Here is a 56,643-nt window from a genome sequence, read left to right on the forward strand (position 1 = left end):
GCGGAAACGCTGGTCAGGGCCTTTTCTGTGCATGCCAAAACTGCAACGGCCTACCTGACCGTGAGCAATTGTGCGCAGCTGGCTGTCTTCAAGCACGTTGACCAGGGATTTTGTGACGACCAGGGCGGGGGGAACATGTATCAGCCGTCCCACGAGCGGAGTGACGGAACATGTATGGGACATGCGCGGGACGAAAATCCGCGACAGATCGCTCGGTCGTTGGGTGTACCCCCTGTGACCTGCGCCTTACTGGAAAGTCGGACCATGTGAGCAAACATGGGGGACGGCCGTGTGTCTTTTGCCGAGCGGCACGAGGACTCAGGACAGGTCGTCCTCAGGCTACGGCGGCGCGCGTTTCCGGCTCCCAGGTCGCCAGAAGAGCGGGAGCCGGCGCGGCCCAGTCCTCGGCGTCTTGGAGCAGGTCGACGGCCTTCATCGTGCCCTCCGCTGCCAGGAGTTGTTCGCCGATGCCTTGGGGAACCCACAGGGCGGCGGTTCCCCGGTACCAGTCCACGGCCACCTGGTACACCGCGACGACCGCCACCTCCCACGAGGTCAGCGGATCGTGCACGCCCCCGCCATGCGGGGACCTGTGCTGGGGCGGGATCCGCACTGCGATCAGCCGCCACGGGCGCCCCGCTGACCGCTCGGCCGTCGCGAGGCGGGCCTGTTCGGCCCAGGCCGTGGTCAGCCGGGCCAACGATTCCTCCGCCTCGTCGCGCCCCTTGCGACGGCGCCCCAGGGCTTCGTGCAGCTCTTGATCGGCCGCCATCGCGGCCTCGGCAAGTGGCTTGGCGTCTCCCCGGGCTCCGGCCCGCCACGCCCGCCAGATCCGCCGCAAGACCTGAGGGGCGTCGGAGCCGAAGACCCCGAAGTCGGTGTCAGCAGTCAGCACGGGTGCGGCGAGGGAGGCGACCGCCGCGCCGTCGGCGAGTGTCCGAGGACCGAAGAACCTGCTGAGCAGCCGCCGCTGCTCCTCGGCGCGCTCGGCCCAGTCCGTCATCCGGGCCTCGGCCCGGGGGCGCAGCCAGGGGCACGCTGCTAGGCCGTCGCCGGCCGTGATCAATCGATGCCGCGTGTTCTGCCACAAGGCCAGCAGGTCGTCTCTGCACGCCCTGGCCTCCGCGTGGCGCTCCCAGGCATCAGCATTGGCCTCGTCCTCCGGGAACTCCCCCAGCGACAGCAGACCTGCCGCGGCGGCGACGTCCACCTCGCTCGGAAGGGTGTCTTCCTCCTCTTCCTTGGGCCACAGCCGCGACAGAGCATCAAGGGCGTCGAGGAAGACCGGCCAGCGTCCGTCGTCGGGCACCGCCCAGCGACAGCTCCAGTTCGTGCAGAGCCGCTCCAACGCGGAAGCATCAAGGCTGAAGCCGATGGCTCGCACCGAGGACGCCTTGCGCAGGTAGGGGCAGTCCTCCACCGCGTGAATGAGCCCCGTGTCCGAAGCCGTCGTCAAGCCCGAGAATCTGGCGCCCTGGAATGGGCCGAGTGGCGTGCCCGCGCTGATGCAGCGGCCGAGCGCGACGGACAGCATGTCGGTCTCCGGAACGGTCATGGCCTCGACATTAATCCAACGACCGCTGCCCACGGGCCCGCAGCGGAGGCCACCCCGACTGCGGAACGGCACGGTACCCCGCTGCGACGAATGACCGTTGCCGGGGGTGCGTCCTGCCACAGCGGACAAGGGTCTGCTCAGTCGTATTCACGCAGAAGCCTTTCGATGCGCTGGTTGGCGATGGCGGCCCGCCCGTAGAGGCACTTGGCGTAGCGGGTCAGGAGGACCTCGACACTGTTGCCGGCACGCTCGGCAACCTCGGTGGGATCGACGCCCGCGTTCAGCCAGGTGGACAAGGCCGAGTGGCGCAGGTCGTAGGGGCGGGCCACGAGTGGCGAGCTGCCCAGATCCGGCGGGAGGGCGAGTTCACGGGCCTCGTGCCAGGCACCGTCGTAGGTGGATGATCCGACGACGCCGCCGTGCTCGTTGAAGAACAGGCGGCCGTCGTCAGCGGTGCCGAAAGTGTCGAGGGAATCTCGCCACAGCGCCACCAGTTCGGGCGGCAGCGGCACTGGCCGGGTGTCTCCGGGCGGGCGGCTTTTCAGCCCGCGCTCATCATGGAGGTTGCCCGTGTCGGTCCACTTCTTGCCCGCTTGCGGCCGAGTGATGTGCAGAATCACCTTGCCCCAGCCCTCTGCTGGCAGTACGCAGTCCGGCAGGGTCACCGCGACCGCCTCCTCGGGCCGCAGCCCGGCGTAGTACATGCCGGCGAACAGCCCCACCAGCCGCCGTCCACGGGCCCGTCGGTAGCTTCCGACATAGGAAACAGCCGAGAGCAGGGAGCGGGCCTGGACAGGATTGGCGACCACCCGCGGGTCGACCTGCTGGACGGTCTTGGCGATCCGCCAGTTGACGTTGGTCATCGGATCGCCTCGGAGCCTGCCCTGCTCGATCGCGTACCCGACGGCGTTCACGAGGGTCATGCGCTTGTGCCGCTGCGTCTCGGCAGCCGCGACCCTACCGTCCTGCTTCAGGCGCAGGGCCTGCAGCACTGCCCGCATCACGGCCGGATCCATCAGGTCGGTCAGCGGGCGTGACGCCCTTTGCGCCCAGCGCAGGGCAAGCCGCACGTCGGTAGGCGCCGTGTGCTGCTCCGGGCGGGGAACAACGAACGCCCAGTTTCGAAACGCCTGCCGCAGCAGCTCGTCACTCGGGCGGCCTCGCACATCCCGGAGCATCGCCAGCGTGATCGCGCACAGCGCGTCATTGGTCTCGTTGCGCGTCTTCGCCGCGACCTGCAGCCAACGCATATCCAGATATTCCAAGGCGAAGGCGTACCAGGTGATGGAGGCGGGACCGTGGCCTGTCCCCGCAGAAGTCAAGCCATCGCCAGCGCCTTGCCGAACGCCACGGATCAGGGCGGCACCGAGTTCGTCGACCAGTGCTCTGACGTCTGTCGCGCTCCCGGAAGACCGGTCTCTGCCAGGCCGCACGGCAATCACGGTTTTTCCTCCGCGTCGCCTTCCGGGAACGCCGTGCGTCTGAAATACCGAACTCCTCATGACGCCCACCACCTCTCTGACTCAGGTGAACGCATCAGCCCCAGACGGTGATGGCGCCCGCCGGGAGTCGGCCTGTCCGCGTCAGGTGGAGAGGGGATCCAGGCCCTGGGCGACCGCCGCCAGGCCCCCGCGAACAGACCGGGCAGGGCACAGGGCAGGCGGACGCCACGTGACCCGCTCTCCGCCATCCCCCTGCGGCACGCTGGTCCCGAACAGCAAGGGACTGGCCAAGAGTGCTGCGCGACCGTACTGTCACAGCCTGGCTCGCCTTGCCCGCACGACGTCCTTTGGGCGATCACCGTCCACCCCTGGATCAACCCCGGCAACGGCGGACTGCACGGCCACGAGTACGTCGTCGACGCCACAGCGCTGACCGCTCCCGGACCCTTCACGTTCCCACCTCCGATCCTGCGGGCATCAGCGCGCGTGTGGTGGACACGCCACCGTCATCAAGATCTAACTCGCAGCACACGACTCAGCGTCGACCATTACCGAGTCGCGCCCAATCCACCGGGATGGCGTGAAGTACCTTGCCGAAGGCTGAGGGAACTGCTGGTTCAATCCCCGGGAAGGGTGAACTCGGGCTGGTCAAGAAGGCGCAGCCAGCTCCCGTCAGGCTGGCGCCGGGCCACCTGGGCCCGAGCTCCGGCTCCGTCCCTCGGCGGCGTGGAGGTAAGGGCGATGTCGCCGCTGATCAGCGTCGGTAACGGTTGTTCCGGCTCAAAGCGCGGGTTGCTGGCCAGCACCTTTTCCCACAGCGCCCGAATGGCCTCCCGACCCACTGTCTGTTCACCAGGAGGGTAGGCCAGCACTGCGTTCTCCTCGTAGAGCGCGGCGACCCCTGCCGCATCTCCGGCATTGGATCGCTCCACAAACAAGCGGGTGATGTCTTCAGGCCGCAGGGCCCTCTCGTACTCCGACACAGGTTCCTCCAGACCTCCGGTCTCTAACGCCTTCTACCGTGATCAGACAGGGACGATAAGTCCAATAAGAAGATGTTCTGGGAAGTAGAAGCGACGGTGCTGGAGCGGTGGCGCAACGCTCAGCACCTGTGGATCGGCTCGGGAGGACATACGCGAAGGGGCGTGCCCTCCCGCGTGATCGACTGACTTGTCCCGTCGGATGTCCGGGCAGAGCACCCAGCGAGTGGGCCCCTCTTATGGCAAGACCCCTTGCTAGCATCAACTGTTATGGAATTACGCCAACTTGAATACTTCGTCGCCGTGACTGAAGAGGCGAGTTTCACCAAGGCCGCCGCGCGGTTGTACGTGGCCCAGCCCGGGGTGAGCGCGCAGATCCGGCGCCTGGAACAGGAGCTCGGACAGCAGTTGCTCGACCGTTCCGGCCGTACGGTGCGTCTCACCGAGGTGGGCGAGGCGGTCCTGTCTTACGCTCGCAGGGCACTTGACGGTGTCGCCGGAATGCGGCTGGTGGTCGACGACTTCACCGGGCTGATGCGGGGCCGTGTCTCCGTGGGGATGGTGCGCTCCTGCTCATCGCTCGACCTGCCCGAGTTGCTCGCGGACTTCCACAAGGACCATCCAGCCGTGGAGATCACCCTGACCGAAGAGAACACCGACCGACTGCTGGACGACCTCCGCAACGGCGCACTCGACACGGCGGTCGTCGCCTTGACGACCACCACGCCTCCAGGGGTCGATCTCCACGTCATCGCCGATGAATCACTCGTCGTCGCCGTGAACCCCAGCAACCCGCTCGCCGACCACACCACCATCGCCGTCGACAAGTTGCGGGAACAGTCGCTGATCAGTCTTCCCAGAGGCACCGGCATGCGCGCCTGCCTCGACCATGCCTGCGCCGACGCCGGCTTCGAGCCACGCGTCGCCTTCGAAGCCAGCGACCCCAACGTGCTCGCGGAGCTCGCGATTCGCGGACTTGGCCCGGCCATCATCCCTGAATCGCTCGCCACTCTTCGCTCCGAAGAACTCCATGCCATCACCGTCACGTCTCCTTGGTTCCGCGGCCGCATGGCGCTCGCGTGGCGGTCGGACGGCCCGGTCAGCCCCGCGGCTCGTGTGTTCGTCGAACATGCCAGGGCCGTCCTGCCCACGCCCGACGCCTCGAGCCCGGCCGAGCAACTGGCATAAGCCGCGCTTCTGGAGCCAAGAACGCCCTGCTCTTGGACTTTTGACCCGGCCGGCTCCAGGGTGAGTCTCAGAGTCCGGGCCCGGTATACGACGAGGTCCGGCGCTGACGAAAGGGCTGGGGCAAGTGCTGATGGACAGGGAGATGACGTCCTCCAGCAAACAGGTGAACCCATGGGCCGCGCTGTCGGCGCTGTGTGTCGGGTTCTTCTTGATCATGATGGACACCACCATCGTGAGCATCGCGATTCCCGGCATGCTGACCGACCTGAATGCAGATCTGAACCAGATCACCTGGGTGAACAGCGTCTATCTGCTCACCTACGCCGTGCCGCTCCTGGTCGCCGGCAGGCTCGGCGACCGGCTGGGCCGTAAACCCGTGTTCCTGGCCGGTATGGCGCTCTTCACCGCAGCGTCTCTGTGGTGCGGAATGTCGGGCAGTGTGGAGATGCTCATCGTGGCCCGCGCCGTGCAGGGTGTCGGCGCCGCGGTGATGGCGCCGCAGTCCATGGCGTTTATCAGCACGCTGTTCCCCGAGAACCGGCGCGGTGCGGCACTGGGCGTGTGGGGGGCTGTCGCCGGTGTGGCTACCGTCGTTGGCCCGCTGTTGGGCGGAGTTCTCGTCGACACGGCCGGCTGGGAATGGATCTTCCTGGTCAACGTGCCGATCGGGGTGCTCGGCCTGTGTATGACGGTCTGGCTGGTGCCGGGCGGTCAGCCGCGGAACAATCGACGCTTCGATGTCCTGGGAACTGTGCTTTCCGGCCTGGGGCTGTTCGCGCTTGTGTTCGGCTTGCAGAACGGGCAGTACTACGACTGGGGCACGGTGGCCGGGCCCGTCACCGTTGTCGGTGTCATCGCGCTCGGCACGGTGCTGCTGGTCGCATTCGTCGGTTGGCAGCGGTACAACACGCACGAGCCGCTGATGCCCCTCGCATTGTTCCGGCAGCGCAACTTCAGCGCCGCCGCCGTAGCGGCCGCCTCGATCGGTTTCGCCTTGACCGGCCTGTACCTGCCGCTCACCCTGATTCTGCAGTCGGTGCTGGGCCTGTCATCGCAGGAGGCCGGCTTTCTGCTGGTGCCGATGGCGGTGGCTGGTGGAGTCGCCGGTCCGCTCACAGGAACGCTCTCCGACCGGATCAGCGGCAAGTGGGTGGTGCTGAGCGGGTTCATGGTATTCGCTGTCGGCATCGGGATGGTTGCGGCCGTGTCGGACCCGGAAACGAGTCCGTGGCTGCTCGCCGCAGCCCTGTTCGTGTGCGGCACGGGAAGCGGGTCGGCCTTCGCGCCGATGGCCAATGTCGCCATGAGAGGCATGCCGTTCGAGTTGCTGGGCGCCGCGTCCGGCACCTACAACTCCGTTCGCCAGGTCGGCTGTGTCATCGGCAGTGCGGCGACGAGTGTATTGCTCCAGGCACAGCTGTCGGCGTCGCTGCAGTCCTCGGCCGCGGATGCGGCGGCCGGTCTGCCTCCCGAGCCACGACAGGAGTTCGTCGACGAGATGAACCGGGCGGGCTCCTTGACCGAAGGCACGGGCGCTGCCCCGCCGACGATGGAAGGCGAACTCGCCGACCTGGCTACACGCACCTTCCACCAGGCCATGGCGGAGGCCGCCGGCACGACGTTGCTGCTCCTGGTCGCGGTCCTTGTGATGGGGTCGGCCGCCTGCCTGATGATGGCCCCTCGCAAACGGGAGGAGCAGAAGCCTCACCCGGTATCCGGTCCCGACAGCGCTGCGGAGGAGGCGGCTGACAGTCAGCCGCGCCGTACCCGCTGACCGGCCGCAACCGGCCCATAACTGCCGCTTCTGCCGGCGATAAAAACCAGATCTTGGACCTTTACCCCTGTGGTACCGAGGATGAAGTACGTAGGCGAAAGCCAGTTGCGCGTAATGGTGGACTGGCTTGGCAATAACCGTGAGGACTCTACTGATGGCGACTGACGACATGCGGGACCAGGTCTCCGAGCTGGCGGAACGGGTGAGGGGCCCCGTCCTTCTCCCGGACCAGGAAGGCTTTGAGGAGGAGCTCAGCGGCTTCCAGGCCGGATATCGTCATCAGCCCGCGGTGGTTGTCGGTGCAGAAACGGCCGAAGACGTGCGGGCAGCCGTCCGCTTCGCCGTGACCCACGGCATGGCGGTCGCCGTCCAGTCCACCGGCCACGGGGTCACGGTACTTGACGAGGGCGGCGTATTGATCTCCACCAAGCGGATGCACGACGTGACGGTGGACCCCGAGAGTCGGTCAGCGAGGATCCAGGCCGGAGCCCGCTGGGAGCAGGTGGTCGCGGCGGCCGAGCCGCACGGGCTGGTCCCGCCCAGTGGTTCTGCGGGCCACGTGGGCGTGGCCGGCTACACGTTGGCTGGCGGTCTCGGGCTGCTGGCGCGTGAGATCGGATACGCCGCCGACCATGTGCGGGCCATCGACGTGGTCACTGCCGACGGTGAACTGCGCCGTGTAACGGCTGACAGCGAGTCCGACCTGTTCTGGGCCCTGCGCGGCGGACGAGACAACTTCGGCGTGGTGACCAGCCTGGAGATCGCCCTCCATCCTGTCGAGCGCATCTACGGTGGGGGCATCTTCTTCGGCTCCGAACACGCCGAAAAAATCCTCGACTTCTTCCAGGAGTGGACGTCACAGGTACCGGAGGCGATGACCTCCTCCGTGGGCATGATCGGCTACCCGCCGATCCCGGTGTTCCCGGAGCCACTCCGCGGCAGGCACGTGGTGCACGTCCGCTTCGCCACCACCGACCTGAAGCGGGGCCCGGAGCTCGTACGACCGTGGCTGGATGTCGCCCCGACCCTCCTGGAGCACCTCGGCGAGCTGCCCTACAGCGAAGCGGGCTCGATCTACCGTGAGCCGAACTTCGCCCACTACTACGACGGCAACAGCGTGCTGCTGAGCGAGCTCAACGCGCAGATTCTGGAAGCAGTCCGGGAACTGGCCGGAGCGGAGGCGCAGGTGCCGTGCGTCGTCGACCTTCGCCATCTCGGCGGTGCACTGTCGCGTCCGCCCGCGGTGGCGAACGCTGTCTCCTTCCGCAACGCGCAGTACATCTTGCGGGTGCTGTCCGGGCCGGACGACGCCGTCGGGCTGGGGGAGGTGCGGGCCGCGCACGACCGGATCGACAAGGCTGTCGAGCCGTGGACGATCGGCCGGGCACTGAACTTCGTGTACGGCATGCGGGCCGCCGACGACTTCCGGTCCGAGCTGTACGAGGAAGCCGTTCTGGCCAGGCTGTCCGCTCTGAAGGCGCACTACGACCCGAGCAACGTCTTCCGCCGCAACCAGAACATCGAACCGGCAGTCTGAACAGCCCCGCAGCTCCCCGCCAGTAGCGCGGGCAGCACCGCTGCGATCACCGGGGCAGACCGGCGACGGTCAGCCCCGGTGATGACAGTGCTCAGCTCACGCGCTTGAGGACGGGTGGCTCTCCAGCCGTGCGGCGATCTCACTCCACCGGGCGGCGACCGCCCGCGCCACGGCGGCGACCTTCTCCGCTTGATGCGCGGGGATCCGCATCACCCGGTCCGTGTCTTCCTGGTGGATGAGCCGGGACTCCAACCAGCGCACGAGCGCCCGCCCGTCGTCGCTGTATCGGACGGCAGGGTCCTTCTTGAGGGATTCCAGGGTAGTGATGATTTCCGTCTGCCGAGCGGATATGCCTCGTGTGGCGACCGAGGTTCTTGACTTACCGCCACCATTCTCGCAGGCAGTTTCTATATTTCCCAGCTCCATGCGCCTGCGCACATCCCGTGCAGTCTCCACAGAGATACCGGCGGATCCCGCAATATCACGCAGTGAAGCCTCCGGATTCTGCGCGATGGCTTCCTGTGCCCGCAGCCGCCCCTCGGTTGCATTGAGCGGACGGACCTTTCCGTCAAGACCAACCCTGATGTTCGGCTGAACGGCCGGATCTCCCTGGCGCCGGCGAAGCGATCCAACAGTTTTGTGATCCAGCCCGACTCTGGCTGCGATGGCACGGTTGGACCATTCAGGGAAAAGGAAGAGAATTCGCAGAGCGGCCTTCTTGCGATCCTGCAGGGACAGCGGAAGACCGTGTCGTATGTTGGATTCCACGGAGAGGAGGAACGCTTCCTCTTCTGATCCGTCGAAGTACACGACGTCAACGGTCGTGCAGCTGCCCAGCCTGCGCGCGTTGAGGCGATGGACGCCGTCGATGATCCTCATGGTGGGGCGATGCACGAGTATTGGAGGTAATTCTCCAAGATTCTCAGCTAAGACTTTGACGTGCTCGTGATCAACACCGCCCGAACGAGGCGAATCGCCTGCATCGAGCGATTCGATCGGAACACGGTGAACCAGATTGGCGATTCCATTCTGGCGGAGCGGCGCGGCTTCGGATCCAGACGCATCGGCTGCAGCTGAGAGTGAAGTCACAGTGTGGGCGGCTTGACTTCCGTGGGGGGGCACTTACTGCTCCTTACCGCTGTTTGCCTGTACCTACTGACGCTAGCGTTAGGGTGCTTCCCGTTTCACATGAACAGCATTTCAACAAAGGAGCGTGTAAGTAGCAAGGGTGCATCTAGGCCACTGCCGTCTTGACGTCCTCCGGCATTTATGTACCCATCTCCCGTTCGCCCCCCGCTGCACTTTGTGGGGTAAGCGGAAAAGCCGACAGCCAGCACTGGAGCGGGACCTTCCGCGTGGCGGGGGGCAGTCGCGGCGCACAAAGCCCTCCGGCGCGCGGTCCGCGGGAGGCGGTAGCTGCGCAGCACCGGAGGGCTCGTAGTGAGAACGTTCAGTTCCTGGGCATGGATACAACGGCGACATGGTTGCCGTCCGGATCGGCAACCACGGCCAGCCGTTCGCCCCACGGCATGTCGGCAGGTTCCTGGAGCACTTGCACTCCGGCAGCCGAGAGACGATCCACCATCGCGTCGACCGCGTCGACGAAGACACACATGCGCCACTGTCCGGGACCGCTCGCAGCGCCGCCCTCGGACAGCGCCGGCTCCGAGGAGATCGCGATCTCCGCCATGCCCCGTTGCAGCGCAACGAAGCTCGGTCCGTCCTCGGGGTGCTGGAGGCGCCGGACGAAGCCGAGCCGCTCGTAGAACTCCGTGAGCGCCGCCACTTGTGCGGTGTGGACGAGAGGGAACGCACGCAGGCTCATGACGCGGCGGCCTCCGCGTCCAGACGGTCGGCGTGGACAAGCCAGACGGGCAGGCGGGTGCGGCCCTTCTCGTCTAGCTCGGGATGCGTGCCTGACTTCTCGAAGAACTTCTCCATCGAGGTGGCGACCCCACGGAACGTGCCGAGAGAGAAGTGTGTGACGTTCCAGTGCGCTGCGGCTAACGCGGAGCGCAGGTCGGACTCGGACACGGAGAGCGGTGCCGGCATCCCCCGGGGAACGTCGGCGAAACACAGCATGCTCAGTCTCGCCCGCGGCCGGGTGGCGCGGTGCAGCGCGGCGAGGTAGCTGTGGCGCCCCACCGGGTCCAGTGTGTGGTACAAGGCGCTGTCCAGCACGCTGTCGAAGCACCCTTCGAAGCCGTCCAGAGCCGTCGCGTCCACCACGGCGAACTCGATATCGAAGCCCTTCGTGCGTTCCTTCGCCATCTCGATGGCCGCCGATGCGGCGTCGACCGCCGTTACTCGGTGACCGCGACCGGCCAGGAAGGCGGCGTTGTCACCAGGGCCGCAACCGACGTCGAGGACCGCTCCCCGGAAGCGTCCCGCGCGCTCCATCTCGACCACAGCCGGCTGGACTTCACCTATATCCCAGGGAACGCTTCGGATTGCTGCTCCGGGCAGTAATTCTCCGCCCTCGTACACGGCATTGAAATCGGCCTGTGTGAAGTCATAGCTACTCACGCGCGTGGCCCTCTCGATGCGTCATCGGTGAACTAGCTGAGCTTGTACCGCAACTTCCTCAAGTATCGCGTCCGATAGGCAGAATGGAAGAGCCCACCGGTCCTGGGTGTCTGACTGGGGAAGTTCCCCAGTCAGACACCCAGGCAACTACTGTGATGTGAGTGTGGACAGACGGTCGGGCTTCCTGGTGAATAGATACAGCCCCTGTTCTGATCGATGCGGGGTGGAATGCATATTGCGTGCGAGACAGGGGGGAAGTCATTGGCCGGCAAGGTCTGGTTCATCACCGGTACGTCGCGTGGATTCGGCAGAGTATGGGCCGAGGCGGCGCTGAAACGCGGCGACAGCGTCGCCGCCTCGGCCCGAAAACTTGATGACATCGCCGAACTCGTCAGTAGGTACGGAGACAACGTCCTGCCACTGCAACTGGACGTGTCCGACCGTGCGGCTGTCCGGGAGGCCGTGGCCACCGCCGAGAAGCGGTTCAAAAGGCTCGACATTTTGGTGAACAACGCCGGATACGGCCTGTTCGGCCCGGTCGAAGACGTGACAGAAGAGCAAGCACGTGCCCAACTCGACACCAACCTCTTCGGAACTCTCTGGACAACACAGGCAGTGTTGCCGATCATGCGGAAGCAAGGAGGCGGCCGCATCCTGCAGATGTCCAGCATCGCGGGTGTCGCGTCCTGGCCGATGCTCGGCCTTTACCATGCGTCGAAGTGGGCGATTGAAGGGCTGTCGGACTCGCTGGCACAGGAAGTAGCACGTTTCGGAATTCGCGTCACTCTATTGGAGCCTGGCCCTTATCGCACCGACTGGCGGGGGAGCTCTGCCGTGTGGGCCGTTCCTGGCCCGGCATACGCCGAATGGGCCGAGGCGCCGTCAGCCGGTTCTCTGCCGGGCGATCCGGAAGCCACGGTGGGTTCGTTACTCGAAATCGTCGACATGCCGGATCCTCCATTGCGTGCCTTTTTTGGCGCATCGGCACTGGAAACCGTACGTGCGGTGTACGCGGACCGCATCCGCACCTGGGAGCAGTGGGACTCATTGGCACGTGCCGCCCAGGGAAACCGATCCGAAAGGAATTAGTGCGTTGGCAGACTACGAAGACGCCACGACGCCCTCGGTCCCGGACCGCGCCGAACTGGTCGGACGCGCGGCGGCCCTGCGGGACCAGTTGTGGGAGGCCGCCGACGAAGCGGACAGGCAGCGCCGGTTGCCCGAGAAGACCATCGCGGCCCTCACCGGGGCCGGCCTCATGCGGCTCATGACGCCCCGGCGGCTGGGCGGGTACCAGGCGGACGCACGCACTGTGCTGGAAGTCGCGATCGAGATCGGCCGCGGCTGCTGTTCCTCGGGATGGATCACCGGGGTCGTTAACGCCGGAAACTTCGTGGTGTCGTTGTTTCCCGAACAGGCCCAGAACGATGTGTGGAAGGACAATCCCGACGCCAGAACTGCCCTGGTGCTGGGCAGGCCAGTGACAGACATCGAACCGGCCGCCGACGGGGTCGTGGTCACCGGCCGGTGGCCCTACGCCTCCGGCTGCCTGCATGCCGAGTGGATGGGCGGGCTGGTTCTCATCAGTGACGGCCCGGGCAAACCCCTGGTGCACTTCGCTCTCATGCCCATGGAGGAGCTCACCGTCGAGGACAGCTGGCACTTCGCGGGCATGCGCGGGACCGGCAGCAACACCGTGGTCGCCGACCGCGTCTTCGTCCCCCGGCACCGTCTCCTGCCGTACCTGCCGGTTCTGCACGGCGAGACGGACGGCGTCGTCGACCCGGGCAACCCGTATCGGAACAGTCTCACCGGGGTGTTCTCCATCGGACTCATCGGGTCCGTCATCGGCGGTGCGGACGCGGCGTTCCGCTACGTGCGGGAGCAGGCATCGCACCGTCCCGTCGCCGGCTCGACCTATGCGAACCAGGCCGCGTCACCGATGTTCCAGGTGGACCTCGCCGAGGCCGCCGCCAAGATCGAGACCGCCAGGTTGCTGGGCGTGTCCATCACGGACCGTATCGACCACTGCGCCGCAGCGAGTGTGAACCCGGACCTGGTCGCCAGGGCCCGCTCGCGCATGGAGTCCACCCACGTCACCCAGCTCTGCCGCGAAGCGCTGGACCTGCTCCTCACCGCGTACGGTTCGTCCGCGTTCGCGGAGTCGAACCCGCTCCAGCGGATCTGGCGCGACGTCAATGTCGGCAGCAGGCACGCGGGGTTCGGCATGGGAATTCCGCAGCAGGTCTACGGCCGCGCACTGGTCGGCCAGAACCCGCGCGACATCAGTCTCCTCGTGTGAGCAGGTAGCTCTCGCCGAACGCCCTTGAAAGACGTCCCGCACGTCGGTTCCGCCACCCGACGAAAGAGGCATCGATGCCAGGCATTCCCCCCATCGAACCCTATGCCCTGCCCACCCGGTCCCGCCTGCCCGCGAACCACGTGCGGTGGACCCCAGACCCGATGCGGGCGGTGCTGCTCGTCCACGACATGCAGCACTACTTCCTGAAGGCTTTTCCCGAACCGCTGCGCGGCGAACTCGTCGCCAACGCCGCCCGGTTGCGCAAGCGGTGCGCCGCCCTGGCCGTACCGACAGCGTTCACCGCGCAGCCGGGCAGGATGACCGAGGAACAGCGGGGCCTGCTCAAGGACTTCTGGGGGGCCGGAATGCGCTCCGCTCCCGCCGACCGCGACGTGGTAGCCGACCTCGCCCCCACTGCGGAGGACAGAGTGTTCACCAAGTGGCGCTACAGCGCCTTTTTCCGCTCGGACCTCCTGCGGTGGATGCGGGAGACGGACCGCGACCAGATCATCCTGTGCGGCGTCTACGCCCATGTAGGGCTGCTGGCCACCGCGCTCGACGCGTTCACGAACGACATCCAGCCCTTTCTCGTGGCGGACGCCGTGGGCGACTTCTCCGCCGACGACCACCGGCTCGCACTGAACTATGTGGCACAGCGCTGCGGCTCAGTCCACCTCGCCGAGGAGGTGTTCGCATGAGCGGTCCGAAGGCGCCCGGCCGCGATCTGCTCGACCGCGTCCTCGCCCGGGAAACCCCCTCTTTCGCCCTGCTGCACAGGGCGGGCACGGGGACCGCCGGCACGATCGAAATCCTGGCCGGAGACGTCACCGTGCCCGCCTCCCTCGCCGACGTCACCCTGCCCGAGCCGACGCCGTCGGCCGGCCACCCACAGCACGAGACCCTCGTTGTCATCCCCTATCGGCAGATCACCGAACGGGGCTTCGCCGCGCACGACGACGGCGCCCCGCTGCTGGCCATGACGATCAGCGAGCAGGCTGTCACCACATCTGCCGAGCTCCTGACGCGCATTCCCGACGTGCCGATCCGCATGACCGGGGATCGCTTCGACGTGCCGGACGAGGAGTACGCCGACACCGTACGGCGCGTCCTGAGGGACGAGATCGGGACCGGGGCCGGATCGAACTTCGTGATCCGCCGTTCCTTCCTGGCCGAGCTCGACGACTACTCACCGCGCACCGCGCTGTCCCTGTTCTGCCGACTGCTGAGCCGCGAGCAGGGCGCGTACTGGACCTTCGTCATCTGCATGGAGGGCCGGACCCTGGTGGGCGCCACTCCCGAACGGCACATATCCCTCCGTGACGGCACCGCCGTGATGAACCCGATCAGCGGCACCTACCGCTACCCCGCAACAGGCCCGACCCTGGAAGGCATCACGGAGTTCCTCGCCGACCGCAAGGAGACCGACGAGCTCTACATGGTTCTCGATGAAGAACTCAAGATGATGGCGCGGATCTGCGACAGCGGCGGGCGTGTGGTCGGCCCCTACCTGAAGGAGATGGCCCGGCTGGCGCACACCGAGTACTTCATCGAGGGCCGCACCGAGCGGGACGTACGCGAGATCCTGTACGAGACGATGTTCGCCCCGACCGTCACCGGGAGCCCGATCGAGAACGCGGCGCGCGTCATCCGGCGGCACGAACCGGCGGGACGCGGCTACTACTCGGGCGTCGCCGCCCTGGTCGGCCGCGACACCGACGGGGAACGGACACTGGATTCCGCGATCCTCATCCGTACCGCTGACATTGACGCGGACGGCCGGATGCGCATCGGAGTAGGAGCGACGCTCGTACGTCACTCGGACCCTGCTGCGGAGGTCGCCGAGACGCACGCCAAGGCGTCCGGTCTGCTCGCCGCGTGGACGTCGCAGGCACCCGCCCGGTTCGCGAAGCACCCGCACGTGCGCGAGGCCCTGAGCCGACGCAACGCCGGGATCGCCGGCTTCTGGCTGCGGGACCGCGCCAGCCAGGGGCCGGCAATCCCTGACCTGGCTGGCCTCCGGGTTCTGGTGGTAGACGCCGAGGACACCTTCACCGCGATGATGGCCCAGCAACTCGCGGCCCTCGGGCTGTCGGTGACGACGCGGCGCTTCGACGAGCCGTACGCCTTCGACGACACCGACATCGTCGTCCTGGGGCCCGGCCCCGGTGATCCGCGCGCCGTGGACAGTCCCAGGATCGGCCGTCTGCGCTCGGCGGTGGACACGCTCCTGGCGGAGCAGCGCCCCTTCCTCGCCGTGTGCCTGAGCCACCAAATGCTCAGCCTGCGCCTCGGACTCGACCTGGTCCGCAGGGACATCCCCAACCAGGGGGTGCAGCGGGAGATCGACCTGTTCGGCAGCAGGGAAAGGGTCGGCTTCTACAACACGTACGCCGCGCACACGGCCGAGGACAAGCTGGACATCGACGGGATCGGGCCGGTGCAGGTGAGCCGCGACCGGGAGACCCACGAGGTGCACGCGCTGCGCGGAGAGCGCTTCGCCTCCATGCAGTTCCACGCCGAGTCGGTGCTCACCGCGGACGGCCCGCGCATCATCGCCGACGCCCTGCGGGGGGTGCTCGGCCGATGAGGGTGGACATCGCCTGGTGGGACCTGGACGGGACGGGCCAGACCGTCGAGTCCCTGCGCGAGCACCTCCGTCACGAGGCGGTCGGGCCCTGGAGCGAGGTGCCCGGTCTGCTGATCAAGCTGTGGATGGCGGATCACCGGAACAACCGCTGGGGCGCGGTGATGCTCTGGGAGACGGACCGCCCCGCCCGGGGGCTTCCGCCCAACCGGGCGGCCGAGCTGATCGGCCGACCTCCGACGCACCGCGAACGATTCGAGGTCGAGGCGACGGTGGAAGGGGCCCACGCGCTGCCCGCCCTGCACGGCCTCGGGCCGGCCTTCCTGCCCTAGCCCGGCTCCGGCACCGCCGACGCCCTTCGCACGCCGCCTCCTTGCCCACCGCCTATCCGTCGGGAGCTGCTTCCATGCATGACTACATGGTCGTGGACGCCTTCGCGCGCAAGCCGCTCGAAGGCAACCCCGTGGCCGTCTTCTTCGACAGTGCCGACCTGACCGCCGGGACGATGCAGCGCATCGCCCGGGAGATGAACCTCTCCGAGTGCACCTTCGTGCTGCCGCCCGAGCGGGCCGGCGACGCTCGGATACGGATCTTCACCCCGGTCAACGAACTGCCCTTCGCCGGGCACCCCATGCTGGGCACCGCGGTCGCGCTCGGCCTGGAGCGGGACCGGGACCAGCTGTCGATCGAGACGGCCATGGGGGTCATCCCCTGCGAACTTCAGCGGGAGAGCGACGGTGCGGTGGCCGTGCGGATGCGTCAGCCCGTGCCCTCCTGGGAGCCGTACGAATACGCCGGGGAACTCCTGGACGCCCTCGGCGTCACGTCCGCCACGGCACCGGTGGAGATCTACCGCAACGGACCCCGCCATGTCTTCGTCGGCCTGGAGAGCGTGGGCGCGCTGTCCGCCCTCCGCCCCGACCACCGGGCACTGTCCCGGTTTCCTGACATGGCCGCGAACTGTTTCGCGGGGGAAGGTACCCGCTGGCGCACCCGCATGTTCTCCCCGGCCTACGGCGTGGTGGAGGACGCGGCCACGGGGTCGGCGGCCGGACCGCTGGCCATCCACCTCGCTCGGCACGGACACGCCAAGTACGGCGAGGACATCGAGATCCTGCAGGGCGTCGAGATGGGCCGGCCCTCGATCATGATCGCCACCGCAGACGGCACGGACGACCACGTGGAAGCGGTGCACGTCGCCGGTCACGGCGTCGTCGCCGCCCAGGGCACCCTCCGAGCCTAGGAAGCACCATGACCCAGACCCACGCGAACAGTGCCAGGTTCGAGTCGCTGACCGCGGACACTGACCTCGACTTCCCCGAGTACGAGTCACCACCGCCCGAGCCCATGGGCCTGGTACAGCGCTGGATGGCCAAGGCTGTCGACGGCGGTGTCCGCGAGCCGCGCTCCCTGGCACTGGCCACGACGAGCCCGGAGGGCCGCCCCTCCAACCGCATCATCACCTTTGTCGAGCTCAGTGACCGCGGTCTGGTGTTCACCACCCACCGCAGTAGCCGCAAGGGCAGGGAGTTGGCAGCCAACCCCTGGGCGTCCGCGCTCTTCTACTGGCGCGAGACCGGCCAGCAGATGACCCTCGCGGGACCGGTGACGGAGCTCGCCCCCGCGGAGTCGGACGCGCTGTGGGCCGCTCGGCCAACGCCGCTGCACCCCATGTCGACCGCCTCCCGGCAGAGCGAGCCGCTGCACGACGTGGCCGCGCTGCGCGCCGAGTCACGCCGCCTCGCAGAGCCGGAATCCCCCCTGCCCCGCCCCGACCGCTTCGCCGGCTACCTGCTCTCCCCCGCCGAGGTCGAGTTCTGGTCTGCCGTCCCCGACCGGCTGCACCGCAGGCTGCACTACCGGCGCAAGGCCGACGCGTGGCAGCCGACCCGACTGCAGCCGTGACCACCGTTGCACCGGAGCCGAATCCGACGAACCGGGAGTGAGTAGACCATGGAACGCGCCGTCTTCGCCCGCACACTGTCCCGGGTGCCCGGCCCGGTGACGGTGGTCACCACCGTAGACCCCACGGGGAGGCGCTCGGGTTTCACCGCCACGTCCTTCAGCTCCGTCTCGCTGCGGCCGCCCCTCGTCCTGGTCTGTCTGGACAAGGGGGCCAGTACCTGCGCGGCCTTCACCGGTGCACAACGCTTCCTGGTCAATGTGCTGGCGCACGACCAAGGCGGTGTCGCCCACCGCTTCGCCGCGTCCGGCGTCGACCGGTTCGCGGCCGGAGACATGGAACGGTGCGAGCTGGGCCTGCCCGGCCTGCCCGGCGCCAGCGTGCGGGTCGCCTGTTCCCTGTACTCCGTCGTCGGCGCCGGCGACCACGACATTCTCATCGGCCGGGTGATGAAGACCTACGTCAGCGACCGCACCCCGCTCGTCTACTACGACCGTTCCTTCGTCCGCCCGGCACTCGACCCCATCCCGGGTGACCGGCCCACGAACGCCCTTCACCTCACCGGCTGGTAGCCCTCCCAGGAGTCTTGCCATGAATACGTCAGTGCGTGTATCGGTCGTGTACCACTCGGTCACGGGAACCGTGGCCGAGATCGCCCGGGAAATCGCAGAAGCCGCCGAGAAGTCGGGTGCGGAGGTCCGGCTGCGCAGAGTGCAGGAATTCCCGGGACTTCCGGAGCCCGCGGATTCTGCAGCGGCAGAAATTCCCTGTGCGACGGTGGACGATCTGCTGTGGGCCGATGCGATCGCCATGGGATCTCCGACGCGGTTCGGAAACATATCGGCGCAGCTGAAGCATTTCCTCGACTCGCTCGGTGATGCCTGGCGCAAAGGACTGCTGGCCGACAAGGTGTACAGCGCGTTCACAGCCACGAGCAGCAAGCACGGCGGCCAGGAGTCCACCTTGCTCGCTTTGATCACATCCTTCCATCACTTCGGTGGCGTGGTGGTGGCGCCCGGCTATACCCGCCCGGAGAAGTTCGCGGACGGCAATCCCTACGGAACGGCCCACTGCACGCAGGCGCGCACTTACCCGGTCGATGACGCCACGAGAAAAGCGGCCCAGGTACAGGCGGAACGTTTCGTGAAATTCGCACACGCCATCAAATGCGCCGAGCAATGAGCAGGGAGGGAGAAATGCAGAGGGAAATGGACCAACCTCCGGGGGGAGGAAGGGGAAGTCTCGTCGAGGCGTTCGAGGCCGCCGTCACGCAGCATGCCGACGAGATCGCGCTCACCGCGGAGGACGGCTCGTTCACCTACCGGCAACTCGATGCGTGGTCGCAGGCGATCGGCGCCCTCCTGTACTCCCGCGGCGTGCGGCGCGGCGACCGCGTCGCCCTGCGGATGCCGCCTGGGGCCGGAGCCATCGCGTCCGTGGTGGGCATCCTCCGGACCGGTGCGGCCTACGTCCCGCTGGACATTCGCAATCCGCGCGCACGCAACGAGTTCATCGTCCGGGACGCCGCGGTGACCGCGTTCGTCGGCGACCCCGACGGGTGTGTCGGCGGCGGTTTTCCTGTCATCAGCGGGGAACAGGTCACCGCTCAGCTCGGCGAGCCGCAGCCGCCCACGCCTTCCGGCCTGCCCGGGCCGTCGCTGCCCCGGCGGGACGACGAGGCGTACGTCATCTACACGTCGGGCACGACCGGCCGGCCCAAGGGTGTGCCCATTCACCACGGTGCGGTGCTGGCGCTGCTCTCGGGCGCGAGTGAGAAGTTCTCGTTCTCGGCGAGCGACCGCTGGCTGCTCTTCCACTCCATCGCGTTCGACGTCTCGGTGTGGGAGACGTGGGGCGCGCTGTCCACCGGTGCCCGGCTGGTGGTCATGCCGCACTGGACAGCCCGGTCGCCGGAGAAGTGCCTGCGCTTCATCGCGGACCACGGCATCACGATCCTCAGCCAGACCCCCACCGCGTTCAGCGAACTCGCCGCCGTGGCTTGCGGGCAGGGAGCGGCCCTGCCGCAGCTGCGCTATGTCGTCTTCGCCGGTGAGAAACTCCTGCCGGCCACGCTCAGGTCCTGGGCGAAACGGTATGGCGTCGCCCGGCCGACGCTGGTCAACATGTACGGGATCACCGAGACGACGGTGCACTCCACCTTCCACGAGGTGACGCAGGAAGACCTCGACGGGGACAGGTCCGTCGTCGGCCGTCCACTGTCCGGGTTCGGCTTCCGGGTCGTCACACCGGAAGGCCGCGATGCCGAACCGGGCGAACAGGGCGAACTATGGCTGTCCGGTCCGCAGGTCAGCAAGGGCTATCTGAACCTGCCCGGGCTGACCGCCGAACGGTTTGTCGAGGGGCCCGCTCCTGCCGGCGGCCCGCCGGTCCGCTACTACCGGTCCGGTGACCTGGTGAGCCTGAGCCCCACGGGTGACCTGGTGTCGCTCGGGCGCGCAGACCTGCAGGTGAAGCTGCGCGGGTACCGCATCGAACTGAGCGACATCGAGGCGGCCGTGCAGTCCCACCCCCTGGTGGCCGGCGCGGTGGTGTGGGTGCGCCCGTTCGCGCCCGGGGACGACCGGCTGGTGTGCGCCTTCGTCACTGCCGCCGGGCAGACCGCACCCGATGCCCGGGCCCTGCGCAGCCACATCAAAGAACTGCTGCCGAACTACATGCAGCCCGCCGCTTACACAGCGATTCCCCGGCTGCCGCGCACCACCAACGGAAAGGTCGACCGGGCCGAGGTCGCCCGGCTCTGGGAAGAGGAAAGAGGGCATGCCCGATGAGTGAGCATCCGACCACGGACCAGATCGCGGAGGTCCAGAAGCTGACGCTCCAATGGGTGTCCGAGCTCCTGGACGAGCCGGACGTAAAACCGGAGGACAACTTCATCGACCTGGGCGGGCACTCCATTCTCGCGGTCCGGCTCAGCCGGGAGGCCAAGGAGCAGTTCGGCGCCGAATTCGACCTGATGGTTCTGTTCGAGAAGGATCTCGCCTCCGCATCGACGGAGCTGGCGTCACGGGTCTTCCGGCCCGGGCAGGAGGGGCGATGACCCGCCCGGCCGTGAACATGGGCATCGCCGGTTTCGGCTACGCGTTCGGTGAGGACCAGGACGTGGCGGCCGTCGTCGGCGAGTTCGTCACCAACACCGAACGCGTACTGAACTGGGGCTATCGGTCCTTCCATCGGGCCCCGGAGGGGGTGCAGGCCACCGACCTGGCCGCCGCCGCGGCACGGCAGGCGCTGGACCGGGCCGGTGTCACCGCCGACACGGTCGATCTGGTCGTCCTCGCCGGCCCGGACGTTCCGGAGTACCTGGCCTGGGACGGCGCGGCCGCCCTCGCCCGCGAACTGAAGATCGCCCGGACGCAGACCCTGGTGCTCACCGAGGGATGCGGGGCGGGCGTGCACGGCCTGCACTACGTGGCGTCGACGCTGGCACTCCAGCCGGAGGCCGACACCGCACTGTTCGTGGCGGTGAACCGGATCAGCGAGTTCCACCGCAACCGGATGAACCTCGTGAACACGGTGCTGAGCGACGCCGCGGTGGCTGTCGTTGTGCGCCGGGACCACCCGGCCAACCGGTGGCTGGCGACCGAGCAGTTCACCGATCCCGAGCACTGCGACGTCCTGCGCATCGACTTCGGCGGCGCGGTCAGCCCGCTGCCACCACCGGGCTGGTCCAGCGTGAACGCGCCGGGCGGCCACGAGCAGATACGCAAGCAGTTCGCCAATGACCCGGACAAGCTGCACCGGTATCTCGAGAACCGGTACGCGCGGCTGGTCGAGGTGATTGATCGGGCCTGCGCGAGGGCCGGCCTCGGCCGCGACGACATCGACCACCTCATCTACCTCAACGACAGCGCCGCCAGCATCTCCGCGGTCGCGGAGCCGCTGGGCGTGCCCCTGGAACGCACCAACGCGGCCCTCGCACCCGACCACGGGCACATGGGCGCCGCCGACCAGCTGCTCTCGCTGGCCCTGCAACTGGAACGGGACGAAGTGACATCCGGCGACGTGGTCGTCCTCTGCGGCATCTCGGCCTGCCGCTGGGGCGCCACGCTCATCGCCATCTGACAGGAGATCAGGAGGGGAATGACCATGACGCCGGACGCCGCCGGTGTTCTCACCGCCCCGCCCAGCGAACGCATCGATCCCGATGCGTTCGTCAGGGCGACGATGGAATGGCACTTCAGCCCGGACACCGGCTCGCCCTTCTGGCTGGAGCGGGCCAGGACGCTGGACTTCGATCCCCGGCGGGACGTCAAGAGCCACGCGGACCTCCGGCTGTTCCCGAACGTCGCCGCGGAACTCAGGGACGTCCGCGCCCAGGACCTGATCCCACGAGGGTACGGACCCGACCCCGGTGTAGTCGGGGTCTTTGAGAGCGGGGGAACCACCGGGGCACCGAAACGGGTCGTGCTGCTGCGCGACTGGCTGGACCGCATGCTCGCCGCAAGCAACGCCGGTCTGGAGGTGCACGGATTCCCCAAGGACGCCGACTGGCTGGGCCTCGTGCCCACCGGCCCGCACATCGTCGGCGAGTACTTCCGCCGCTCGGCCGCCACCTACGGACGCCACGGATTCACCATCGACCTGGATCCGCGCTGGGTGAAGCGCCTCATCGCGCAGGGGCGCGGCCCTGACGCCGACGCGTACGCCGAACACCTCATCGACCAGGCCGCGGAAATCCTGCGCTCCCAGGACATCGGCGTGCTCACCATCACGCCGCCGCTGCTGGAGCGGCTGGCCCAGCGGGACGACCTCGTGGAGCTGGTGAACGAGAAGGTGCGTGCCATCCGGTGGGGCGGTACCCAGCTTGACCCCGACTCCCGGCGGCTGTATCGCACCGAGATCTTCCCGGAGACGGTGCTGACCGGGAACTACGGCAGCACCATGATGCTCGGCATGGCGGGCGAGCGCCCCGGGCTCCGGGACGAGGACCCTTGTGTCTTCGACGCCCTCAGCCCCCATGTGACGTTCTCGGTCGTGGACCCGCAGACCCTGGACGAGGTGGCGTACGGCGAGCGCGGCCAGGTCGTCGTCAACCATGTCAGCAAGTCGTTTCTGCTGCCGAACAACCTGGAACGCGACCTGGCGACCCGGATCGCCCCGCCGGACGGCGGCGTGGGCGACTCAGTCGCGGACATCGCCCCGGTTCCCACCTTCGAGGACGAGGCCGTCGTCGAGGGGGTGTACTGATGGCCTCCCCGTCCACCGAGCCGATCCGGCTTGACGCGCTCGGCGCCGGCGGCCCGTACCGAGCCCATCGCCGGATGGCTGTCACGGATGTCGCGGGCCGGAGCACCGCCGAACTGAGCCTGGTCCCCTCGCTGTTCGTGAGCCACACGATGAAGGCGCTGCGCCGTGCGGATCCGCCGCCCGCAGACGAGCGGATCGGCACGATCATCCGCGCAGCCCGGCTCTTCGCGACGGCCACGGTCTCCGGCCTGTCGGCCGAGGCGTACGCACACATGGTCAGCCGGGTCGGCGGCGTACCGATCACCGTGGTCCGCAGGGCGTTGCGGACCACGGCGGAGCGGCTGTCCCAGGTGCACGAGAGCGTCCAGCAGGCACGGCCCATCGGCGCTGTCCACGACTGGCGCGACCCTCTCACGCGCACCGGAAGTGCCGTATGGGCGCGCCGGGGTGAGGTCTTCTCCGTCCACGCGGCCGGCAACCACCCTGGCACGCACAGCCTCTGGCCGCAGGCACTCGCCCTCGGCTACCGCGTCGCGGTGCGGCCTTCCCGCCGCGATCCGTTCACCCCCCACCGGTTGGTCACCGCGCTGCACACCGCAGGCTTCGGCCACGACCAGGTCACCCTGCTGCCGACGGACCGCGACCAGGCGGACAGCCTGGTGCGGGGCGCCGACCTGAGCCTGGTGTACGGCGGAGACGATGTCGTGCGCAGGTTCGCCGGTGATCCGGCGGTGCTGCCCCAGGGCCCCGGCCGCTCGAAGATCCTGGTGACCGCCGACGTGGACTGGCGTGCGCATCTGGACACGATCGTCGACTCCGTGGCCGGGCACGGCGGCACGGGGTGCGTGAACACCACCGCGGTCTTCGTCGAAGGCGATCCCGCGCCGCTGTGCGCCGCGCTGGCCGAGCGGCTCGGCGGGCTTACCGGGCTGCCGCCCGAGGATGACAAGGCCGTGCTGCCTGTGCAGCCAGCCTCGGCAGCACAGGCGATCGAGGCGTTCCTGCTCCGCACCGCGCGGGGCACGCGGCCCTGGCTCGGCTCCGACGGCATCGTCGAGGACCTGGGCGACGGCAGTGCAGCGTTGCGACCCGCCGTCCACCAGCTCGAAGGGCCCGACGCTCCACAGGCGGAAGTCGAACTGCCCTTCCCCTGCGTCTGGGTCGCCCCCTGGACTCCCCGGGCCGGCGTTGCCCCGCTGCGCGGCAGCCTTGTTCTCACGGCGATCACACGCGACGCATCGCTGATCGACCGACTGCTCGCGGAGCCCACCATCGCCAACGTCTACGTGGGAGACCACCGCACGCACTTCATGGAATCCAGGCTTCCCCATGACGGATATCTCGGGGAGTTCCTCATGCGCAGCAAGTCCGTGATCCGCGACTGACCTCGGGGTTCCGACGCCCCTGGAAAGCGAGAGAGATGCCCGCGACGAACCAAATCTCGCCGAGCGAGATGGAGCACACGCTCACCCAGCACGAGGGGGTCGCCCAGGCCGCCGTCACCGCCTGGCCCCCGCCCGGACGACCCGATGCCCCTTACGGCCCCGACCACCCCCGCCTGGTCGCGTACGTCGTGCCCGCCTCGGGCGGCGGGCAGGGACGGGAGACGGACCGGATCGAGGAGTGGCAGCAGATTTACGAGCGGGTCTACACCGCCTCTCCGTCCGAGCCGTTCGGTGAGGACTTCTCCGGCTGGGACAGCAGTTACGACGGCCGTCCGATCGACCGCGACCACATGCGCCAGTGGCGCTCCGCGACCGTGGACCGCATCCGGGAGCTCCGCCCGCGCCGCGTCCTGGAGATCGGCGTGGGCAGCGGACTGCTCCTCTCCCGGCTCGCGGCCGACTGCGAGACCTACTGGGGCACCGACTTCTCCGGCCCGGCGATCGAGGAGCTTCACCGCAACGTCAAGGAGCAGCCGCAGCTCGCTGACCGCGTCACCCTACGCACCCAGGCCGCCGACGACGTGGACGGACTGCCGGCGGGGTACTTCGACACGATCGTCATCAACTCGGTCACCCAGTGCTTTCCCAGCGGTGATTACCTCACCCGGGTCATCACGCGGGCCCTCGGCGTGCTGGCCCCCGGCGGCGCGTTCTTCATCGGGGACGTCCGCGACCTGAGAACCCTGGAGTACTTCCACACCGCCGTCGCTCTGCACCGGAGGAGCGGGACCGATGCCGCCTCCCTGGCTGTGGCCGTGGAGAAGAGCCGCAACCGCGACGAGGAACTCCTCGTCCACCCCGGCTACTTCGTCGGCCTGCCCGCCCTCGATCCCGCCGTCGGCGCCGTCGACATCCAGCTCCAGCAGGGCCGCTACCACAACGAGATGTCACGGCACCGCTACGACGTCGTCCTGCACAAGGCCCCCGCCCAGGTCACCGATGTCGGCGACTGCCCGAGCCTGGCCTGGGGCACCGACATCCGCGACGTGTCCGTACTCGCCGACCGCCTGGGCGGGACCCGCCCGCCCCTGCGGATCACCGGCATCCCCAACGCCCGTATCGCCAACGAGGAAGGCGCCTGGCGAGCCCTCACCGAGGGCGACGCGGTACGGGCCAGGGAACTGCTGACCGGGCACGACCCCACCGCCGTGGACCCGCAGAAACTGACGCAGCTTGCGGTCGACGCGCACCTGCACCTCGCCCTGGTCCCCGGTCCCGACCACCCCGGCCACTTCGAGGCCGTCTTCACCCAGCCGCAGCCGATCCGCACCGCGCTCGCGCGCACCTACCGGCACACGGCCGCCGCCGCCGCGGCGCCCCCGCTCACCGAAAACCCCGCCGCCACCCACCGGGCCGGCAGGTTCGCCGCCCGGCTGCGCGACTGGCTCGGCGAGCGGCTGCCCGGCCGTGCGCTGCCCGCGATCGTCGTCGTCGACGCGCTGCAACTCCGCTCCGACGGCACGCCCGATGTGCGGGCGCTGCCCCAGCCACCCGCCGCAGACGGGGCAGCCACTCTGTCGCACGGTTGAGACCCGTACCAAGTGCCATGTGCCTATATCTCTGTTGCCCGGTTTTTCCCTCGTGAAAGGTCTGAAGTCCATGTCCGCTGACACCACGTACACCGAGGTCCCCACCGACGAGGCGGGGCTTCGTGCCCACAACCGCGCCATCGTCGAGCAGTACATGAACACCCGTGGCCAGGACCGTCTGAAGCGGCATCTGCTCTTCACCGAGGACGGAGTGGGCGGCCTGTGGACCACGGACAGCGGTGAACCGATCGTCATCCGCAGCCGCGACCGGCTGGGGGAACACGCCGTCTGGTCGCTCAAGTGCTTCCCGGACTGGGCCTGGACCGACGTCGAGATCTTCGACACGCAGGACCCCAACCAGTTCTGGGTCGAGTGCAACGGCGAAGGAAAGATCGTCTTCCCCGGGTATCCGGAAGGCCACTACCGGAACCACTTCATCCACTCGTTCCTTTTCGAGAACGGAAAGATCAAGCGGCAGCGCGAGTTCATGAATCCCTGCCAGCAGTTCCGGGCACTGGGGATCGCCGTACCGGAGATCAAGCGCGAAGGAATACCGACGTGACTGCTCTCCGCTCCGCACCCCGTCCCTTGACTCACGGCAGGGCCGAGGCACGCCAGCAGCCCGAGTGGAGCGACCCCGAGGAGGTCGTCCAGGTGCGGAACATGCTCGCCGCCCGGCCTGCCCTGGTCCGCGCGGAAGATGTCCTCACCCTCCGCGCGCTCCTCGCCCGCGTCGCCGCGGGTCAGCTGCGTGTCTTACAGGCCGGCGACTGCGCGGAGGATCCCGCAGAGTGCACCGGGGAGCACATCCGGCGCAAGGTGGCACTGCTCGATCTGCTCGCGACCGCCATGGAGACAGTCAGCCGCGTTCCGGCGCTGCGCGTGGGGCGTATAGCGGGCCAGTTCGCCAAGCCCCGCTCGAACCCCACCGAGAAGGTCGACGGTCTCACCCTGCCCGTGTATCGGGGACACATGGTCAACAGCCCCGACCCGGACCCGGAGAGCCGGCGCGCCGACCCCCTGCGCATCCTGACGTCGTATGCGGCGGCTCACGAGGCGATGAAACACCTCGACGTACACCGGGAGGGTCTCCGGCCCTTCCTCGGGGCCGGCGGCGTGGTGTGGACCAGTCACGAGGCGTTGCTGCTCGACTACGAGGAACCCCTGATCCGCCGTATGGAGGACAGCCGCAGCTGGCTCGGCTCCACCCACTGGCCGTGGATCGGCGAACGCACGCGCCAGGTGGACGGCGCCCACGTCCAGCTGCTGGCGGATGTCGTCAACCCGGTCGCCTGCAAGGTCGGGCCGTCGATGAGCACGGCCGAGATCCTCGCTCTGTGCTCACGTCTCGACCCCGAGCGGGAACCGGGCCGGCTCACGCTGATCGCCCGCATGAGCGCCCCCCTCGTGGCCGACCGCCTGCCGGCCCTGGTCGGCAAGGTGCGCTCCGAGGGGCATCCGGTGATCTGGCTTTGCGATCCGATGCACGGCAACACCGTGCGCAGCCCCAGTGGGAAGAAGACCCGCCTCGTGGAGGTCATGGCGCAGGAGGTGCGGGGCTTCCGAGAGGCCGTGGCCGCGGCGGGCGGCGTGGCCGGCGGGCTCCATCTGGAGACCACCCCGCACGACGTCACGGAATGCGTGGCCGACGAGTCGGAACTGGGTCTCGTAGGACGGCGCCACACCAGTCTGTGCGACCCCCGGCTCACTGCCTCGCAGGCCCTATCCCTGCTCTCCTCCTGGGCCGCGCCCCTCCCTGTCAGTGCCGCTGCCCACTGACCGGGCCCGTCGACGCTCGACTCGGGACGTCGACGGGCCGAGGCGGACTCGCCGAGGCAGCCCCGGAGTTCCCGCATTTCACCCCGACCCGATGGAGTCTCCCGTGTCCCGTCGTCTGTTCACCTCGGAGTCCGTGACCGAGGGTCACCCCGACAAGATCGCTGACCAGATCAGCGACGCCATTCTCGACGCGCTTCTGCGCGAGGACCCGACGTCCCGGGTCGCCGTCGAGACCCTGATCACGACCGGTCTGGTGCACGTGGCCGGCGAGGTCTCGACGACGGCGTACGTGCCGATCGCACAGCTGGTCCGCGACAGGATCCTCGAGATCGGCTACGACTCCTCCAAGAAGGGCTTCGACGGCGCCTCCTGCGGCGTCTCGGTGTCGATCGGTGCGCAGTCGCCGGACATCGCGCAGGGCGTGGACGCGGCGTACGAGTCGCGGGTCGAGGGTGCCGCCGGAGGTGGAGTGGCTGACGAGCTGGCCCTACAGGGCGCGGGCGACCAGGGGCTGATGTTCGGTTACGCGACGGACGAGACGCCGACGCTGATGCCGCTGCCGATCTTCCTGGCGCACCGCCTGTCCAAGCGTCTGTCCAGCGTGCGCAAGAACGGCACGATCCCCTACCTGCGCCCCGACGGCAAGACCCAGGTCACCATCGAGTACGACGGCGACACGGCAGTCCGCCTGGACACCGTCATCGTCTCCTCCCAGCACGCCTCCGACATCGACCTGGAGTCCCTCCTCGCCCCCGACATCCGGGAGTTCGTGGTCGAGCCGGAGCTGAAGGCGCTCCTGGACGAGGGCATCAAGCTGGACACCGAGAACTACCGCCTGCTGGTCAACCCCACCGGCCGTTTCGAGATCGGCGGTCCGATGGGCGACGCCGGCCTGACCGGCCGGAAGATCATCATCGACACCTACGGCGGCATGGCCCGCCACGGTGGCGGCGCGTTCTCCGGCAAGGACCCGTCCAAGGTGGACCGTTCGGCGGCGTACGCGATGCGCTGGGTCGCCAAGAACGTGGTGGCCGCGGGCCTGGCCTCCCGCTGCGAGGTGCAGGTGGCGTACGCCATCGGCAAGGCGGAGCCGGTGGGTTTGTTCGTCGAGACCTTCGGCACGGCCCAGGTCAGCACCGACAGGATCGAGAAGGCGATCGACGAGGTCTTCGACCTGCGCCCGGCCGCCATAATCCGCGACCTCGACCTGCTCCGCCCGATCTACGCCCAGACCGCCGCGTACGGTCACTTCGGCCGGGAGCTGCCCGAGTTCACCTGGGAGCGCACCGACCGCGTGGACGCACTGCGCAAGGCGGCGGGGGTGTGAGGTGCGCATAGCGGTCACCGGCTCCATAGCGACCGACCATCTAATGCACTTCCCCGGCCGGTTCTCCGACCAGCTCCTGCCGGACGAACTCGATCACGTGTCACTTTCCTTCCTCGTGGACGATCTGCAGGTGCGCCGCGGGGGCGTCGCCGCGAACATCGCGTTCGGTCTCGGATGCCTGAGTCTGCGTCCCGTGCTCGTCGGGGCCGTGGGCCGCGATTTCGAGGCGTACGGTGCCTGGCTCCATCGGCACGGGGTGGACACTCGGTCGGTCCATGTGTCGCGAACCCGGCACACCGCACGCTTCCTGTGCACCACGGACGGCGACGGTAACCAGATCGCCTCCTTCTACGCCGGTGCGATGAGCGAGGCGGCGACGATCAGCCTCGGCACTGTTGCAGAACGCGTCGGCGGCCTGGACCTCGTGCTGATCGGTGCGAACGCCCCCGAGGCGATGCTGCGGCACACGCAGGACTGCCGCACGGCGGGACTGCCCTTCGCAGCCGATCCGTCCCAGCAGCTCGCACGGCTCCGAGGCGAGAAGATCCAGGACCTGGTCGCCGGCGCCGACCTCCTCTTCACGAACGAGTACGAGAGCGCTCTGCTGCTGCGCAAGACAGGGTGGACGCCGGTCGACGTACTCGCCAGAGTGGGCACCTGGGTCACAACCCTGGGTGACAAGGGCTGCCTGGTTCAACGGCGGGGTGAGCCGCCCATCGAGATCGCGGCGGTGCCCGTCGCCGAACCGGTGGATCCCACCGGCGTCGGCGACGGGTTCCGCGCCGGTTTCCTCGCGGCCATCGCGTGGGGACTCACTCCGACTCGCGCGGCCCAGCTCGGCTGTGCCGTGGCCGCGAACGTCCTGCGCGCTGTCGGACCACAGGAGCACCGGCTGAGCGGCGACGAGTTGCTGTCGCAGTGCGGCTCGGCCTACGGCCCCGATGCGGCTGCCGACTTCGGCGGCCATCTGCCCCGCGAGCTGACCGCCTCTGACCACGATCCATGCATCCGTGGTGCGAAGACCGCCAGGACGGGCCTTGGAGAGTAATCGTCAAGAGCTGTGGATCAGTTGGTCTCACCTTCGTTCAGATGAGTTGATCACGGCGAGTTCCACTTCGAAGCCGTCATCATTCTCCAGGTAGGCGGCGCTGTGCTGTCCGCCGCCGGCGTAGGGATGCCACTCGGGGGAATACCGGGTGCCAGCCACGCTGGGCGGCATCGGCCGCAGCTTCTCGACCGTGGTGGTGCCTTCGGTGTGGAAGGCGAGGTGGTTCAGCCCTGGGCGGCAGCGGTCGTGCTCTTCGCGGTGAGAGCAGGCGATTGTTCAGTGAGCTTCTCGACGACTTGGGGAGCTTTACTACGTAGAGCTCTTTGAATGGCGCAACATAGCGTGGGATCGCCGGTTGGCCAAACCGGCGATCGTCCGCATCATTGGAGAACCACCGCCACGCCCTGCCCGCCGCGACGAAAGGCAGCATTTCAGCTCACAACTTCATGAGATAGCCGTCTGCCTTCACGACGATGTACGGCAGCGTCCTCCTGCCGACGTTCCAGGTCACCATCGGTTCAAGCCCGGTCTGCACGTCTACCTCGATACGCGGCCCGCCCGAGTTGGTTTTCGCCTTCCGGTTGCGCAACTGCCAGCCGGACAGTCCGGCGCTGATCCTGCCCTCCGATCGGCGCCACTCCCACCATCAAGGGGAGAGCCGCGGCGTGGATCCCGCGGCTCAGGATGGACGGCGGCCCCCCTTTCGCCTTCGGCTCGCCTCGGTCAAAACCCTGCGCCTGTGCACCAGCTCGGGCGCCTACCGGCCATCTACGGCGGCCATGACGCATGCCCGCCAGCCGCCGTGCGCCAGAGCAAGGTGTCGTACAGAAGACGCCTTCCCGGGCCAGGCGCACACCCGGCGCACTCGGCTGCCCGCGCGCTCCCGACCATCTCCCCGTTCGATTGAATGGGGCAGAATACACCCTCTACCCTGACAAGGGATTCGTGATCTCCAACACCCAGCGCACAGCGACCAGCACGGCGAGACAATCGAGGTAAATAGATCAAACGGGACATTTCTTTCCCGTGGGCCATTTGCGGGACGGCGGCCCTGACAGCCCGTCAGGCAGGCCGCTGACCTGGGCAAACACACGGGAATCCAACGGCCTCCGGAGCCGTGTGCGCAGGTTCGAATCCTGCCGGGGGCACTCCGGATTAAGGCGCTGAACTGCAGAGATGTAGATCAGCGCCTTTCTTATGCATGCCAAAACCGCAACGGTCAACTTGGCTGTGCGCGCCCGACACCTGGACGCCCTGACCTGGGGCTTTGCAGCTCCGAACCGATTAAAATCCCAATTATCCGATCCCGTGGAATCCCTCCGTGCGGGACATGCGCGGGACGAAGGTGTGTGAGCGGGAGTTCCCGCAACAGACGCACCTGTTCTCGCCTGCATGTTTGTAGCCAGGGCGGCTAGAAGAAGCCCGGCGCAGCAAGCCGTTCCGCTTTTCTGGGTCAAAATTCGCATCGCGTCATGTGGATGCCGCAAGGGAACCAAGGGGCCACAGCTGTCGGTCTGTCCAGAACGACTGCCCTCCCTGTCTGGAGTAGACCGCGCAGGTTAACCCGCGGACCAGGCAGGGCAGTTCATGGCAAGGAATGCCTTCGGCAAGTACCTGCTGACGCTGTCGGTCGGGTGGGAGATACTGCAGAAGCTTCCGACTGACGATCATGCACTGAGGTGGGGGAAAACGGTGGCGGGCGGGAACGATCCTCACGCACGGGAGCTCGCGCGGCAGGCCAGAGAACGGGAGCGGACCCGAAAGGCCGCCGAGGCCGCGGCCAAGCGGAAGGCTCGCGAGGAGAAGCTCGCCCACGAAGCGGTCCGCGCCCAGGAAGCCGTCGACAAGACCAGCGTTGCCGAGAACGATGCCGAGCAACTCTCCAAACTCTTACGGACAGCCGTACTGGAGGGACAACCGCTAACGTTCGATCGGCTGAAGCAGGAGTTCGTTCCCTCCTTGTTCGTGCCACCCGAGGGACGTACCAAAGCCGCACCCGTCCCGCGCTGGACGGAGTACGAGCCGGAGGCACCGCGCGGGCTGCTCGGTGCTCTCGGTTTCGGACGGCGCGCCTACGACGCGGAGGTCGAAGGCGCCCGCGAGCGGTTCGACAGAGCACTGCGGGACCATGCACGCGACGAGAAGAAGCGCGCCGAGAGGATGGAAGAGGCTCGTGCCCTGCACGAGGAGCGCAACCAGGAAGAAGCCGCCCGGGTCGAGGCATGGAACACCAGCCTCGAACAGCGGCGAAGCGCGTACCTGGACAACCTCCGAAGCAGCGCCCCAAATAGGCGTCGAGCCTGAGCCATCAGGTAGGACAACTCGGGACGTACTGCGGACGTACGACTCATGCCCGAACAGAAGTTGCTCTGACTCTGCGGCAACACTGCGGACGCGACCGGTGATCTGGTTCAGCGACGCTTTTTGCCCTTCTTACGACCGCCGCCTTTACGCCGCACGGCCGACTGCGCTGGGCGTACCTGTGCCGGGTACGTCTTCTCGCACTCCTCGTACGCCAGCGCAGCGGGTCGGGCGATCTCCTCGTCCGGATGGTTCGACAGCAGCTGAAGGGCATGCGATGCGGTGGCAGGGTCGGCACGGGCGAGATCCAACGCCAGCGCGGGTGCACCGCCCGGCCAGCCTCTGGCCATCTGCTCGAACCCCTCGTGCAGAGCGCCGAGTTCGGGGACGAGATGGCCGCCGTCCGCTCCTGCCGACGGTGCCTCCGCGCCCTCCAGGATCTCGCCGAGGGCGAAGGACGCGCGCCAGGCGGGGATTGCGAGGGCATGCAGCCGGTCCAGCTGCCACAGCAGCCGGGACGAGAGGGGCACGGCCTCTTCCTCGACCGCCTCCCCCGCCGCCCGCAGCACCTCGGCGGCCCAGGCGCCCAGCACCGGGTCACCGACGTACCCGGCGAGCAGCCCGGGCGGGGCGTCCGGCAGGGTCAGCGCCACCAGCCGGCGGTGACCACGCAGATCCGTGGACGGCGCGGGGACCGCCAACGCCGCCAGCAGCCTCGGCCAGCGCGCCCCGGGCCCCTCGCCACCCGCAACCCACTGGCGCAGCAGCCGATGGGCGGCCGGATCGTCCCACTGCCGCGCGGCGGGGACCAGCCGTTCGGCATCCATCGCGATCATCGCCTCCACGGTGGGGAAGCGCTCCGCCACGCTCGACGGAGTCCACCGTCGCTCCTGTCCATGCCCCTCCTCCTGCCCCTCGCTGTCACCCGCGGGGGAACCGGCTGTCTCCCGCGCCGAATCTCCGGTACGCGGTGGCCAGCCGCCGCCGTACGCCAGCAGCAGCGCCTCGCGAAGCACCGCGGCGGCCAGCGGGGTCAGCCCGTACGCGTCGCCGCGCCGCCACACCACACCGGCCGCGGCCAGCAGATCCAGGCGGCCGACCAGCCGCCGAGCCACCGGCGCCAGCTCGGCGGCGTCCTGTTCGTCCAACGGGCCCAGCTGCAGCAGCCGTTCGAGCTCCGGCAGCGGCGGCAGGCGGTACGCCTCCGCTGTGCGCCCGGGCTCCTCCGACTCCGTGGAGTCCTCGGGTCCGCGCACCGGCGCGGCGAGCGCCGCCTCGGGCGATACCACCCAGTCGGCCGCCACAGCCGCCTCCCGCGCCACCGACCGGGTCTCACCCGCCGCGCAGTGGAGTGACACCAGATCGCCCAGGGTCTCGCCCTCGAAGTCGTCCCCGAGATCCGGATCCGTGCCCAGCCGCGCGCACAGCTCCACCAGGGCTCGCACCGCGAGAGCCGCCAGTTCGCCCGCGTTCCGCTCACACCATGCTTCCAGGGACGGCCCGGGCTGCGGCCTGCTCTCCGGATCCAGGACGAGAAAACCGGTCGTGAGCGCGAAGTCGACCCCCTCCGCGTCGGCGTCCGCGGGCGGGGACGCGGCGAGCTGCGCGGCGTGCGCGAGCAACCCGCTGCCGCACAGCGCGGACATGAAGCCGTCCCGGTCCGCGGGCAGCGGGTGCGGCGGTGCGAACGGTTCGTCTCCCCGCAGAATGTCGTACTGCTCGACCACCTTGCCCACCGCGTTGAACAGCGCCATGTCGTCAGGACGCGGACCTGGAGCGGGAAGTGCCGCCGTCGGCAGTTCAGCCGGCCCGAACGACCAGCGGCGGCTTACCCGCAACCCGGCTTTCGTGACCGCCTCGGTCCACTCCTCCACTCCATCGGCGTCCATCAGACGCGCCAGTTGCTCGGAGTCCAGCAGTCCCAGCACCCATGGCGCCTCGTCCGACTCGGTCAGACACAGGGCGAGGCGCTGCCCCAGCGCGATCGCTGCCACCGCCTGCCGCTCCATCGCCAGTCCGCGCCGGTAGGGGCCGAGCGCCCAAGCCGCCGGGCCCGCACCAACGGAGCCGGCGTCCGGCTCCACGGCGTCTGTCACCTCCGGCAGGGACAACAGCCCGGCACGCTCCGCGTACGGCAACCGCGCCAGTTCCTCCAACTCTCCGCGCACCGCCTTCGCATCCCGTACGTCGACACCGCGCGCCCGCAGCAGGCCGCCCCAGAAGCGAGGGAGCGTCAACTCGCGTGGGTCGCACATCACCCGCAGGTGCTCGTCGGCGCACTTGTCGATGGCCTCGCGCAGCCGCACGTGCCGCTTGGTGTTGAGCCGCCCGTCCGCTCTGGTGCGATCTGCCAGCACACGCAGCACCGCGAGCGCCGCGTCCTCCTCGCCCGGTGTGACGGACAGGAACTGCGGCAGCGCCTCGAGCAGCACGACCCGTACCAGGTCGGGAGTGGCCTCGGGCAGCCCGTCGCGTACCTTGGCACCGCTCAGCGCGAGCAGATGCACGACCGCGTCCGCGGCCACTGGATCAAGACGTTCGCCATGCTCCGTGCCCCAGGAGAGAAGAGAGCAGGCGGCCAGACCGGATTCCGCTTCGTGAGTCACCCGAACACCGTACAGAGCCGTTCCCGGCGTGGATTTCGCTCCTGTCCGTCGCAGGCTGCTCACGAAACGTCATCAGAAGGCACGCTCCCATGCCCCCGCAGGCCCGTGTCGGCGCTGAGCAATGGAGATCACCGATCGCATCCACTCTGCCCGGCAGGGACGCGGGCCCCGTCCGCCGGCCGATCCGCGAAGCGGGCGGCCCGCCCTCGGACCTTCGCGGCGGGAACGTGCAGAACTCCGCAGTCCGCTTCGGGCTGCCGAGATCCGCGTACCGCATCGCGACAGCCCTCGGACTGAAGCCCGGACGCCGTTCTGCACGATGACGGTGCCTCGACGAACTCGCCTCGATCGAGGGCAGCCCACCCGGCGGTCGTAGCGGAGCCGGACGGGCACGCACGTCGGCCGGGAGAACCCGCGTGTGCGGGTCACCCGCAGCGTGGCACCGTAGGTGGGCAGAAGAGTTAAGCTCGCCCCATACCGAATTTGTGCAGGTGAAACTGAACAGAAATGGGATAGCCGTGCATGAACAGATCGACAAGCCGGGGCGGCTGCTGGACCGCGATCACGAGTGGGCCCTCCTGAACGATTTTCTCGCCGATCCAGCCACCGAGCTGCGGCTGGCCATCGTCTCGGGGCGCCGGAGAAACGGGAAGTCGTTCCTGCTGGAGGCACTCGCAGAAGCAGTGGGCGGGCTGTACCTGACCGCTGTACAGGAGGAAGGCCGGGTGCCCGCGCTGCACCGGTTCACCGAGACGATCGCCGCACACGCAGGTGTGCGGCCCGGGGCGATGCGGCTGGACGACTGGCGGGACGCGCTCACCGCCGCGCTGGAAGTGGTGAACCGGGCCCCGGGGGCACCGCTGATCGTCATCGACGAGCTGCCGTACCTGATGCAGCACTCCCCGGAGATCCCCGGGTTCCTGCAACTGCTGTACGACCAGTCACAGTCCGGCAAAGCACCGGGCGGCCGGATCGTGCTGTGCGGCTCGGCGATGAGCGTGATGTCCGAATTGTTGTCCGGGACCAAGCCGCTACGCGGCCGAGCCGTTCTGGACCTACGCCTGTCGGCCTTCGACTACCGCACCGCCCGCACCCACTGGGGGATCGCGGACCCGGCAGTGGCACTGCAGGTCGACTCCGTGCTGGGCGGCGCCCCTGGCTATCGGCCACTGGCCGCGGGGCAGGCCCCGCAGAGGGAAGAGGAGTTCGCCCCCTGGGTCGAACGCACCCTGCTGGACCCGGGACGGGCCCTGTACTCCCGGGTGGAGGCGGAGTTCCTGCTGCGCGAGGACCCACGGATCACCCACCGCACGCTGTACTACGACGTGCTGTCCGCGGTCGCCCGAGGCGCGTCGACCCCGGCGAAGGTCGGCTCGATGCTGGAACGGTCCCGCTCCGCCATGGTCGCCCCGCTGGAGGTGCTCGAGTCCACCGGCTACGTCCGCAAGGAGCAGGACCTGCTCAAGGCACGGCACCCGGCCATCAGCGTGGCGGACCCGGTGATCCGCTTCAACCAGCTGATCACACTGCCCATGGTGGACCTGGTGGAACGGAGGCGCGGTGCCCAGGTGTGGCAGTCGTCCCGTCCGACGTACCACTCGAAGATCCTCGGCCCGCATTTTGAGGAGACCGCGCGCGAATGGGCCCGCTCTTTCGCCATCGACGAGACGGGGCTGTCGCTCGGCGCGGTGGGCACGGCGGAGATCTCCGACCCGGCCGCCCGCACCAAGCACGAGGTCGACCTACTCGCCATGGCCCCCGGCGAGCGCCCGCAAAACCCGCGAGCCACCATCGCCCTGATCGGTGAGGCCAAGGCCACCGTCCAACCGCGAGGGCTCAAGGACCTCGAGCGCCTTGAGCACATTCGGACCCTCCTCGCCGACCAGGGGCACCGGCCCGATGACGCGACACTCGCCCTGTTCTCCCTGCACGGTTTCCATCCCGATGTCATCGACGCTGCCGGACACCGCCGCGATGTCCTCCTGGTCGACATCGGCGCGCTGTACGGCGACGGACCCATCCACGGCCTGACATGACATGAGCCAGGATTGCGTGACTCACGGGGCACCATGGGCCCAGCCCGGTGGCCGACCGGGGCGGGATCGACGCTGACCGGCACGCGAAAGCACCATTACCGCCCCCAAGGGGAACATTTCGTTACCGCGGGACATGCGCGGGACGACGGGCCTGACAGGGCGTCAAATAGGCCGTTGGCCTGCGAAAACACGCGGGAAGCCGACGGCCTCCGGAGCCGTGTGCGCAGGTTCGAATTCTGCCGGGGGCACCGGAAATTTAGGCCCTGACCAGCGGAAACGCCGGTCAGGGCCTTTCTTGTGCATGCCAAAACGCACACGGCCTACTTGGCCGTGACCACTCGACCCGGCAAGGCCCTGACCTGGGTTATTGCGTGACCGAGAAGATGAAACCCCAATTGTCCGATCCCGCAAAATCGATACCTGCGGGACATGCGCGGGCCAAAAGGCCGCGAGGCGGATCCGTCACCCTCAGGAGGCTGCTTCGACCTGCATGTTTACCAAGTGGGACAGCCAGAAGGCACACGGAGAAACAGGCCGTTTCACTTTTCTGGGCCAGAACTGGCGTCGACGGTGAGTGGGTACCACCGGGCAAGGAACGACCGCCCGAGTGCCTGGCTACGCCTTCCGCACTCAATGCGGCTCGTGCCCTTGATGACCGTCGACGCCGGCCCGAAGAGTCTCTGGTGTCATCCCATCAGGAACGGTCGATCCTCAGCCTGAAGCAGATCGTGCAGGTTAACCCGTGGATCAGCCAGGGCAGTTCATCGTGGGAAGCCCTCGGCAAGTACCTGCTGACGTCGTCGATCCAGTGGGAGATACTGCGGAAGGTTCCAACTGACGATCATGCACTGAGCTGGGGGAAACAGTGGCGGGCGGGAACGATCCTTACGCGCGGGAGCTCGCGCGGCAGGCCAAGGAACGGGAGCGGGCCCGGAAGGCCGCCGAGGCCGAGGCCAAACGGAAGGCTCGCGAGGAGAAGCTCGCCTACGAGGCGGCCCGTGCACAGGAAGCCGTGGACCAGACGAGCGTTGCCGAGAACGATGCCGAGCAACTGTCCAAGCTGTTGCGAACAGCCGTACTGGATGGGCAAGCACTGACGTTCGACCGACTGAAGCAGGAGTTCGTTCCCTCCTTGTTCGTGCCACCCAAGGGTCGTGCGAATGCCGCACCGCTGCCCCGTTGGGAGGAGTACGAGCCGGAGGCACCGCGCGGGCTGTTCGGCGCTCTCGGCTTTGGACGCCGCGGCTACGACGCAGAGGTCGAAGCAGCCCGTAAGCGGTTCGACAGAGCGTTGCGAGAGCATGCGCGCGACGAGAAGAAGCGCGCCGAGAAGTTGGAGAAAGCTCGCGGCCAACACGAGGAACGCAACCACGAAGAGGCCACACGAGTCGAGACATGGAACACCGATCTCGAACAGCGGCGCAGCGCGTACCGGGACAGGGACGTAGATGCAGTCGAGTGGTTCGCCGACCAGGTCTTGGCCGCCTCCGTGTATCCGCACGGCTTCCCCAAGGCACATCAGGTCTCGTACCAGGCGGACACGGGTGACCTGCTGGTTGAGATAGACCTGCCGCTGGAGGACGTGGTCCCTGCGGCCCGCGCATACCGCTACGTGAAAACGCGTGACGAGATCACGCCTGTTCCGCGTCCGGAAAAAGAGCGCAAGGAACTGTACGCATCGGTCCTGGCTCAAACGGCTCTGCGCACCGTGTACGAATTCTTTGCCGCCGACACCGAGGGCGTGGTTCAGTCCATCGCCTTGAACGGGCATGTGGCCACCATCGACCGCGCCACGGGGCGGAACGTCCATCCGTGCTTGATCACGCTCCAGACGGATCGGGACGAATTCAATCAGCTGGTTCTGACCCAGGTGGATCCACGGGCCTGTCTGAGACGACTGCGGTCACTGATCTCGCCGAACCCGTACGAGCTGGAGCCAGTGCGACCGTTGGTCACGTTCGACCTGTCCAAGTTCCGGCTCATGGACAGCCTGGATGTCGTGGCGGGCCTGGACAGCCGACCCGTGCTGATGGACCTGACACCCACGGAGTTCGAACACCTCATCAGACAACTCTTCGAAGCCATCGGCCTGGACAGCGTGAACACCCAGCCGTCGAAGGACGAGGGTGTCGACGCGGTCGCGATGAACACCGACCCCGTGATGAAGGGGTTGTGCATCATCCAGGCCAAACGCACCAAGAACGTGGTTCCGTTCGAGACCGTCTCGGCACTCGCGGGAGTTGTGGAACACAAGCGGGCCGCCAAGGGCATCCTGGTGACGACCTCCTGGTTCGGCCGCGCCAGCGAGGCATTCGCCAACGAGCACGGGCGCCTCGAACTCCTCGACGGAGCGAACCTGGTGCACCTGTTCAAGGAGCACATGAACCTCGACGTCATCCCTGGGCCGGTACCTCCAAAGCGGCGCCCTCAATAGGCGTACAGCTCAAGCCACGGTGGTGGAACGTTTGTACATCAACTGCTGGCGTATGCACCGTGCCTGGAAAGCAGTTGCCCGGCTCCGCGACAACAGCCCCTTGCCGACACGTCCTTCGCGCTACTGGTACTCGTTTAGCAGCGCCTCGATGCGCTGGTTGGCGACCGCCTGCCGTCCGTACAAGCACTTGGCGTACCGGGTCATGCGGACCTCGACGCTGTTGCCGGCACGTTCGGCGACCTCGGTGGGGTCCACTCCGGCATTCAGCCAGGTAGACAGAGCCGAGTGGCGCAGGTCGTACGGGCGGGCCGCGAGCAGCGAGCACCCCAGGTCCGGCGGAAGGCCGGGTTCACGGGCCTCGTGCCAGGCACGGTCGTAGGTACTGGATCCGACGATGCCGCCGCGCTCGTTGAACAACAGCCGCCCGTCGTCCGCGGTGCCGAAGGTGTCGATGCTTTCCCGCCAGAGCGTTACCAGTTCGGGCGGCAGTGGTACGGGCCGGGTGTCGTCGGCCGGACGGTTCTTGAGACCGCGTTCGTCGTGGGCTCTTCCGGTGTCGGTCCACCGCTTGCCCGCCTGCGGCAGTGTGCGGTGCACTGTCACCTGGCCCCAGCCCTCGGCGGGCAGCACACAGTTGGGCAGAGACACCCCGACCGCTTCGGCGGGGCGCAGCCCGGCGTAGTACATCCCGGCGAACAGCCCGACCAGCCGTCGTCCACGTGCCCGCCGGTAACCGCCGACGTAGGAGACCGCGCACAGTAGGGAACGTGCCTGGCTGGGGTTGGCGATCACCCGCGGGTCGATCTGGTCGACGGTCTCAGCCACGGTCCACTTGATGGGAGCAAGCGGGTCGGCGGGCAACTTGCGCTGCTCGACGGCGTACCGCACGGCGTTGACCAGGACCTTGCGGCGACTCTCTCTGCCGCCCCCATTCGACCAAGGGAGGATGCAAGGTAGGATAGGTAGCATGAGCGAGCCTACCGGCAAGTACTCGATCACCATGCCGCGCGATATCGCCGAAGCAGCCAAGGCCCGCAGTGGCCCCTCCGGACTGTCCGCTTACGTCGCCGCAGCCGTCGCCCGCCAGATCGAGCGGGACAACCTCAACGAACTCATCACGGTGGCAGAGGCCGAACACGGCCCCATCACCGACGAAGAGATTCAAGTTCTGCGCGACCAACTCCACCAAGCCCGAGAGCAGCAGACCCAGGGCGGGGCGAACGTCGCGTGACCCCCTCCCCCGCCGCCCCCGGCGGCACCCTGGTCCTCGACAGCGAAGGGCTGGCCAAGGCAGTCCTGCGCGACCGCACGGTCACCGGCTGGCTCGCCCTCGCCCGCGCCGACGACCTACGGGTGATCACTTCCGCAGCCACCCTCGTGGAAGTGATCCACCCACGGATCAATCGCCCAGCTCTGGAATGGACCCTGTCCCGCCTCGTCATCGAACCGGTCACCGAGTCCATCGCCCGTCACGCCGCCGCCCTCCTCGCCGACGCCGGCCTGCACGGCCACAAGTACGCCATCGACGCCATGCTCAGCGCCACGGCGCTGGCCGCCCCCGGCCCCGTCACCGTCCTCACCTCTGACCCCGAGGACCTCGCCACCCTCTGCCGCGGGCGCGTCACCGTCATCAAGATCTGACGGGACGCCGCCCGCCCGATCAGTCACGAGGCCCACACCTACATGCAGCCGGGCCGACCTCGAGCCATCGGACGGCAGCAGCCAGGCAGCAGTACCCGGAGCAGTCTCAGATGTAGTACTTGAACTCAGGTAATGGGTCTCGGTCAGGAGGGATTTCTCGCATGCTTTCTCCGACCAGTCCCGAGAACTTGATCGTGATGGGCAGTAGCCCGCCCAGGGCGGCCGAGTTCCAGTTGAGTTTGGTGAGCGCCAGCACTTCCTTCAAGAGCACATCGCGGGACGAGTGGTCAGCGACCTGAAGCGGGGCCGGGACAGGCATCCCATGGAACTCTTTCAGCGCGGATATGTAGCCCGTGGTGTAGAGGTAGTCCAACTCGCCGAAGCTGAAGCCGGTTCCACGCAACGGCGGGCGCTCCTAACAAGAGTGGTGGGCTTGACCTGGTCAGAGGTCGGTGTCGGGCACGAGGCCGCCGGGTAGCGGGACGCGGTCAGCCGCGTAATCGCACGCGATAGACCTGGCGACGTCGGCGATCATCCCCGGGGTACTGGTCGCCCATGGATGAGGTCAAAGTCGTCGTCGCCCATTCCGAGCGCGCGACTCTGCGCGTCGGTGACGTGTTCTTGAAGGTGGACGCCGATCAGGCGCGCATCGACGTCGAGGTCGAGGCGATGTCTCTCGCGCCGGTCCCGACCCCGGAGGTCCTGTGGCGCAAGCCGCCCGTGCTCGCGATCGCCGCACTCCCGGGGACGACCCTTGGGCGCCTCGGCGGGCCGTCGACCGGGTCGCCGGCGGCGTGGGCTGCGGCGGGCGCCGCCATCCGGAAGCTGCACGAAGCGCCGCTGCCGCCCCGGCCCGGCTGGGCCGGCCGGAGCATCGTCGCGCTGGCGGCGGAACTCGACGAGGAGTGCGAGTTGCTCGTGACGAACGGCGTCCTGCCCGCCGACCTGGTCACCCACAACCGCCAGGTCGCCGAGGCCGCGCTCCGGCCGTGGACTCCGGCGTTCACACACGGCGACCTGCAGATCGCGCACGTCTTCGTCGACGGCGACGAGGTCACCGGCATCATCGACTGGTCCGCCACACCGGGAAAGTGGAACCCGGCGCCCACCCGACGCGACAACCGGGCCGTCAACCTGCCCCAGCCCCGAAAACACCGCACCTCGCAAACACAGAGTCCCCGTCAGCACGTCAACGAGGACTCATGAACGTTCTGCGTTTGACGATGGCCCGCCACGGGGCTGCACTGGATATGGATGCTGCGGCGACTCCGTTCTAGGGAGAGCAGCGATGCCAGTCATGGAAACGTTCCACCTTCTGCAGCCGTACAAGATCGCCGAGGAGACGTTCGTCATCCCGTGGGCCCTCGAGGCCCCGCCGGTCGGCCACTTTCCGATGAACTCGATGGTTATCCGGGGAGCCGAACCGGTCCTCGTGGACACCGGGGCGCCCGCAGTGCGCTCCCAGTGGCTGGAGGCAGCCTGGTCCGTCGTGGATCCCCTGGACGTACGGTGGATCTTCCTCACCCACGACGACCGCGACCACGCCGGCAACCTCCTGGCGGTCCTCGCCGAATGCCCGAACGCGACCCTGCTGACGACATGGTTCTCCATCGGCCGCATGGCCGAGGAGTGGGAGACCCCCATCAACCGGTGCCGCTTCATGACCGACGGCGACACGATCGACGCGGGCGACCGCACCCTGGTCGCCAAACGACCGCCCCTGTACGACAACCCCACAACCCGCGCCCTCTTCGACCCGAAGACCAACGTCCTGTGGGCCGTCGACACCTTTGCCACGAACGTACCCGCCCCGATGCCGGACATAGCGGCGTTGTCCGCGGACGAGTTCCGCGACGGCCAATTCTTCGGCGGACGGCTGGTCTCTCCCTGGGTCGCGTTGCTGGACACCCAGAAGTTCCGGACGGTCGTGGACGACTTCCAACACCTGAACGCCGAGGTCGTCGCCGGCTGCCATTCCCCGGTCCTCCGCGGCCCCAAGATCTCCGAGGCCTACGACCTCCTCCGCCAGCTCCCCGGGATCCCCCCGTGGGCAGAGTTCACCCAGGCCGACCTGGACCAGTGGATGGCGGTCGCCGAGAGCTCGGTACCACCGGAACAACCGCGACCGTCGGGGACGTGACTGTGGCCGTGGTCCTAGGTCGTTTCCTTACGCCGCCGCAAGTGAAAGGCGGAGGCTAGCCAGCGCCGTGGCCCTGGAGAGTGCGGTCGTGGGCGCATGCTCATCTGGGCACGATGAGTGCATGGCATCGGAGTGGATAGCCCCTGTGGTCACCGGCACCTCAGGAGCCTTAGGGTTCGCCTGGCGAGGGTCGCATGCAGGGTGCGGCCGAGGGTTTGGCCGGCGCCGCCCAGGCCGAGCGCCCAGGCGGCGACAGTGGGGCTCGCGCCGCGTGCGATCAGCAGGGGCACGAGGGCGATGACGACTGCGTACATGGCGAAGCTGTTCAACGTGAGTGCGGTGGCAAGCGTCAGGAACGGTCGGCTGCGGGTCACCGAGAGGCTGGGGGCGTGCCGTTGGGAGGGCGGCGTCGGCGCGGGCGGCCAAGGTCCTCGTAGCGCCAAGGCGTGGGCGGGGACGGTTACGAGGGCCAGGAACAGCGCGAGTACGGCGTACGTGCTGCGCCAGCTCAGGTGCTCGGCGAGCGTGGCGGTCAGCGGGGCGAAGGCGGTGGAGGCCAGGCCGCCGGCGAGCGTGACGATGGTGAGGGCGCGGACGCGGTCGCTTCCCCACCAGCGCGTGAGGGCGGCGAAGGCGGGCTGGTAGAAGGTGGCGGCCATGGCCACGCCGGCCAGGAGCCAGGCGGCGGTGAAGGCAGCGAGGTTGGGCGCGTAGGCGATGGCCAGTACGGCGACGACGCCCAGGACGGAACCGGTGGTCATCACGGTGCGCGGGCCTCGGCGGTCGAGGATGCGGCCGACGGGGATGCCGGCGAGGGCGGAGACCAGGAGGGCGCCCGAGAAGGCGGCGGTGGTGGCGGTCGTCGACCAGCCCGTGGCGACGGTGATCTGGGGGTTCAGCACGGGGAAGGCGTAGTAGACGACCCCCAGCTGGTGATCTGGGTGACGCTCAGGGCGGGCAGGGCGGCGCGGGGCCGTGACCGGTCTCCCGTCCCGGTCACGGCCTCGCTGGTGTGGAGGTTGGTCATCGGCGGATCAGCAGCAGCCGCCCGCGGCAACCGGTTCCTTCGAGCCGGCGTCGGCTTCGACCGGGCCGGCGCAGCAGTTGCTGCCCTGCTGCTTGGCCAGGGTGTCGGCGTCGGCCTTGACGACGTACACCTCCCAGGGTTCCCGGCCGGGGCCGTGGACCCAGACCTTGTCCTGGAGGGCGTAGCAGCAGGTGGTGTCGTTCTCCACGTCGGTGGCCAGGCCGGCCTCGCCCAGGCGGGCGGTGGCGGCGTGGACCGCTTCGGTCGTCTCGACCTCGACGCCGAGGTGGTCGAGGAGGGTTGTCTCGTTTGTGTTGCCTTCGATGAGGACGAGCTTGAGCGGGGGCTCGGCGATGGCGAAGTTGGCGTAGCCGTCGCGCAGTTTGGCGGGTCCGGTGCCGAAGAGCCTGCTGTAGAAGGCGATGGACGCGTCGAGATCCGGGACGCGGAGGGCGAGCTGTACGCGGGACATGGCGAACCTCCTTGGTTGGGTGGGGAGTTCAGCAGCCGCCGGAGGTGGTGGCCGGGGCACCGATGCCGATCTGGAGGGTGGCGGGGGCGGCGCAACAGCCGCTTCCGGACTGCTCGGCGCTCTGTGGCTCGTCGAAGAGGCCCGCGCCGCCGCACACACCCGTCTCCGGGAGGGTGAGTTCGACGCGCTCGGCGGCCTCCTGGTCTCCGGCGATCGCCGCCGCGATGGAGCGGACCTGCTCGTAGCCGGTCATGGCGAGGAAAGTGGGGGCGCGGCCGTAGGACTTCATGCCGACCAGGTAGATGCCCTGTTCCGGGTGGGTGAGCTCGTTGACGCCGTGCGGGTGGACGGTGCCGCAGGAGTGCACGTTGGGGTCGATGAGCGGGGCGAGGGCGGTCGGGGCCTGGAGGCGTTCGTCGAGGCCGAGGCGGAGCTCGGAGAGGAGGGACAGGTCGGGGCGGAAGCCGGTCAGGACGATGACCTCGTCGACCGGGTCGAGGCGGCGGCCGTCCTCGGCGACGAGAACGAGCAGGTCGCCGTCGTGTTCCACAGCCTGTGTACGGAATCCGGTGACCGCACTCGCGTGACCGGCCTCGACGGCGTCCTTCGCCCGCAGGCCCAGGGCACCTCGGGCCGGGAGCTGGTCGGCCTCGCCACCGCCGTACGTGTTCGCGCCAATGCCCCGACGCAGGATCCACACCGCGTGCGTGCCGTCCTCCTCCTTCGCCAGGTCGGCGAGGAGCGCGAGAGCCGTGAAGGCTGAGGCACCGGAACCGACGACGGCGGTGCGCTTGCCCGCGTAGCGGGCGCGCACGGCCGGGTCGTTGAGGTCGGGGACGCGGTAGGCGATGCGGTCGGCGGTCGCCTTCTCGCCGAGGGCGGGCAGGCCGTCCGCGCCGGCCGGACTCGGGGTGGACCAGGTGCCGGAGGCGTCGATGACGGCGCGGGCGGTGATCCGCTCCTCGCGGCCGTCGGCGGACTGGATGTGCACGGTGAAGGGCTGCTCGTCGCGGCCAGCGTCGACGATGCGGTCGCGCCCGGCGCGGGCCACTCCGGTGACCGTGGTGCCGTAGCGGACCTTGTCGCCCAGGACGTCAGCGAGGGGCTGGAGGTAGCGCTCGGCCCAGTCGCCGCCGGTCGGGTAGGTGGTGGCGTCGGGGCAAACCCAGCCGGTCGGGGCGAGGAGCTTCTCGGCGGCCGGGTCGATGACCTCGCCCCAGGTCGAGAAGAGGCGGACGTGGGACCAGTCGCGGACGGCGCTGCCGGCGGCGGGGCCGGCCTCCAGGACCAGGGGTTCGATGCCGCGCTCGATGAGACGGGCGGCGGCGGCCAGGCCGATCGGGCCGGCGCCGATGACCACGACGGGCAGCTGGTCGGTGGTGAGCGCGTTCACGAGATTCCCCTTTGTTTCGACATCCGTCGATCCCTTGCACCGCCAAGCATGACACCTGTATCGATAAGCGTCAACATAGACATTCGTCGAATCAGGAAGACTTCGCCGGCACGGTGCTGCACGCGGCTGAGTACCGCACGCCCGAGCCGTTCGCCGGGCAGCGCGTAGTGGTTGTCGGCTCCGGAACCTCGGCCGTACAGATGGCCGCGGAACTGGCCGCGCATGCCCAGGTCAACCTCGCCACGCGCCACCCAGTGCGCTTCGCGGCGCAGCGCACGCTGGGGCGGATCTGCACCGGTGGCTGAAGCGGACCGGGTCCGACGCCCTGCCCCTGGGCCGGTTTCTGCGCACGCCCCCGACCCAGTTGGTCATCGAGCCCGCCCGGCCCTCGTAGACACGGCCGCACTTGTCGACCACGAAGTTGTAGCCGAGGTCGCCCCGGCCCGCCGTCCGGATGTCGTACGCCATGAGCGCGCGGATCAGCGCGGGGGACTCGGCACAGCTGTAGGAGTTGGTGCTGCCCGTCTGATGGACGAAGACCGCGCTGATCTTGTCGACGTACTCGGCCGTCCCCGTCACGGTCGACTCGTCGGCACCCCAACGGCGACGGCCGCTACCGGGCCGCCATCGCTTCCGGCGCTCCGGACCGGCCCGTGTTCACGGGGACCAACGGCCCAAGGTCACCTGGGTCGGCAGTAGCGAGAAGGTCGACACGATCCTGCTGGCCACCGGCTACCGCCCCGACCTCGCCTACCTGGCCCCGCTGGGCGCCCTCACGACATCCGGTCACCCTCGCCACCGCGAGGGGGTGTCGCTTTCACACCCGGGGCTGACCTACGTCGGCCTGGAATGGCAGCGCAGCCTGTCGTCGAACTCCTGCGCGGGGTCAGCCGGGATGCGGAACGGATCGCGCGCGACACCTCGCCCCGCCCGCCTCTCCCGAAGCCGAGGTCGTCCAGCCCTCGCCCCGCTGGTTCGACGTATGTCAACATAGATGCATGTCGAATACGAAGGTGCTGCCGTTGCTGGAACCCGCTTCTGGCGAGGCTGCGGCGCCGTGCTGCCCGCCGCTGACCGAGCGCCCGTTCACCGCGGAGGAGGCCGAGACGGCCGCGCGGATGTTCAAGGCGCTCGGCGACCCGGTGCGGCTGAGGCTGTTCTCGGCCGTGGCCTCGCACGAGGGCGGCGAGGCATGCGTGTGCGACATCTCCGACGTCGGCGTCTCCCAGCCGACCGTCTCCCACCACCTGAAGAAGCTCAAGGAGGCCGGTCTGCTCACCTCCGAACGGCGTGGCACCTGGGTCTACTACCGGGTCGAACCGTCTGTGCTGGCCGCCATGGGCAAGCTGCTGACAAGCACACCGGCCGCAGCCTGACCGAGAACAGGCGTGAACGTATCGGACGGCACCACGGCCGCCGACGCGACGCGGTCCAGTTGAACGGCGCAGCCCTGCCGTCTCCTCACGGCGGTCCCGAACTCCGGGCCCATGGTCGGTGCCCGTGGATGATGGGGCGATGAGTATTGACGTCGAGTGGGCGCGAAGCGAACTGGCGCGCTTCTTGGAGCTCACCGATCTGTACCGGCCGCCGGACCCGCCCGGCATGGTCGTCTTCAGCACCAGGAAGTCCAACCATGGCAAGCCGGCGGACATCGTCGCACGGCGCGCACGTGGTGAAGCAGGTCCTCGGCCGTGTCCTGCCGGACTGGCGTACCGAGATCTCCACCAGCGGCAACCAGCGGCAACCAGCGGCAACCAGCGGATCAACTTGGTATCAGCACCGCGAGGCTGCCCAGCGCGCCGACGCAGCCCTCCAACGGGACGCCGAGATCCGGGAGCGCCTGGGCGATGCCTCACCGCGCCTGAGCGCTGCGAGCCTGCACCCTTGGGTCTGGTCGGCGGCGCAGGCGCTGTGGCGTGACAACCACGTCCGGGAGGCGGTCACCGCCGCCGCCAAGAAGGTCAACCGCGAAGCGCAGAACAAGGTCGGCCGCCGGGACGTAACCGAGACCGCCCTGTTCCAGAGCGCCTTCTCGAAGGACGAGCCGAAGCCCGGGCAGCCACGTCTGCGCCTGATGACCGACGACGGCAGCGACACCTTCGGCAGCCTCCAACGCGGCACTGCGGCCTTCGCCGAAGGCTGCTACGCCGGTATCCGGAATCCCAACAGCCACGAGGACTGCCTGCCGCGGCTGCCCCAGCACGAGGCTCTCGAGCTCTCGAACAGCTGGCTGCTTTCAGTGTCCTGGCCCGCCGGGTGGACACGGCCACGCTCGCCACGTGACCGCAGACCGAGGCACTCAGGGACAGGAGTTCAGCGATCTGCCGGGCCGTGTCCCGGGCCGGCCGCCCTACTCCAATGAGAGTGGCGGAGGCCGGACCGGTCCAGTCCCCATAGCCGAGCAGATGCAGGCGCGGCTCATCCACCGCCCGGGTGCCCTCGGTGGCGATGTGGCCACGTCGGCCGCGGAGTTGGAGCGGGCCGAGGTGGGACAGGACCGGGCGGAAGCCGGTGCACCAGATGATCGTGTCGGCCTCGGTGCGGGTGTCGTCGGCCCACTCGACGCCGCCGGGGATGAGCCGCGTGAACATCGGGCTCGCCTTCAGCGGCCGCGGTCTCTGGCCTCGCGCACGGGCGGTACGGCGACGATGTCTCCGAGGGAGGCGACACCCCTGGTGTCCGTGCGGCCCTCGTCCAGGGCACGGCGGCGGGCGGTGGCCGCGTCGAACAGGGCACGTCCGTCGATGTCGTCGGCCAGGAAGCGGGGCGGACGCTGGGTCAGCGAGGAGTACGCGGCCGGGGAGAACAAGCGCAGCGAGTCCCAGGCGTGCTGCCGGGCTCCGCCCGGTGTGGTCTGGGCGTCGAGGATGACGAACTCCAGGCCGAGGCGGCGCAGCTGGTAACCGGCGGCGAGCCCGGCCTGGCCGCCGCCGCTCACCACCACCTGCGTCCTGTGGCTCATTCGGCCGATCGTCCGGGCATGAAGATGAGGGCCACCAGGGCCAGTCCGACCACGCCGCCGACGATTTGCATGCCGATGAAGCCCGCGACCGAGCCGGGCGCGATGCCCGCGAAGGTGTCGGTGAAGGCGCGGCCGATGGTCACTGCCGGGTTGGCGAAGGACGTCGACGAGGTGAACCAGTAGGCGGCGCCGATGTAGGAGGCGACGGCCACGGGGGCGAACTGCAGACGGTTGGCGCGGGCCAGGCCGAAGATCAGCAGGATCAGACCCGCGGTGGCGACGACTTCGCCGAGCAGCAGGTGCCCGGCGGAGCGGTCGTGGGTGGACCACTTGACGAGGGGCTCGGCGAACATCGCGTCAGCGAGGATCGCGCCCGCGATCGCGCCGACGATCTGCGCGGGCACGTACACCGCCACCTCGCGCGGGGTGACCCCGGGGCCGCCGCGTCGCGCTGTCCACCACTCGGCCAGCGTGACGACCGGGTTGAAGTGGGCGCCGGAGACCGGGCCGAGCAGGAGGATCAGGATGCCGAGGCCGAAGACGGTAGCCGTGGAGTTGGCCAGCAGCTGCAGGCCGACGTCCTTGGTGAGTTCGGTGGCCTGGATGCCGGAGCCGACCACGATTGCCACCAGCAGGGCGGTGCCTATGAGTTCGGCGGCGGCCCGGGCGACCAACGGGGTACGCGGCGGGGTGGCACCCGGTGCGGGTGCGGAAGCGGGAGCGGGCGGCGCGGACTCCGCGGTCGGGGCTGCTTCGGCGGCGGTCATGGACAGGCCCTCTTGTTCTCGGCTGCGGTGCGAGCGGACTCGGCCAGGGCGGCGAACTGGCCGGCGAGTGAGGCGATGACATCGGGCTTGAGCCGGTAGTAGGTGAACCGGCCGCACGGCTCCGTCTCGACGACTCCGGCCTCGCGCAGCACCTTCAGGTGGTTGGAGAGGTTGGTCTGCCGGGCACCGGTCTCCTCCACGAGGTGGGTGGTGCACAGCGTCTCTTTGGCGAGCAGGGTCACGATTCGGAGCCTGAGCGGGTCGGCCAGCACCCGGATCAGGTCAGTGTCGACTGACGTCATCATGTGCTGATACTGTCACATCAGTGGTGACTGACACCACGGGGTGCTGACATCATTCGCACCTGATGCCGTCGTGAGACAAGAGAGACCTCTGATGTCCGACAAGTCCTCCGTGCTGTTCGTCTGTGTCCACAACGCGGGCCGTTCCCAGATGGCCGCCGCGTGGCTGACCCACCTGGCCGGGGACCGTGTCGAGGTCCGTTCCGCCGGCTCCAACCCGGGCGCGGGCGTCAACCCGGCCGCCGTCGAGGCCATGGCCGAGGTCGGCATCGACATCTCCGCCGAGGTCCCGAAGATGCTCACCGTGGACGCGGTGAAGGAGTCCGACGTCTGCATCACGATGGGCTGCGGTGACACCTGCCCGGTCTTCCCCGGCAAGCGCTACCTGGACTGGCAGCTGGAGGACCCGGCGGGCCAGGGCGTCGAGGCCGTCCGCCCGATCCGCGACGAGATCAAGGTGCTGGTCGAGGGCCTGATCAGGGAGATCGCGCCGGAGCCCCGGGCATGAGCACCGCGACCGACACGACTGGGGACATACGCAACGTCATCGTCGTCGGCTCCGGCCCCGCCGGATACACCGCCGCCCTCTACACGGCCCGCGCCTCGCTGAAGCCGCTGGTCTTCGAGGGCGCGGTCACAGCCGGCGGGGCGCTGGTGCAGACGACCGAGGTGGAGAACTTCCCCGGCTTCCGCGACGGCATCATGGGCCCGGACCTGATGGACAACATGCGGGCCCAGGCCGAACGCTTCGGCGCCGAACTCGTCCCCGACGACATCGTCGAAGTCGACCTCACCGGCACCGTCAAAACCGTCACCGACAGCGCGGGTACCGTCCACCGCGCCAAGGCCGTGATCGTGGCGACCGGCTCGCAGCACCGCAAGCTGGACCTGCCCGGCGAGGACGCGCTGTCCGGCCGTGGCGTGTCGTACTGCGCGACCTGCGACGGCTTCTTCTTCCGCGAGCACGACATCGTGGTGGTCGGCGGCGGCGACACCGCGATGGAGGAAGCCACCTTCCTCTCCCGCTTCGCCCGCTCCGTGACCGTCGTCCACCGCCGCGACACCCTGCGCGCGTCCAAGACCATGCAGGACCGCGCCTTCGCCGACCCGAAGATCTCCTTCACCTGGAACAGCGAGGTCGCCGAGATCCACGAGGACGGCGGCAAACTCGCCGGACTCACCCTGCGCGACACCGTCACCGGCGAGACCTCCCACCTCCCGGCCACCGGCCTGTTCGTCGCCATCGGCCACGACCCCCGCACCGACCTGGTCACCGGCCAGCTCGACCTGGACGACGAGGGCTACCTCAAGGTCGCCTCCCCCTCCACCCGCACGAACATCGCGGGCGTCTTCGGCGCCGGCGACGTCGTCGACCACACCTACCGCCAGGCCATCACCGCCGCAGGCTCCGGCTGCGCCGCCGCCCTCGACGCCGAGCGGTACCTCGCCGCCCTGAGCGACACCGACACCGCAGCCGAACCGGCCGTAGCCGCCGTCTGACGCCCCGGAGGAAGACCATGGCTCTCAAGAACGTCACCAACGACTCCTTCGCCCAGGACGTCCTGGCCAGCGACAAGCCGGTCCTGGTCGACTTCTGGGCCGCCTGGTGCGGCCCCTGCCGACAGCTCGCCCCCTCGCTGGAGGCGATCGCCGCCGAGCACGGCGACAAGATCGAGATCGTCAAGCTCAACATCGACGAGAACCCGGCCATCGCCGCCCAGTACGGCGTGATGTCCATCCCGACCATGAACGTCTACCAGGGCGGCGAGGTCGTGCAGACCATCGTGGGCGCCAAGCCCAAGGCCGCCCTCGAACGCGAACTCGCCGACCACCTCACCTGACACGCAACGCCGGTGGGGGCACCCGCAGCGCCCCCCACCAAGCCGCACCCTTTCTCCTCTCTCCGATCTGTGACACGGCCTCTCTCTGGCCCCCGCCCGCACCTCACACATCGACGAGACGCTGCGCCCGGACGACCTCGTGGTCGCCGTGCGACAACGCTCACGAACAGCTCGGCCCCTGCCTCCCCGACCGCCTGCACTGGTCGGTACCCGACCCCACCCGCACCGGCACCGACGACGCCTTCGCCGACGCCCTGAGTGATCTCGCCGACCGGATAGACCGGCTGGCTCCCGCCGTCCGCTCTCCCGGAGGCAGCGATGACTGAGACCCCGCCCATCCCGCACCGCAACCTGAGCATCGACCAGCAACTCGCCCTGCGCACCGCAGCCACCCACCTGAGCCGCGAGTTCGACGGGATCTTCGGCCAGGAGACCATCGAACGCTTCCTGCACACCAGCTACGACCAGTTCGCCGGCCGCAGCACCATCCCCAACTTCCTCCCGCTCATCGCCGAACGCTTCGCCCGCCAGCGCCTGCGCGCCCTGGCCAAGGTCGAAGGCCACCACACCGACGGCAAGCCCGTCGTGCTCTTCCTCTGCGTCCACAACGCCGGCCGCAGTCAGATGGCCATGGGCTTCTTCCAGCACCTCGCCGGTGACAGCGCCGTCGCCTGGTCGGGCGGCTCCGAACCTGGCTTCGAGGTCAACCCGTCGGCCATCGCCGCGATGAGTGAGCGCGGCATCGACATCTCCCGCGAGTTCGCCAAGCCCTGGACCGACGAGGTCGTCCGCGCCGCCGACGTCGTCGTCAGCATGGGCTGCGGCGACGCATGCCCGGTCTTCCCCGGCAAGCGCTACCTCGACTGGACCCTGGACGACCCCGCGGGAAAGACCGTCGACGACGTCCGGCCCATCCGCGACGACATCGAGCGACGCGTCCGCGGCCTCCTCGACGACCTCGGCGTCCCGGCACAGCACTGACTGCGGGCATTGGTACGGCGACCGGCCTACGACTCGTCTTCGCCGACGTGCACAGCGACTGAGGCGACGGGGGTTGCGTGCCGGGCCATATCGGCGAAGCACAGCTCCGTGAGCGGTGCACATGACCCCTGGTAACTGTCCCGGCCAACGCCATGGTCACGACATCACCCTCACCATGGCATCGCATGCCTGCCTGGGCGTCCTGCGCGCCCGGGAGCTGGACGCGGGCAAAGCGGAAGCGGCCGTGGGAACTGCGGGCGGAAGGGAGGCCCGAAGCCTCCTCGTTGGGTTGGAGTCGGGCGGTTCGGGCCTTGCGGAGACCCTATTGCTCGTCTCGCCCGTACCCTTCGTGGTGTCAACGGCGTCACATAGCGGGCGCCAAATCACTGGAGGCAACACCACGTGCTGATCGCTCAGCGTCCCTCATTGACCGAAGAGGTCGTCGACGAGTTCCGCTCCCGGTTCGTGATCGAGCCGCTGGAACCGGGCTTCGGCTACACCCTCGGCAACTCCCTGCGTCGTACGCTCCTCTCCTCGATCCCGGGTGCGGCGGTCACGTCCATCCGTATCGACGGTGTCCTGCACGAGTTCACCACCGTGCCGGGCGTCAAGGAGGACGTCACCGACCTGATCCTCAACATCAAGCAGCTCGTCGTCAGCAGCGAGCAGGACGAACCGGTCGTGATGTACCTGCGCAAGCAGGGCCCGGGTCCGGTCACCGCCGCCGACATCGCGCCCCCGGCCGGTGTCGAGGTGCACAACCCCGACCTCGTCCTCGCCACCCTCAACGGCAAGGGCAAGCTGGAGATGGAGCTGACGGTCGAGCGCGGCCGCGGTTACGTCTCCGCCGTGCAGAACAAGCAGGTGGGCCAGGAGATCGGCCGTATCCCGGTCGACTCCATCTACAGCCCCGTGCTCAAGGTCACGTACAAGGTCGAGGCGACCCGTGTCGAGCAGCGCACCGACTTCGACAAGCTGATCGTCGACGTCGAGACCAAGCAGGCCATGCGTCCGCGTGACGCCATGGCGTCGGCCGGTAAGACCCTGGTCGAGCTGTTCGGTCTCGCGCGCGAGCTGAACATCGACGCCGAGGGCATCGACATGGGTCCGTCCCCGACGGACGCCGCCCTCGCCGCTGATCTCGCGCTGCCGATCGAGGAGCTGGAGCTCACGGTCCGCTCCTACAACTGCCTCAAGCGCGAGGGCGTCCACTCCGTGGGTGAGCTCCTGGCTCGTTCCGAGGCCGACCTGATGGACATCCGCAACTTCGGTGCGAAGTCCATCGACGAGGTCAAGGCGAAGCTCGCCGGCATGGGCCTCGGCCTCAAGGACAGCCCGCCCGGATTCGACCCCACGGCCGCGATCGACACCTTCGCCACCAACGACACGGACACGAGATTCATCGAGACCGAGCAATACTGAACAGTGCGCCACGCCGGTCGATCAGTCCTGGCCGTCTTCCGAGGATGGTGACGGGTCGGGACCGTCGCTGAGACTGGGCGGCAGGAACTGGACATGCTGTGAACGCAGGTATTCCACTCCGTCGTCGTGATCAGCCCGGTAGTCGAGGCTGCGTTCCGCAAACCTCAGCCGGTGCCGGGCATCATTGATCACCTCGGACCAGGTACGCACTTGTACGCGGTGACGGTCGGTGCGCTGGATTTAGCCGAAAGGCAGTCCGGTCTGGTTACGGCGGGACTCGGCGAACTCGTCCAAAGTATTTCCGATGATCCAGAAGTCCCACGAGACATTCGGCTTGTCGAACCGTTCGTCGCGCATGACCGCCAGCGCATACTTTGCGATCTGCGTGAGTTCGTCCGCGCCGATCACCTCACTCGGCCGCTTCAACTCGACGACGATATTCTCAACTCGGTCTTGCGCGATCTCGCACGTGCGAGTTAGCACAAGATCGGGAAGGGGATTGGTGCCGTTCATGGCGCAGCACGGGTTGCGAGTGGCCGGTGAGTTCGACGTCCTCGCCGAGGAAGTGGAGATATTTCGCAAGTACCTTCGTCAGGGACTCATCGTCACCGGTCAGGGCGTATTCCTCGCCGAATACCCATGTCTCGTTGGCCAGGATCCGGTGAAGCTGCCGCCGCTCCAGTGTCTGGCGCGGCGGCTCGCTGCCGAACGGTGTCGTGTCGAGTCCGGACAGGAAGCAGAGCCGGTCTCCGACCTTCTTCGAGGTGTCGATGATCGACGAGAGGGTAGTTTCGTTGAGCAGCTCGCCGAGTTCGGCCAGGCGTTCCGCCGACAGTTCGCGAACGCTCCTGAAGACGTTGTGGAGATTCCCCGGGTTGGACGCCCGGGCTTCACGGAGGAGCCTCAGGGTGAACTTTCGCGACGGAAGTCTCCGTCGTTGATCACTTTCGACGCGCTGAAGGCGACGAGGTCGAAAACCTGCCGCTCCGCTTTCTCGGCAGCAGAGGACGATCCGTCACTGCATGGGTAAACGCCCTCCAGAACTCATTCCCTGATGATCGACCTGCTCTTGTCCGTGCTACGGCGTTTGCAGTGATCGCGCAGCTTCTCTTTTGCCACCGTTGCCACCGCGACAACGGAACTCATGGGCTCCAGGCCGGATTCAGCGAGCAGCACGTCAAGTCCGCAGCGGCCCCTCCGGTCTGTCCGCCTACGTCGCCGCGGCCGTGGCCCGGCAGATCGAGCGCGACAATCTCAACGAGCTCATCCAGCAGGCCCGGCAGCAGCAGACGCAGGGCGGGGCCGACGCCGCGTGCCCCGCTCCCCCGCCCTTCCCGGCGGCACCCTGGTCGGCGGACCAGCCGGCTAACGCGCCACGCGGTAGCGGAGGTAGACGACTTTCGAGCTGAAGGTGCGGGTCTCGACGAGTTCGAGATCCACCCGGCGCTCGCGCTGGGGAAAGAACGGAATGCCACCGCCGACCAGCACCGGGTAGACCATGGCCCGGTACTCATCGATCAGACCCAACGCGGCCGCCTCGGCTGCGAGAGTCGCGCCGCCGATCGCGATGTCGCCCTCCCCCGGCTCGGCCCGCAACCGCTCGATCTCCTCCGCCAGGCTGCCGGAGGCCAGGTGGGCATTGCCCTGCACCGCCGACAGCGTGGTCGAGAACACCACCTTTGGGAGCGGCTTCCAAAGCGCGGCCCACTCGAGCTCTGCGTCGTCGAGCGGTGGGTCCTGGTCGGCGGTCTCCCAGTACAGCATCGTCTCGTACAGCCGTCGTCCCAGCAGGTGGACGCCGACCTCTCGAATCTCGTCGATCCAGAAGCGAAAGACCTCCTCGTCGGGCGGCGTCCAGTCGAAGCCGCCGTCCGGCCCGACGATGTAGCCGTCAAGTGAGACGTTCATCGAATAGGTCACGCTGCGCATCAGAAGTCCTCCTCGGTAACGGGTTCGACAGTACGACCGCCGGACGCCGCAGGACTCATCGCGGCTCGCGGAATCACCTGGACCGAGTCACCTCACGAGATCATTTCGTTGAGAAAACATCTATGCCCATCGAGCCGAGAGTTCGGGGCTGAGAGGTGGCGATGTGAGGACTTCGTCAGGGCAGGCGGAGAACCACCGAGCACCAGGGACACCAGGGACACCAGGGTGAAATCCTATGGTGCAGACGACTTCCCGACAGAGT

At 68.3% G+C, this 56,643-nt stretch carries 52 protein-coding genes, 1 tRNA gene and 5 pseudogenes; 40 read left to right on the plus strand and 18 right to left on the minus strand.

The window, feature by feature from the left end; translation table 11 throughout:
• Positions 1–334: 334 nt before the first annotated feature.
• The 3 genes from ACFU53_RS11855 to ACFU53_RS11865 all read right to left on the minus strand — a co-directional run bounded on the left by ACFU53_RS11855 (position 335) and on the right by ACFU53_RS11865 (position 3,980).
• A complete protein-coding gene (locus tag ACFU53_RS11855; protein ID WP_383989477.1) occupies positions 335–1,555 on the minus strand; it encodes a hypothetical protein in 1,221 nt (406 codons plus the stop codon).
• Between the two features lie 137 nt (positions 1,556–1,692).
• A complete protein-coding gene (locus ACFU53_RS11860; RefSeq protein WP_383989480.1) occupies positions 1,693–2,820 on the minus strand; it encodes a tyrosine-type recombinase/integrase in 1,128 nt (375 codons plus the stop codon).
• Positions 2,821–3,614: 794 nt separating this feature from the next.
• Positions 3,615–3,980 (minus strand): YybH family protein, encoded by a 366-nt coding sequence (locus ACFU53_RS11865; protein WP_383989482.1) that lies wholly within the window; start codon positions 3,978–3,980, stop codon positions 3,615–3,617.
• A gap of 267 nt (positions 3,981–4,247) precedes the next feature.
• Here ACFU53_RS11865 and ACFU53_RS11870 point away from each other — a divergent pair, with 267 nt between their 5' ends.
• The 3 genes from ACFU53_RS11870 to ACFU53_RS11880 all read left to right on the plus strand — a co-directional run bounded on the left by ACFU53_RS11870 (position 4,248) and on the right by ACFU53_RS11880 (position 8,476).
• On the plus strand, positions 4,248–5,165 hold the full coding sequence (locus ACFU53_RS11870) for a LysR family transcriptional regulator (RefSeq protein WP_383989484.1): 918 nt from the start codon (positions 4,248–4,250) through the stop codon (positions 5,163–5,165).
• Positions 5,166–5,307: 142 nt separating this feature from the next.
• The gene (locus ACFU53_RS11875) at positions 5,308–6,939 is read left to right on the plus strand and encodes a DHA2 family efflux MFS transporter permease subunit (RefSeq protein ID WP_383989487.1); all 1,632 of its coding nucleotides are present in this window, start codon (positions 5,308–5,310) and stop codon (positions 6,937–6,939) included.
• A gap of 154 nt (positions 6,940–7,093) precedes the next feature.
• Positions 7,094–8,476: an FAD-binding oxidoreductase gene (locus tag ACFU53_RS11880; RefSeq protein WP_383989490.1), complete on the plus strand. Its 1,383-nt coding sequence runs from the start codon at positions 7,094–7,096 to the stop codon at positions 8,474–8,476.
• Positions 8,477–8,572: 96 nt separating this feature from the next.
• On the opposite strand, the gene ACFU53_RS11885 is transcribed toward ACFU53_RS11880, so the two are convergent.
• The 3 genes from ACFU53_RS11885 to ACFU53_RS11895 all read right to left on the minus strand — a co-directional run bounded on the left by ACFU53_RS11885 (position 8,573) and on the right by ACFU53_RS11895 (position 11,002).
• Complete coding sequence (locus ACFU53_RS11885) at positions 8,573–9,598, minus strand: ParB/RepB/Spo0J family partition protein (RefSeq protein ID WP_383989493.1); 1,026 nt, start codon at positions 9,596–9,598, stop codon at positions 8,573–8,575.
• Between the two features lie 328 nt (positions 9,599–9,926).
• Positions 9,927–10,301: a VOC family protein gene (locus ACFU53_RS11890; RefSeq protein ID WP_383989496.1), complete on the minus strand. Its 375-nt coding sequence runs from the start codon at positions 10,299–10,301 to the stop codon at positions 9,927–9,929.
• The gene (locus ACFU53_RS11895) at positions 10,298–11,002 is read right to left on the minus strand and encodes a class I SAM-dependent methyltransferase (RefSeq protein WP_383989499.1); all 705 of its coding nucleotides are present in this window, start codon (positions 11,000–11,002) and stop codon (positions 10,298–10,300) included. Before ACFU53_RS11895 ends, ACFU53_RS11890 begins: the two co-directional genes overlap by 4 nt.
• Before the next feature lie 261 nt (positions 11,003–11,263).
• On the opposite strand from ACFU53_RS11895, the gene ACFU53_RS11900 reads away from it, so the two are divergent.
• The 20 genes from ACFU53_RS11900 to ACFU53_RS11995 all read left to right on the plus strand — a co-directional run bounded on the left by ACFU53_RS11900 (position 11,264) and on the right by ACFU53_RS11995 (position 32,431).
• Positions 11,264–12,091 carry an SDR family NAD(P)-dependent oxidoreductase gene (locus tag ACFU53_RS11900; protein WP_383989502.1) on the plus strand — a complete coding sequence of 276 codons (828 nt, stop codon included), beginning with the start codon at positions 11,264–11,266 and terminating at the stop codon, positions 12,089–12,091.
• A 4-nt stretch (positions 12,092–12,095) separates the two neighbouring features.
• Positions 12,096–13,304 carry an acyl-CoA dehydrogenase family protein gene (locus tag ACFU53_RS11905; RefSeq protein ID WP_383989505.1) on the plus strand — a complete coding sequence of 403 codons (1,209 nt, stop codon included), beginning with the start codon at positions 12,096–12,098 and terminating at the stop codon, positions 13,302–13,304.
• Between the two features lie 74 nt (positions 13,305–13,378).
• Positions 13,379–14,002 carry an isochorismatase family protein gene (locus tag ACFU53_RS11910; RefSeq protein WP_383989508.1) on the plus strand — a complete coding sequence of 208 codons (624 nt, stop codon included), beginning with the start codon at positions 13,379–13,381 and terminating at the stop codon, positions 14,000–14,002.
• The gene (locus ACFU53_RS11915; protein ID WP_383989511.1) at positions 13,999–15,891 is read left to right on the plus strand and encodes an anthranilate synthase family protein; all 1,893 of its coding nucleotides are present in this window, start codon (positions 13,999–14,001) and stop codon (positions 15,889–15,891) included. Before ACFU53_RS11910 ends, ACFU53_RS11915 begins: the two co-directional genes overlap by 4 nt.
• A complete protein-coding gene (locus tag ACFU53_RS11920; protein ID WP_383989514.1) occupies positions 15,888–16,220 on the plus strand; it encodes a hypothetical protein in 333 nt (110 codons plus the stop codon). Before ACFU53_RS11915 ends, ACFU53_RS11920 begins: the two co-directional genes overlap by 4 nt.
• A 74-nt stretch (positions 16,221–16,294) precedes the next feature.
• Positions 16,295–17,131 carry a PhzF family phenazine biosynthesis protein gene (locus tag ACFU53_RS11925; RefSeq protein ID WP_383989517.1) on the plus strand — a complete coding sequence of 279 codons (837 nt, stop codon included), beginning with the start codon at positions 16,295–16,297 and terminating at the stop codon, positions 17,129–17,131.
• An 8-nt stretch (positions 17,132–17,139) separates the two neighbouring features.
• Positions 17,140–17,793, plus strand: a complete 654-nt coding sequence (gene phzG / locus ACFU53_RS11930; RefSeq protein ID WP_383989520.1) for a phenazine biosynthesis FMN-dependent oxidase PhzG — start codon at positions 17,140–17,142, stop codon at positions 17,791–17,793.
• A gap of 48 nt (positions 17,794–17,841) precedes the next feature.
• Entirely contained in the window at positions 17,842–18,363 is a 522-nt protein-coding gene (locus ACFU53_RS11935; RefSeq protein WP_383989523.1) for a flavin reductase family protein, read from the plus strand.
• 19 nt (positions 18,364–18,382) lie between these two features.
• Entirely contained in the window at positions 18,383–18,973 is a 591-nt protein-coding gene (locus ACFU53_RS11940; protein WP_383989526.1) for a flavodoxin family protein, read from the plus strand.
• Between the two features lie 26 nt (positions 18,974–18,999).
• Positions 19,000–20,580 (plus strand): amino acid adenylation domain-containing protein, encoded by a 1,581-nt coding sequence (locus tag ACFU53_RS11945; protein ID WP_383989529.1) that lies wholly within the window; start codon positions 19,000–19,002, stop codon positions 20,578–20,580.
• The gene (locus ACFU53_RS11950) at positions 20,577–20,849 is read left to right on the plus strand and encodes an acyl carrier protein (protein WP_383989532.1); all 273 of its coding nucleotides are present in this window, start codon (positions 20,577–20,579) and stop codon (positions 20,847–20,849) included. Before ACFU53_RS11945 ends, ACFU53_RS11950 begins: the two co-directional genes overlap by 4 nt.
• Entirely contained in the window at positions 20,846–21,874 is a 1,029-nt protein-coding gene (locus tag ACFU53_RS11955) for a 3-oxoacyl-[acyl-carrier-protein] synthase III C-terminal domain-containing protein (RefSeq protein ID WP_383989535.1), read from the plus strand. The genes ACFU53_RS11950 and ACFU53_RS11955 overlap by 4 nt, the downstream gene beginning before the upstream one ends.
• Before the next feature lie 24 nt (positions 21,875–21,898).
• Positions 21,899–22,999 (plus strand): phenazine antibiotic biosynthesis protein, encoded by a 1,101-nt coding sequence (locus tag ACFU53_RS11960; RefSeq protein ID WP_383989629.1) that lies wholly within the window; start codon positions 21,899–21,901, stop codon positions 22,997–22,999.
• Positions 22,999–24,384 carry an aldehyde dehydrogenase family protein gene (locus ACFU53_RS11965; RefSeq protein ID WP_383989538.1) on the plus strand — a complete coding sequence of 462 codons (1,386 nt, stop codon included), beginning with the start codon at positions 22,999–23,001 and terminating at the stop codon, positions 24,382–24,384. The genes ACFU53_RS11960 and ACFU53_RS11965 overlap by 1 nt, the downstream gene beginning before the upstream one ends.
• 35 nt (positions 24,385–24,419) lie before the next feature.
• Positions 24,420–25,973, plus strand: a complete 1,554-nt coding sequence (locus tag ACFU53_RS11970) for a methyltransferase (RefSeq protein WP_383989541.1) — start codon at positions 24,420–24,422, stop codon at positions 25,971–25,973.
• A gap of 70 nt (positions 25,974–26,043) precedes the next feature.
• Positions 26,044–26,535, plus strand: coding sequence for a PhzA/PhzB family protein (locus tag ACFU53_RS11975; RefSeq protein ID WP_383989544.1), 492 nt, complete (start codon positions 26,044–26,046; stop codon positions 26,533–26,535).
• Entirely contained in the window at positions 26,532–27,752 is a 1,221-nt protein-coding gene (locus ACFU53_RS11980; protein ID WP_383989547.1) for a 3-deoxy-7-phosphoheptulonate synthase, read from the plus strand. The genes ACFU53_RS11975 and ACFU53_RS11980 overlap by 4 nt, the downstream gene beginning before the upstream one ends.
• Before the next feature lie 103 nt (positions 27,753–27,855).
• Entirely contained in the window at positions 27,856–29,079 is a 1,224-nt protein-coding gene (gene metK / locus ACFU53_RS11985; protein WP_383989550.1) for a methionine adenosyltransferase, read from the plus strand.
• Position 29,080: 1 nt separating this feature from the next.
• Positions 29,081–30,127, plus strand: coding sequence for a carbohydrate kinase family protein (locus ACFU53_RS11990; protein WP_383989553.1), 1,047 nt, complete (start codon positions 29,081–29,083; stop codon positions 30,125–30,127).
• 1,587 nt (positions 30,128–31,714) lie between these two features.
• Positions 31,715–32,431, plus strand: a complete 717-nt coding sequence (locus tag ACFU53_RS11995; protein WP_383989556.1) for a hypothetical protein — start codon at positions 31,715–31,717, stop codon at positions 32,429–32,431.
• 107 nt (positions 32,432–32,538) lie between these two features.
• Here ACFU53_RS11995 and ACFU53_RS12000 read toward each other — a convergent pair whose 3' ends face one another.
• Entirely contained in the window at positions 32,539–35,034 is a 2,496-nt protein-coding gene (locus tag ACFU53_RS12000; protein ID WP_383989559.1) for a hypothetical protein, read from the minus strand.
• Between the two features lie 518 nt (positions 35,035–35,552).
• Here ACFU53_RS12000 and ACFU53_RS12005 point away from each other — a divergent pair.
• From ACFU53_RS12005 to ACFU53_RS12015, 3 genes are all read left to right on the plus strand, one after another.
• A complete protein-coding gene (locus ACFU53_RS12005; RefSeq protein ID WP_383989562.1) occupies positions 35,553–37,070 on the plus strand; it encodes an ATP-binding protein in 1,518 nt (505 codons plus the stop codon).
• A gap of 170 nt (positions 37,071–37,240) precedes the next feature.
• A tRNA-Arg gene (locus tag ACFU53_RS12010) sits at positions 37,241–37,318 on the plus strand.
• A 617-nt stretch (positions 37,319–37,935) separates the two neighbouring features.
• Entirely contained in the window at positions 37,936–39,504 is a 1,569-nt protein-coding gene (locus tag ACFU53_RS12015; RefSeq protein ID WP_383989565.1) for a restriction endonuclease, read from the plus strand.
• A gap of 120 nt (positions 39,505–39,624) precedes the next feature.
• On the opposite strand, the pseudogene ACFU53_RS12020 reads toward ACFU53_RS12015, so the two are convergent.
• Positions 39,625–40,416, minus strand: a pseudogene (locus ACFU53_RS12020) (tyrosine-type recombinase/integrase); the annotation flags it as partial.
• Positions 40,417–40,471: 55 nt separating this feature from the next.
• Here ACFU53_RS12020 and ACFU53_RS12025 point away from each other — a divergent pair.
• Both ACFU53_RS12025 and ACFU53_RS12030 read left to right on the plus strand, forming a co-directional pair.
• On the plus strand, positions 40,472–40,735 hold the full coding sequence (locus ACFU53_RS12025; protein WP_383989568.1) for a CopG family transcriptional regulator: 264 nt from the start codon (positions 40,472–40,474) through the stop codon (positions 40,733–40,735).
• Complete coding sequence (locus ACFU53_RS12030) at positions 40,732–41,145, plus strand: PIN domain-containing protein (protein ID WP_383989571.1); 414 nt, start codon at positions 40,732–40,734, stop codon at positions 41,143–41,145. The genes ACFU53_RS12025 and ACFU53_RS12030 overlap by 4 nt, the downstream gene beginning before the upstream one ends.
• 106 nt (positions 41,146–41,251) lie before the next feature.
• Here the strand turns inward: ACFU53_RS12030 and ACFU53_RS12035 are convergent, their stop codons facing one another.
• Entirely contained in the window at positions 41,252–41,548 is a 297-nt protein-coding gene (locus tag ACFU53_RS12035) for a hypothetical protein (protein WP_383989573.1), read from the minus strand.
• Positions 41,549–41,700: 152 nt separating this feature from the next.
• Here ACFU53_RS12035 and ACFU53_RS12040 point away from each other — a divergent pair.
• Both ACFU53_RS12040 and ACFU53_RS12045 read left to right on the plus strand, forming a co-directional pair.
• A pseudogene (locus ACFU53_RS12040) lies at positions 41,701–42,222 on the plus strand (phosphotransferase); the annotation flags it as partial.
• Between the two features lie 211 nt (positions 42,223–42,433).
• Positions 42,434–43,285, plus strand: coding sequence for an MBL fold metallo-hydrolase (locus ACFU53_RS12045; RefSeq protein ID WP_383989576.1), 852 nt, complete (start codon positions 42,434–42,436; stop codon positions 43,283–43,285).
• 173 nt (positions 43,286–43,458) lie between these two features.
• Here ACFU53_RS12045 and ACFU53_RS12050 read toward each other — a convergent pair.
• The 3 genes and pseudogenes from ACFU53_RS12050 to ACFU53_RS12060 form a co-directional block, all read right to left on the minus strand.
• A pseudogene (locus tag ACFU53_RS12050) lies at positions 43,459–44,312 on the minus strand (MFS transporter); the annotation flags it as partial.
• 7 nt (positions 44,313–44,319) lie between these two features.
• The gene (locus ACFU53_RS12055; protein WP_383989578.1) at positions 44,320–44,784 is read right to left on the minus strand and encodes an ArsI/CadI family heavy metal resistance metalloenzyme; all 465 of its coding nucleotides are present in this window, start codon (positions 44,782–44,784) and stop codon (positions 44,320–44,322) included.
• Between the two features lie 28 nt (positions 44,785–44,812).
• Positions 44,813–46,177 (minus strand): NAD(P)-binding domain-containing protein, encoded by a 1,365-nt coding sequence (locus tag ACFU53_RS12060; protein ID WP_383989581.1) that lies wholly within the window; start codon positions 46,175–46,177, stop codon positions 44,813–44,815.
• 113 nt (positions 46,178–46,290) lie between these two features.
• Here ACFU53_RS12060 and ACFU53_RS12065 point away from each other — a divergent pair, with 113 nt between their 5' ends.
• Positions 46,291–46,482, plus strand: a complete 192-nt coding sequence (locus ACFU53_RS12065) for a hypothetical protein (RefSeq protein ID WP_383989632.1) — start codon at positions 46,291–46,293, stop codon at positions 46,480–46,482.
• Here the strand turns inward: ACFU53_RS12065 and ACFU53_RS12070 are convergent.
• The gene (locus ACFU53_RS12070) at positions 46,409–46,756 is read right to left on the minus strand and encodes a hypothetical protein (RefSeq protein WP_383989637.1); all 348 of its coding nucleotides are present in this window, start codon (positions 46,754–46,756) and stop codon (positions 46,409–46,411) included. The genes ACFU53_RS12065 and ACFU53_RS12070 overlap by 74 nt on opposite strands.
• 419 nt (positions 46,757–47,175) lie before the next feature.
• Between ACFU53_RS12070 and ACFU53_RS12075 the strand changes: the two genes are divergently transcribed.
• Both ACFU53_RS12075 and ACFU53_RS12080 read left to right on the plus strand, forming a co-directional pair.
• A complete protein-coding gene (locus tag ACFU53_RS12075; protein WP_383989584.1) occupies positions 47,176–47,553 on the plus strand; it encodes an ArsR/SmtB family transcription factor in 378 nt (125 codons plus the stop codon).
• 257 nt (positions 47,554–47,810) lie between these two features.
• Positions 47,811–48,539 carry a TIGR02391 family protein gene (locus tag ACFU53_RS12080; RefSeq protein ID WP_383989586.1) on the plus strand — a complete coding sequence of 243 codons (729 nt, stop codon included), beginning with the start codon at positions 47,811–47,813 and terminating at the stop codon, positions 48,537–48,539.
• Here ACFU53_RS12080 and ACFU53_RS12085 read toward each other — a convergent pair.
• The 3 genes and pseudogenes from ACFU53_RS12085 to ACFU53_RS12095 form a co-directional block, all read right to left on the minus strand.
• A pseudogene (locus ACFU53_RS12085) lies at positions 48,484–49,139 on the minus strand (NAD(P)-binding protein); the annotation flags it as partial. The gene ACFU53_RS12080 and the pseudogene ACFU53_RS12085 sit on opposite strands and share 56 nt — an antisense overlap.
• Complete coding sequence (locus ACFU53_RS12090; RefSeq protein WP_383989589.1) at positions 49,136–49,906, minus strand: aquaporin; 771 nt, start codon at positions 49,904–49,906, stop codon at positions 49,136–49,138. The pseudogene ACFU53_RS12085 and the gene ACFU53_RS12090, both read right to left, overlap by 4 nt.
• Positions 49,903–50,211, minus strand: a complete 309-nt coding sequence (locus ACFU53_RS12095) for an ArsR/SmtB family transcription factor (protein ID WP_383989592.1) — start codon at positions 50,209–50,211, stop codon at positions 49,903–49,905. The genes ACFU53_RS12090 and ACFU53_RS12095 overlap by 4 nt, the downstream gene beginning before the upstream one ends.
• A gap of 91 nt (positions 50,212–50,302) precedes the next feature.
• On the opposite strand from ACFU53_RS12095, the gene ACFU53_RS12100 reads away from it, so the two are divergent.
• The 5 genes from ACFU53_RS12100 (at position 50,303) to ACFU53_RS12120 (ending at position 54,452) form a co-directional block, all read left to right on the plus strand.
• Positions 50,303–50,716 (plus strand): arsenate reductase ArsC, encoded by a 414-nt coding sequence (locus tag ACFU53_RS12100; RefSeq protein ID WP_383989595.1) that lies wholly within the window; start codon positions 50,303–50,305, stop codon positions 50,714–50,716.
• The gene (trxB, locus tag ACFU53_RS12105) at positions 50,713–51,708 is read left to right on the plus strand and encodes a thioredoxin-disulfide reductase (RefSeq protein WP_383989598.1); all 996 of its coding nucleotides are present in this window, start codon (positions 50,713–50,715) and stop codon (positions 51,706–51,708) included. Before ACFU53_RS12100 ends, trxB begins: the two co-directional genes overlap by 4 nt.
• A 17-nt stretch (positions 51,709–51,725) precedes the next feature.
• On the plus strand, positions 51,726–52,049 hold the full coding sequence (gene trxA, locus ACFU53_RS12110; RefSeq protein WP_383989601.1) for a thioredoxin: 324 nt from the start codon (positions 51,726–51,728) through the stop codon (positions 52,047–52,049).
• A 318-nt stretch (positions 52,050–52,367) separates the two neighbouring features.
• The gene (locus ACFU53_RS12115) at positions 52,368–53,030 is read left to right on the plus strand and encodes an arsenate reductase ArsC (protein ID WP_383989604.1); all 663 of its coding nucleotides are present in this window, start codon (positions 52,368–52,370) and stop codon (positions 53,028–53,030) included.
• Between the two features lie 402 nt (positions 53,031–53,432).
• On the plus strand, positions 53,433–54,452 hold the full coding sequence (locus tag ACFU53_RS12120) for a DNA-directed RNA polymerase subunit alpha (protein WP_383989607.1): 1,020 nt from the start codon (positions 53,433–53,435) through the stop codon (positions 54,450–54,452).
• 240 nt (positions 54,453–54,692) lie between these two features.
• Here the strand turns inward: ACFU53_RS12120 and ACFU53_RS12125 are convergent, their stop codons facing one another.
• A complete protein-coding gene (locus ACFU53_RS12125; RefSeq protein WP_383989610.1) occupies positions 54,693–54,965 on the minus strand; it encodes a hypothetical protein in 273 nt (90 codons plus the stop codon).
• Between ACFU53_RS12125 and ACFU53_RS12130 the strand changes: the two genes are divergently transcribed.
• Together ACFU53_RS12130 and ACFU53_RS12135 are read left to right on the plus strand one after the other, a co-directional pair.
• A complete protein-coding gene (locus ACFU53_RS12130; RefSeq protein WP_383989612.1) occupies positions 54,964–55,482 on the plus strand; it encodes a hypothetical protein in 519 nt (172 codons plus the stop codon). The two genes, ACFU53_RS12125 and ACFU53_RS12130, sit on opposite strands and share 2 nt — an antisense overlap.
• Positions 55,483–55,573: 91 nt before the next feature.
• A pseudogene (locus tag ACFU53_RS12135) lies at positions 55,574–55,765 on the plus strand (CopG family transcriptional regulator); the annotation flags it as partial.
• A 52-nt stretch (positions 55,766–55,817) separates the two neighbouring features.
• On the opposite strand, the gene ACFU53_RS12140 reads toward ACFU53_RS12135, so the two are convergent.
• On the minus strand, positions 55,818–56,381 hold the full coding sequence (locus ACFU53_RS12140; RefSeq protein ID WP_383989615.1) for a dihydrofolate reductase family protein: 564 nt from the start codon (positions 56,379–56,381) through the stop codon (positions 55,818–55,820).
• Positions 56,382–56,643 lie beyond the last annotated feature (262 nt).

The organism is Streptomyces sp. NPDC057474 (assembly GCF_042802555.1).
In the GTDB taxonomy this organism is placed as follows: Bacteria; Actinomycetota; Actinomycetes; order Streptomycetales; family Streptomycetaceae; genus Streptomyces.

Excerpts from the sequence above, each read along its gene's own strand:
- ACFU53_RS12045 (WP_383989576.1), top strand. The coding sequence starts at position 42,434 with ATGCCAGTCATGGAAACGTTCCACCTTCTGCAGCCGTACAAGATCGCC.
- ACFU53_RS12095 (WP_383989592.1), bottom strand. The coding sequence starts at position 50,211 with ATGATGACGTCAGTCGACACTGACCTGATCCGGGTGCTGGCCGACCCG.
- phzG (WP_383989520.1), top strand. The coding sequence starts at position 17,140 with ATGACCCAGACCCACGCGAACAGTGCCAGGTTCGAGTCGCTGACCGCG.
- ACFU53_RS12130 (WP_383989612.1), top strand. The coding sequence starts at position 54,964 with ATGGCGCAGCACGGGTTGCGAGTGGCCGGTGAGTTCGACGTCCTCGCC.
- ACFU53_RS11875 (WP_383989487.1), top strand. The coding sequence starts at position 5,308 with ATGACGTCCTCCAGCAAACAGGTGAACCCATGGGCCGCGCTGTCGGCG.
- ACFU53_RS11975 (WP_383989544.1), top strand. The coding sequence starts at position 26,044 with ATGTCCGCTGACACCACGTACACCGAGGTCCCCACCGACGAGGCGGGG.
- ACFU53_RS11855 (WP_383989477.1), bottom strand. The coding sequence starts at position 1,555 with ATGACCGTTCCGGAGACCGACATGCTGTCCGTCGCGCTCGGCCGCTGC.
- ACFU53_RS12090 (WP_383989589.1), bottom strand. The coding sequence starts at position 49,906 with ATGACCGCCGCCGAAGCAGCCCCGACCGCGGAGTCCGCGCCGCCCGCT.
- ACFU53_RS11920 (WP_383989514.1), top strand. The coding sequence starts at position 15,888 with ATGAGGGTGGACATCGCCTGGTGGGACCTGGACGGGACGGGCCAGACC.
- ACFU53_RS11970 (WP_383989541.1), top strand. The coding sequence starts at position 24,420 with ATGCCCGCGACGAACCAAATCTCGCCGAGCGAGATGGAGCACACGCTC.
- ACFU53_RS11955 (WP_383989535.1), top strand. The coding sequence starts at position 20,846 with ATGACCCGCCCGGCCGTGAACATGGGCATCGCCGGTTTCGGCTACGCG.
- ACFU53_RS11910 (WP_383989508.1), top strand. The coding sequence starts at position 13,379 with ATGCCAGGCATTCCCCCCATCGAACCCTATGCCCTGCCCACCCGGTCC.
- ACFU53_RS12055 (WP_383989578.1), bottom strand. The coding sequence starts at position 44,784 with ATGTCCCGCGTACAGCTCGCCCTCCGCGTCCCGGATCTCGACGCGTCC.
- ACFU53_RS11935 (WP_383989523.1), top strand. The coding sequence starts at position 17,842 with ATGGAACGCGCCGTCTTCGCCCGCACACTGTCCCGGGTGCCCGGCCCG.
- ACFU53_RS12100 (WP_383989595.1), top strand. The coding sequence starts at position 50,303 with ATGTCCGACAAGTCCTCCGTGCTGTTCGTCTGTGTCCACAACGCGGGC.
- ACFU53_RS11950 (WP_383989532.1), top strand. The coding sequence starts at position 20,577 with ATGAGTGAGCATCCGACCACGGACCAGATCGCGGAGGTCCAGAAGCTG.
- ACFU53_RS12025 (WP_383989568.1), top strand. The coding sequence starts at position 40,472 with ATGAGCGAGCCTACCGGCAAGTACTCGATCACCATGCCGCGCGATATC.
- ACFU53_RS11870 (WP_383989484.1), top strand. The coding sequence starts at position 4,248 with ATGGAATTACGCCAACTTGAATACTTCGTCGCCGTGACTGAAGAGGCG.
- ACFU53_RS11945 (WP_383989529.1), top strand. The coding sequence starts at position 19,000 with ATGGACCAACCTCCGGGGGGAGGAAGGGGAAGTCTCGTCGAGGCGTTC.
- ACFU53_RS12075 (WP_383989584.1), top strand. The coding sequence starts at position 47,176 with ATGTCGAATACGAAGGTGCTGCCGTTGCTGGAACCCGCTTCTGGCGAG.
- ACFU53_RS12115 (WP_383989604.1), top strand. The coding sequence starts at position 52,368 with ATGACTGAGACCCCGCCCATCCCGCACCGCAACCTGAGCATCGACCAG.
- trxA (WP_383989601.1), top strand. The coding sequence starts at position 51,726 with ATGGCTCTCAAGAACGTCACCAACGACTCCTTCGCCCAGGACGTCCTG.
- ACFU53_RS12080 (WP_383989586.1), top strand. The coding sequence starts at position 47,811 with ATGGCAAGCCGGCGGACATCGTCGCACGGCGCGCACGTGGTGAAGCAG.
- trxB (WP_383989598.1), top strand. The coding sequence starts at position 50,713 with ATGAGCACCGCGACCGACACGACTGGGGACATACGCAACGTCATCGTC.
- ACFU53_RS11890 (WP_383989496.1), bottom strand. The coding sequence starts at position 10,301 with ATGAGCCTGCGTGCGTTCCCTCTCGTCCACACCGCACAAGTGGCGGCG.
- ACFU53_RS11965 (WP_383989538.1), top strand. The coding sequence starts at position 22,999 with ATGGCCTCCCCGTCCACCGAGCCGATCCGGCTTGACGCGCTCGGCGCC.
- ACFU53_RS11880 (WP_383989490.1), top strand. The coding sequence starts at position 7,094 with ATGGCGACTGACGACATGCGGGACCAGGTCTCCGAGCTGGCGGAACGG.
- ACFU53_RS11925 (WP_383989517.1), top strand. The coding sequence starts at position 16,295 with ATGCATGACTACATGGTCGTGGACGCCTTCGCGCGCAAGCCGCTCGAA.
- ACFU53_RS11940 (WP_383989526.1), top strand. The coding sequence starts at position 18,383 with ATGAATACGTCAGTGCGTGTATCGGTCGTGTACCACTCGGTCACGGGA.
- ACFU53_RS12140 (WP_383989615.1), bottom strand. The coding sequence starts at position 56,381 with ATGCGCAGCGTGACCTATTCGATGAACGTCTCACTTGACGGCTACATC.
- ACFU53_RS11960 (WP_383989629.1), top strand. The coding sequence starts at position 21,899 with ATGACGCCGGACGCCGCCGGTGTTCTCACCGCCCCGCCCAGCGAACGC.
- ACFU53_RS11915 (WP_383989511.1), top strand. The coding sequence starts at position 13,999 with ATGAGCGGTCCGAAGGCGCCCGGCCGCGATCTGCTCGACCGCGTCCTC.
- ACFU53_RS11995 (WP_383989556.1), top strand. The coding sequence starts at position 31,715 with ATGGCAAGGAATGCCTTCGGCAAGTACCTGCTGACGCTGTCGGTCGGG.
- ACFU53_RS12125 (WP_383989610.1), bottom strand. The coding sequence starts at position 54,965 with ATGAACGGCACCAATCCCCTTCCCGATCTTGTGCTAACTCGCACGTGC.